Origin of the sequence: Micromonospora sp. BQ11, assembly GCF_052068135.1 — a bacterium.
GTDB lineage: Bacteria > Actinomycetota > Actinomycetes > Mycobacteriales > Micromonosporaceae > Micromonospora.
Genome location: NZ_JBQHDB010000002.1, coordinates 623,687 through 673,003 on the forward strand (window position 1 = coordinate 623,687; position 49,317 = coordinate 673,003).

Here is a 49,317-nt window from a genome sequence, read left to right on the forward strand (position 1 = left end):
GATGCCCCAGACGGTCAGCTCCACGGTCGTTCTCCTTCACGAGAAATGATGAGTCTGTGGTTGTCAGTGCGGTGCTGGCCCCATGAGTTCCCGAATGGCTCGAAACCCAAACCGACTTTCCGGCACGCCGGTCGAACAATGGCCCAGAGGTGACGGACGACCGCCCCGATCCGAATCGACGCTGTCCACCGTCAATCCCGCACCCGGCTTCCCCTTCGGTCGAAGGGGTCGGCGCAGGTGGGACCCGCTGTGGCCGGCCACCGCCGCCGGGCCGTCCGAGCGGAGAAGTCCCGGGCGACGGCGCGCCACCGCGCGGGAACGCGACGACGCCCCGGTCGGCCCGGACCCGTGGGTTCCGGTCGCACCGGGGCGTCGTACGCCGTCGTTCGCCGAAGGCGCGGGTTACTTCTTGCCGGCGGGCTTGCCGTCACCGGAGTCCGAGGACAGGGCGGCGATGAAGGCTTCCTGGGGAACCTCCACCCGGCCCACCATCTTCATCCGCTTCTTGCCCTCCTTCTGCTTCTCGAGCAGCTTGCGCTTCCGGCTGATGTCACCGCCGTAGCACTTGGCGAGCACGTCCTTGCGGATCGCCCGGATGGTCTCCCGGGCGATGACCCGGCTGCCGATGGCGGCCTGGATGGGCACCTCGAACTGCTGGCGCGGGATCAGGCTGCGCAGCTTCGCCGCGATGGTGGTCCCGTAGTTGTACGCCTTGTCCTTGTGCACGATGGCGCTGAACGCGTCCACCGGCTCGCCGTGCAGCAGGATGTCGACCTTCACCAGGTCGGACGCCTGCTCGCCGGAGGGCTCGTAGTCCAGCGAGGCGTACCCCTTGGTGCGGCTCTTGAGCTGGTCGAAGAAGTCGAAGATGATCTCGGCGAGCGGCAGCGAGTACCGTAGCTCCACCCGGTCGGCGGAGAGGTAGTCCATGCCGAGCAGGCTCCCGCGGCGTCCCTGGCACAGCTCCATCACCGCGCCGACGTAGTCGTTCGGGGTCAGCACCGTGGCCCGCACCGTCGGCTCGAACACCTCGGCGATCTTGCCCGTCGGGTACTCGCTGGGGTTGGTCACCACGATCTCCTCGCCGTCCTCCGTGATGGCCCGGTAGACCACGTTCGGCGCCGTCGAGATCAGGTCGAGGTTGTACTCCCGCTCCAGCCGCTCCCGGATGATCTCCAGGTGCAGCAGGCCGAGGAAGCCGCAGCGGAAGCCGAAGCCGAGCGCGCCGGAGGTCTCCGGCTCGTAGTCGAGCGCGGCGTCGTTGAGCTTGAGCTTGTCCAGCGCGTCGCGCAGGTTCGGATAGTCGGACCCGTCGATCGGGTAGAGGCCGGAGTAGACCATCGGCTTCGGGTCCTTGTAGCCGCCGAGCGCCTCACGGGCCGGACGGCCGTTGATGGTGACCGTGTCGCCGACGCGGGACTGACGCACGTCCTTCACGCCGGTGATCAGGTAACCGACCTCGCCCACGCCGAGCGCCTCGGCCTTCACCATCTCGGGCGAGATGACGCCGATCTCCAGCAGCTCGTGCACCGCGCCCGTGGACATCATCTTGATCCGGTCGCGGGCGCTGATCCGACCGTCGATCACCCGGACGTACGTGACCACGCCCCGGTAGACGTCGTACACCGAGTCGAAGATCATCGCGCGGGCGGGCGCGACGGCGTCACCGACCGGCGGCGTGAACTGCCGGACGATCTCGTCGAGCAGGTACGGCACACCCTCGCCGGTCTTGCCGGAGACCCGGATGCAGTCCGCCGGGTCGCCGCCGATCAGGTGCGCGAGCTCCTCGGCGTACTTCTCCGGCTGGGCGGCCGGCAGGTCGATCTTGTTGAGCACCGGGATGATGCGCAAATCGTTCTCGAGCGCCAGGTAGAGGTTCGCCAGCGTCTGGGCCTCGATGCCCTGCGCGGCGTCCACCAGCAGGATGGCGCCCTCGCAGGCGGCCAGCGACCGGGACACCTCGTAGGTGAAGTCGACGTGGCCCGGGGTGTCGATCATGTTGAGCACGGCCTGCTCGCCGACCCGCTCGCCCTCCCGGATGGTCCAGGGCATCCGGACGGCCTGGCTCTTGATCGTGATGCCGCGCTCGCGCTCGATGTCCATCCGGTCGAGGTACTGGGCACGCATCTGCCGGGGGTCGACCACGCCGGTGAGCTGCAGCATCCGGTCGGCCAGGGTCGACTTCCCGTGGTCGATGTGGGCGATGATGCCGAAGTTCCTGATGCGCCCCGGGTCGGTGGCACCAGGAGCGTTCGCGCCGGAATCGAGCGTCGGTGGCACAGCGGTCCGTTCTGGTCGGCTGACGTGAGCAGGCCGGCGCGACGCCGGCCCCCTCTATGCTCCCACGTCGCCACGGCGGACCCGCTGCGCGGGCGATCCCGGGGCGGACGTCACCCACCGGAAGCCGTCCGCCGCAGGCCCGCGGCGTCACCCGGCGGGTGGTGTCACTCGGCGGGCGGCTCCACGAACAGGGCGGCCAGCTTCGGCAACCGCCGGCGGGCCTCCTCCTCGTCGTCGAAGTCCCAGAAGTCGTTGAGGTCGGGCTCCGGCACGGCCTCGGGCGCCGGCAGGTCGCTCGCGGTGGCCCTCCGGTACGCCTCCCAGGGCGCGGCGAGCATGTCCTCGCACTCGAACTCCTCGCCACTGAGCGAGGCGGCCCGGACCTTCGGCAGCTCGGCCAGCGAGTCGGGGTCGGAGACGGCGCGGGCGAACACCGCCCGCCCCTGCGTCATCAGCCAGCCCCGGAAGTACTCGAAGCCGTCGTCGGAGGCGCCACCGTTGATCAGGTACGCGGCACCCCACAGGTCCACCCGATAGGAGGCGGCCAGCACACGGCGCTGGTGCTCGGCGTACCCGACGATCTCCTCCGGGGGCAGCTCGGCGAGCAGGGCGACGGTCCGCGCGGCGACCGCGTCCGGCTCGCCGCCACCACCGGAGCGGGCGCTGTCGATCAACTGCCAGAAGTCGTCGGTCCTCATGGCCTGGCAGTCTCCCAGACGCCGACGCCGGTCCTGTCCTCGTGCGCCGGCAGCGGGAACATCGTGGCGAGGCGCGGGTAGCGACGGCGCAGCTCCGCCGGATCGTCGAGGTCCCACTCCTCGTCGGTCGGGTCGGGCGAGACGCCCAGCTCCCGGCCCCGCGCGGCCGCCGCGTCGTCCACCCCGTCGGCCCTGCCGGTGATCCGCTCGTAGGCCCGGTCGGCGACGTAGTCGAGGGCCTCCCAGTCCGGCCACTCGTCGTCGTCCCACGCGTCGACGGACCGGCCGGCCAGCCGCCGCACCACCGGCACGTCGGCCAGCGCGTCCGGATCGTCGACCACCCGCTCGAACGTCGCCCGTCCCAGGCCCACCAGCCACGCCTGGAAGTAGTGGAAGCCGTCGTCGGAGCAGAGCCCGGCGCAGATCAGCGACGCCGCTCCCCACAGCCGCCAGGTGTCCGCCCGGGTGCGCGCCTCGTCCAGCCGGCACGCGAAGTCGACCGCGTCGTCGGCCGGCCGTTCGGCCAGCCGGTCGGTGAGCCACGCCAGCCGCTCTTCGGGGTCGGCGGTGGCGTCGGCGGACGCCTCGATCAACGTCCAGAAGTCCTCGGTACCGATCACCCGCGCAGTATCGCCGTGCGGTACGACACGCGACCGTGGAGCATCGGAGGGTGCCCCCGTACGCCGCAGCCACCGGACGACCGGCGTGGTCCGCGCTGCCGGCGGGCCTGCGCGCCGCGGTCGCCGAGCGGCTCGGAGGCCCTGCGGTGGGGTGACGTCGCCGCCAGCCGGGAACCGGTCCCGGCGCTGCCGGCAGGGGTCCGGGACCGGCTGCCCGAGCTGGTCGCCCTGGAGTCCCGCCTCCCCGCGTACCCCGCCGCCGCGCCCGGCCTCGTCCACGGCCCGCCCACCAGCGCCGCAACGGGGAACGGGCCCTCGCCTGGCTCATCCGCCGGCGGAGCTGGCGGTGAGCGGTGCGGGCGCCGACCGGGAGGCGTTTTGGCTCGTCCCGGGCCACCTGGTAGCCTGGCTATTCGCGCAGCGATGACGCATGCTTGTCGCGCGCCCAAGCTGACCAACCCGAGCTATTAGACGAGGCTGTCGCGTGGCGAACATCAAGTCCCAGATCAAGCGCAACCGGCAGAACGAGAAGCGCCGGCTGCGGAACAAGTCGGTCAAGTCGTCGCTGAAGACCGCCATCCGGAAGTTCCACGAGGCCGCCGAGGCGGGCGACGTGGAGAAGGCGACCGCTCTCATGCAGGACGCCTCCCGCAAGCTGGACAAGGCGGTCAGCAAGGGCGTGATCCACTCGAACCAGGCCGCGAACCGCAAGTCCGCGATCTCGAAGCGCGTGGGTTCGCTCGCCGCCTGAGGCGACGTCCGTTCTGACCCGAAGCCCCGGGGCGACTCCCGGGGCTTCAGGCTGTCCACGTCCGGTGCGCGCGACGTCCACCGCGCGGCTGGCGGATCGGCCGAGCGGGGTCAGTCCCGTGGGTGGCGGTCCGGCCGTACGGGACGTGACGCGCTCCCCCGCCCCGCCTCCGGGTGACCGCCCGGGGCGGCACGCGTCGAGTGGGCCGACGGATCCGTCGTCACGACGACGCCGGGCACGCTGTGCAGGATCCAGTCCACCCGGGCCTTGCCGACGACCGGCTCCATCTGCCGCCGGAAGCGGTTCCGTTCCTGGTCGGGCACCTGGGCGGCGGACCGGACCACCCGCTCGGCCACCAGGTCGTTGAACTTGACCATCACGGCGACGGTGGCCGGCAGGATCAGCACGGCCCACCAGGTGACCAGTTCGGCGAGGGCGAGCAGCGCGGCGAGCGCGACGGCCCCCTCGAAGAAGACGAAGCAGAGCACCCCGCCCGGGTTGACGAAACGCAGGCGCAGGACCCGGGCGTAGAGCGGGCGTGACCGCTCCTCGTCGACCGCGACGGTGGCCCACGAGCCACGGGGCGGTCCGCTCACCGGGCGCCTCCCTGCCGGGCGGCCACGACCGAGAAGACGGCCCTCTCCAGCGCGTACGCCCGGTCCTCCGCGCCGCCCTTCACGGCCGCGTTGCACTCGGCGGCGGCGCGCATCGCCATTACCAGCCCCTCGGGCGTCCAGCCGCGTCCCTGCCGCTGCGCGCGCTCGACCTTCCACGGCGGCATGCCGAGGGTGCTGGCCAGTTGGTACGGGCTGCCCCGCCCGGCCGACGCGACCCGCGCCACGGTGCGTACGCCGTCGGCGAGAGCGTCGGCGATCGGCACCGGGTCGACGCCGACGTGCAGCGCCCACCGCAGCGCCTCCAGGGCTCCGGGCACGTCGCCGACCATGGTGGCGTCGGCGACGGTGAAGCCGGTCACCTCGACCCGCCCCCGGTAGTAGCGGGCCACCGTGTCCGCGCCGATCCGGCCGTCGGTGTCGGCGACGAGCTGGGAACACGCGGCGGCGAGTTCACGCAGGTCGTTGCCGACCGCCGCGATGAGCGCCTCGGCGGCGTCCTCGGTGCACGTACCGCCGGCGCGGCGGACCTCGTCGCGGACGAAGGCCACCCGCTCGCGGTGCCCCTTGAGCTTGGCGGCCGGGACGACCGTCGCGCCGGCCGCCTTGAGGCCGTCGGCGAAGGCCTTGCCCTTGGCGGCCCCCAGGTGCAGCACGACCAGCTGCACGTCCGGGTCCGGGTTCTTCGCGTACGCGAGCAGGGCCGCGGCGAGGTCCTTGCGGGCGTCCTGGCCGGCGCGCAGCACGAGCAGTCGACGCCCGCCGAAGAGCGACGGGCTGAGCATCTCGGCGATCTCGCCGACGGCCAGGGAACCGGCCTGGTACTCCCGGACGTCCACGTCGGGGTCGACGGCGCGCGCCCGGGCGACCGCTTCGGAGACCGCGCGCGTGGCGAGCAGCTCCTCGTCCCCGAGGACGAGCAGAATGGGAGCGAGGCTGGCGGCGGTCACGCCGCCCATATTCGCACGGCCGGCGGTCGGAGCCAGCCTGCTCCTGCGGACTCCGGTGGCACACCCCGCACTCAGCGCAAATCCAGACATTTATCTCGCTTCACCTCTTAAGCCAAGAACGGGCATCGATCTACCTGCGCTGGTTTCCGGGCCGGAGGCCACGGACCACCACGGCCAGGCCGGAGCCGCCCACCACCGCCACGTCCCCGTCGGTGTCGGTCCGCAGCACCCGCGCCCCGCCCCGGGTCAGCCGGCCCAGGACCGCCGGGTTGGGATGCCCGTACGTGTTGCCCGCGCCCACCGGCACGAGGGCGACCGTGGGGCGGACCGCGTCCAGGAAGGCCGGGTCCTGGTAGGCCGAACCGTGGTGGGCGACCTTCAGCACCTGCGCCCGCAGTCCTCCCGGTGGCGGGTGGTCCAGCAGGGCCCGCTGCTCCTCGGTCTCGGCGTCACCGGCGAGCAGGACGCGTACCCCGGCGACCGTGGCGAGCAGCATGAGGGAGTTGTTGTTCGGGTCGGAGCGGGTGCCCCGCAGCGGGTACGGCGGACCCACCAGCGTCAGCTCGACGGCTCCGGCCCGGTACCGCCAGCCGGCGGGCGCGGTCACCACCTCGGCGGAGCCCGCCGCCGCGGTGGCCCGGACCAGGTCCCGCCCGGCCGCCGGCTCCGGCCACGACGGGACGAGCACGGCACCGACCCGCCGCCCCCGGAACACCCCGGCGACGCCTCCGGTGTGGTCCACGTGGAAGTGGCTGACCACCAGCAGTGGCACCTCCCGTACGTCCAGACCCCGCAGGCACGCGTCCACCGCCCCCGGGTCCGGTCCGGCGTCCACCACCACCGCACGCCCCGGGGCCACCGGCAGCACCACCGCGTCCCCCTGGCCCACCGCGCAGGCGGCGACCACCCAGGTGGCCGGGGGCCAGCCGGGGGCCACCAGGCGCACGGGCAGGGCCCCGAGCACCACGGCGACCGCGACTACCGTCACCAGTCGGCGGACCACGGGGTGCCGGGTGGCGACCAGCATCGCCACGGTGAGCGCGCCCAGCAGCAGCGCACCGGGCGCGCCGTCCGGCCAGGGCAGCGTGCCGGCCGGCAGCTCGGCTCCGTGCCGGGCGACCGTCACCAACCACCACGCCGGCCAGCTCGCCAACCAGGCGAGGAACTCCGCACCCGGCGGAAAGACCGGTGAGAGTGCCGCCGCCGCCACCCCGAGGACGGTCGCCGGGGCGATGGCCGGCACGGCGAGCAGGTTGGCCGGCACCGCGACCAGACTGATCGTGCCCGAGATCCCCGCCACGACCGGCGCGCAGGCGAGTTGCGCGGCGGCGGGCACCGCCAGCGCCTCCGCGAACCCGGCCGGCACCCGCCGGCGGCGCAGCGCGTCCCGCCAGCGTGGGGCGAGCAGCAGCAGGCCCCCGGTGGCCAGCACGGAAAGCGCGAACCCGGCGTCACCGGCCAGCTCCGGGTCGACCAGTACCAGCACGGTCACCCCGGCGGCCAGCGCGGGCAGCGCCGCCCGGGGCCGACCGGCGGCCAGCGCGGCCAGGCCGATCGCGCCCATCGTGGCCGCCCGGACGACGCTCGGCGAGGGACGGACGAGGATCACGAAGCCCACCAGGGCCACCCCGCACAGGCCGGCCGCCAGCCAGGGGCCGGCCCGGGCCCAGCGGGCGATCAGCAGCACGGCGCCGACGACGATGGCCACGTTGGATCCGGAGACCGCGTTGAGGTGGGTCATGCCGGTGGCGAGGAAGTCCTCCTCCACGGTCGGCAGCAGCCGGCTCGTGTCACCGACCACCAACCCCGGCAGCAGTCCTCCCGGCTCGTCCGGCAGGGGCGCGCACGCCCGTTGGAGGCCCGCGCGCAACGTGCCGGCGGCCCGCTGTGACCACGGCGGCGCCCCGTGGAGACCCGGCGGCCCGACGGCGCTCAGCACGGCGGCGGTGAGGTCACCGCCACGGGGTGGGGCGAGGCGTCCCCGCGCGGTCAGCCGCTGTCCGGGCAGCAACCCTCGCCACCCCGGATCGGAGGCCAGGACCAGGACACGTACCGACGCCTCCACGCGGCGACCGTCGCCGCCGGTCACGCCGGTCGACCGGGTCGCCACGAGCAGGATGGCCGGCCGTCCGGGGGCACCTCGTACCGGCCGGGGATCGTCGCGGACGACCAGCTCCGCCGTGACGACGGCGTCCGCCTCGACCAGGGCACGGACCGGAGCGGCGTCCCGCACGGCCAGCCGCGCGGCCGTGGCGCTCGCCCCGCAGACCACGCCGATGAGTGCGGCGACCACCACCCACCCGTACCGCCGGGCCGGCGCCGACGGGCGCCCGAGGACACCGGCGAGGTGCAGCCCGCAGGTCACGGCCGTCCCGCCGGCTACCACCGCCACCAGCAGGGTCGGGCGGGTGGTGAGATGCAGCCCGGCCAGCGCGGCGAGCCACGTCGCCACGGCCATCCCGGCCAGCCGCAGGTCCGGCACCGACGACCGCAGGTCGCCCTCGCCGGTGGACGCACCTGGACGGGCGGCGGCGTCCGGCCCCGGGGTCCTCATACCGTCACCAGGTCCTTGAGCTGCTCGTACCGTGCGTCGCCGATGCCGTCGACCTGGCGCAGGTCGCCCACGGACCGGAAGCCGCCCTGCTGCTCGCGGTGGGTGAGGATGCGCTGGGCGAGCACCGGCCCCACCCCGGGCAGGGCGTCGAGCTGCGCCAGCGTGGCGGTGTTGAGGTTGACCCGACCGCCCGGGGCCGGGGCTCCGCCGGGCGGCGTGCCGGGTGCCGCCGCCCCGGGCGGTGCGGGGACACCGACCAGGATCAGTTCGCCGTCGGTGACCTTCCGGGCCGGGTTCAGCAGCGCTGTGTCCACACCGGGCAACGCTCCCCCGGCCGCCGCCACCGCGTCGGCGACCCGGGCACCGGCCGGTACGCGGACCAGCCCCGGGCGGCGTACCTTGCCGGCGACCGCCACCACCAGCTCACCGTCGGGCGTGGCGGGTGATGGCGCCCCGTCGGAGGGGGACGGCGACCCGGCCGGGGCGGCCGACGCCACCGGAGTGACCGGCTCGGCGTGCGGCCGGGATCGCCACGCCCACAGCCCTGCGGCGAGCACCACCAGCACGGCCACCACGGCGAGCGCCCGGGTGCCCCGGCTCCCCGGGTCGAACGCCGCCGGCCCGGGCAGCCGGCGCGTCGACAGCTCCCGCTCCGGCGACCGGTCCCGCCCGTCGGTGCCCTCGCCCGTGCCCCGCGCGGCGTCCTGCCCCGGGTGCACCGGCAGCGACCGGGGCGCGGCGACCGGCGGGAACTCCCCGGCCGCGCCCGCTGGCAACGAGGGACCGTTCGCCGGCACGACGTCGAACGGGCGGCGCGGGGACCGCGTCGCGGCCACACCCGGCACCAGCCGGCGCAGGCGCTGCCGGACCACCATCTCCTCGTCATCGGACACCGGCCGAGGCTAGGAGGAGACGGGTCCTCGGTGGGGCCGGCGCCCGCGCCCTGTGGACAGGGACCGCCCCTGTGGACAACCGCCTGATCTTGCAGGAATGTGCCTCCGCCGGTCAGCGCCCCGTCCGCTCAGTCCACGACCGCCGTCGCCTCCACCTCGACGAGGACGTCGGGCTCGAACAGGTAGTCGACGCCGATGAGCGACGCCGGGGGCATGGGCTGCGGGAGGCCGATCTCCTCGGCGACGTCGGCGACGCCGGCCATGAAGTCGCCGATCCGGTCCGGCGACCAGTTCGTGACGTAGAAGGTCAGGCGGACGACGTCCGCAAAGCTCGCGTCGGCCCCGGCCAGACCACGCGCGGTGTTGCGGAGCGCCTGGACGACCTGGCCCCGGAGGTCACCGGGAGCGATCGGCTGACCCGCCTCGTCGCGGCTGATCTGACCGGCCACGTACACGTGGCGTGACCCGGACGCCACCGCGACGTGGTGATAGGGGACGGGCTGCATCATGCCCTGCGGTGAGTGGAACCGAACAACCATCGAAATCTCTCCTCTGACCGATCATTGGTATCTCATTGATACCTGGTGCATCAAGGAAACTTCAACGAAACTAGGTGTCATGGCAGATACCGACCCCTTCGCGACGGACCGTCTCACGATCACCCCTCCGCACCGCGAACTCCTGGACCAGGTCCTCGACAAGTGGTCGCTGGAGGTGCTCAACCAGCTCTGCGAACGACCGTCACGGTTCAACGAGCTGCGCCAGGCGATCCCGGCCGTCTCCCAGAAGTCGTTGAGCGCCACCCTGCGCCGCCTCGAACGCAACGGCATCGTCGAGCGTGCCGTCCTCTCGTCGCGACCGGTCGCCGTCGAGTACCGCATCACACCGCTCGGCAAGACTCTCCGGCAGCCGATCGACGTTCTCCTCGAATGGGCCGACCAGCACCTGACGGCCATCGAGGCCGCCCGCCGGACGTACGACGAGACCACCCGGTGAGGGACCCGCGCCGGTCAGCGCCTCCGGGTCGAGGCCGAGGGCGGCGCGTCCACCGTCGACCGGCAGGGTCGCGCCGTCGACGAAGGGCCCGCCCCTCAAGGCGGTCGGGTCAGGCCGCGGGTGGGTGGCGGTGGACGACGACGCACGCCAGACCGGGACCGGCGTGGGCGGCGACGACGGCGCCGGCCTCGGAGACGTACGTCGCGCGCACGCGGTCACCGAGCCGCGCGGCGAACGCCTCACCGAGCGCCTCGGCCCGTTGGGGGGCGGCGAGGTGGTGCAGCGCGAGGTCCACGTCCGCGTCACCGGCCGCCTCGACGGCGAGGTCGACCAGGCGGGCGATGCCCCGGCTGGCGGTACGCACCTTGTCCTTGAGCACGATCGCGCCGTCCGGCATGTGCATGATCGGCTTGACCGAGAGGGCGGTGCCGAGCAGCGCCTCGGCCGCGTTGATCCGGCCGCCCCGGCGCATAAACTCCAGCGTGTCGACGTAGAAGAAGATCGTGGTCCGGCCGACCGCGTCGAGCGCGGCGTCGCGTACCTCCGGCACGCCCAGGCCCCGCGTGGCGGCCGTGGCGGCGGCGACGGCGGGGAAGCCCACGCCCATGCCGCAGGAGCGGCTGTCGACCACGGCGACGCGGTCGCCGAACTCGGTGGCGGCGAGGCGGGCGGCCTCGACGGTGCCGGAGAGCTCACCGGACAGGTGCACCGAGACGACGCCGTCGGCGCCGGAGTCGAGGAGCCGGCGGTACGTCTGCGCGAACTGCTCCGGGGCGGGCCGGGAGGTGCTCACCGAGACCCGCCGGCCACCCAGGACGCGGGTGGCGTCGGCGGGGAACGTCTCCACGCCCTCCAGCCCTTCCGCGCCGTTGAGGACGACGGTCAGCGGCACCACCGTCAACGGGTACGCGTGCAGCAGCTCGGGCGGGAGGTAGGCGGTGGAGTCGGTGACGACCGCGACGGGCATGCCCGGCACGCTAGCCGATCCCGGCCGGGACCGCCCGGGCCGGACGGTCAGACCGCGTCCGCGCTGGCGGACGCGGACGCCGCGGCGGGGACCGGTGCGGCGGACGCGGCGATGACGCCCACGTTGTGGGCACGCAGGTGCCAGCCACGGACGTCGTTGTGCCGCAGCTCGGTCCAGTGGCAGTTGGACAGCGACCCGATGGTGCGCAGCACGAGGTGGTCCCAGCCGAGCAGGTGACCGACGCCCTGACGGGCGCCGCCGCCGTGGGTGGTGACCACGACGGTGCCGCCGGGCACCAGGTCGGCTGCCTCCTGGAAGGCCGCCCCGACCCGCTTGCCCAGGTCGTCGAGGGTCTCGATACCGCAGCCGGGATCAGGGTCGCCGGCCCGCCAGCGGGCGAACTCGTCGGGAAAACGCTCGGCGGCCTCGGTCAGGTGCAGCCCCTGCCAGAGCCCGAAGTGACGCTCCCGCAGCCGGGCGTCGGTGCGGACCGGCAGCCCGGTGACGGCCGCCAGGGCGGCGGCGGTGTCCGCCGCGCGGCTCAGGTCACTGGCCACGATGGCATCCGGACGCAGCGCGGCGAGCAGGGGCGCCGCGTCCCGGGCCTGCTCGCGGCCGAGGTCGTTCAGCGGTACGTCGGTCTGCCCCTGCACCCGGCTGGCGGCGTTCCAGTCGGTGTTGCCGTGCCGCCAGATGATCAGTCGGGTCATTCGGCGGTGGAGGTGGTGCCGGACTCCGCGTCGACCAGGTCCCGGTCGACGAACGGGATGGTCGGGCAGTCCTTCCAGAGCCGGTCGAGGGCGTAGAACTCGCGCTCCTCGGTGTGCTGGACGTGCACCACGATGTCGACGTAGTCGAGCAGCACCCAGCGGCCGCCGCGCTCGCCCTCGCGCCGGATCGGCTTGGCCTTCTCCGGCAGTTCGAGAAGGCGCTCCTCGATGGCGTCGACGATGGCCAGCACCTGACGCTCGTTCGGGGCCGAGGCGACCAGGAACGCGTCGGTGATGGCGAGCTGGTCGCCCACGTCGATGATGACGATGTCCTGCGCCTTCTTGTCGGCCGCGGCCTGGGCGGCGGCCATCGCCAGCTCGTGAGCGCGTTCGGAAACTGTCACCGTTCTCCTTCGATCAACCGTGCGACCCTCCAAGCCTCTCACACGCGGCGGCGTACCGACTCGTCAGTTGTGGCGCCTTACCGACCGGAAGCACCCGATACCGGGATGATTCACCGCTGGTAGAGGCGCCGCTTGACGATGTACTGCACCACACCGTCGGGCACCAGGTACCAGACCGGCTCACCCCGGGCGACCCGTGCGCGGCAGTCGGTCGACGAGATGGCCATGGCGGGCACCTGCACCAGGCTGACCGTGTCGGCCGGCACGTGCTTGTCGGTCAGCTCGAAGCCCGGCCGGGTGACCCCGACGAAGTGGGCCAGCTCGAAGATCTCGTCCAGGTCCTTCCAGGAGAGGATCCGCTCCAGGGCGTCGGCGCCGGTGATGAAGTACAGCTGCACCTTCGGGCCGTACTCGGCGTGCAGGTCGCGCAGGGTGTCGACGGTGTAGGTCGGACCGCCCCGGTCGATGTCGACCCGGCTCACCTGGAAACGGGGGTTCGACGCGGTGGCGATCACCGTCATCAGGTAGCGGTCCTCGGCCGGGCTGACCGGTTCGTCCGCCTTCTGCCACGGCTGCCCGGTGGGGACGAAGACGACCTCGTCCAGGCCGAACCGGTCCGCCACCTCGCTGGCCGCGACGAGGTGCCCGTGGTGGATCGGATCGAACGTGCCGCCCATGATCCCGATCCGCCGGATGTCTTCCTCCACCCCGCGATCCTAGGCCGCCCCACCCCGCCCCCCGTCCCACTCCCCCTCCCGCCCCCGCTCGTCGCTGTTTCACGGAAACAGTGGCTGTTCCTGCGTCCATGGCCACTGTTTCCGTGAAAGTGCGAGAGGGACGCGACGTGGGGGTGGGGGTGGGGGGTTAGGCGGAGGCGGCGGCGACGGCGGTGCGGGCGACCAGGGCGCGGCGCAGGTCGTCGGCGGCGTCGGTCACCACGCGACGCAGGCCGGGCGTGACGTCGTCGCGGGCGAGCAGTGCCGCGGCCGCCTCCCGGGTGGTCTGCGCCACGGCGTAGCGGGGGAACGCCAGGCCCGCGACCCGGTCGGCCACCCAGGGCGTACGCGCACGCGCGGCGGCCGGCATGTCGTCGAAGTACCGGGACACGTACGCGGCGGTCAGCTCGGCCTGCTCGGGCTGCCAGAACCCGCCGGCGGTCGCCTCGACGAGCCGGTTGGACAGCGTGGTGTCGGCGACGACGATCTGCCAGGCGGCCTGCTTCGCGGCGGCGTCGGGCAGGGCCGCCCGGCAGCCGGCGGCCCGCTCGGCGCCGGCCGCGCTCGGGTCGGCCGCCGCCTCGGCGGCGATCTCCGGTTCACCGGCCGCGCCCAGCACCACCAGCCGGCGCAGGACCGACCAGCGCAGCTCGGTGTCGACGGCCAGCCCGGCGGGCACGTCCCGGCCGGCGAGCCAGCCGGTCAACAGGTCCGCGTCGGTGGTCGCGGCGATCCAGCCCCGCGCGGCGGCGAGCTGCAACGACCCACCGGCCGGCGCGCCGTCGAGCAGCGTCCGGCAGGCGTCGGCGACCCGGACCAGGGCGGCGTCGCGGGCGGCCGGGTCCAGGTAGCGGTCGATCAGCGAGCGGCTGAGCGTCAGCACGTCCTCCGCGATGACCACCTCGGTCTCGACGGGCAGCGCCGCGGCGACCAGGCCGACCAGGCCGACCCCGACCGGCCGCTCCCCGTCGGTCGCCGCGTCGAGGGCCTCGCCCCAGAGCAGCGCCCGGGCGAGCGGGTCGGTCAGCCCGGGCAGCACCGACGGCACCGCGTCGGCGGAGGCCGGGTCGAGGCGGATCTTGGCGAAGGTCAGGTCGCCGTCGTTGGGCAGCAGCAGCCGGGCCGCCGGCTCGCCGGCCAGGTCGGCGAGCACCGTGCGGCCGCCGTCGGCGTCCGGGTCGAGGTCGACCTCGGTACGGGTCACGGTGCCGTCGTCCGCGTACCGGCCGATACCGATGCGGTGCGGGCGCAGCACCGGGTGCGTCCCGGTGGCGGTCTGCGTCACCGCCACCTCGGTGTAGCGGCCGTCCGCGTCGACGGCCACCTCGGCGCGCAGCGTGTTGACCTGCGCGCTGCGCAGCCACCGCTCGGCCCACCCGGTCAGGTCCCGCCCGCTCGCGGCGGACAGGTTGCCGAGCAGGTCGTCCAGTGTGGCGTTGCCGAACCGGTGCTTCGCGAAGTGCGCGTTGAGGCCGGCGAGGAACGCGTCGTCGCCCAGCGCGGCGACGAGCTGCCGCAGGACGCTGGCCCCCTTGGCGTACGAGATGCCGTCGAAGTTGAGCAGGCCCTCGGCGGCGTCGGTGACCTCCTCGGGAGCCACCGGGTGGGTGGAGGGGCGCTGGTCGGCGGCGTACCCCCACGCCTTGCGGCGCATGGCGAACGTGGTCCAGGCCCGGTCGAAGCGGGTCGCCTCGGCGGTGACCCGGGTGCCCAGGTACTCCGCGAAGGACTCGTTCAGCCACAGGTCGTCCCACCAGCGCATGGTGACCAGGTCGCCGAACCACATGTGCGCCATCTCGTGGGCGATCGTGGTGGCCCGCAGCTCCCGCTGGGATTCGGTGACGGCCGAGCGGAAGACGTAGTCGTCCCGGAACGTGACCAGGCCCGGGTTCTCCATCGCGCCGGCGTTGAACTCGGGCACGAACGCCTGGTCGTACTTGCCGAAGGGGTAGCGCTCGTCGAACAGCTGGTGGAAACGGTCGAGGCACTGCCGGGTGACCGTCATGATCTCGTCGATGTCGGTGTCCAGGTGCGCCGCGAGGGACCGGCGGCAGTAGACACCGAGCGGGATGCCGTCGTGGGAGTCGCGCCGTACGTGCCAGGGCCCGGCGATCAACGAGAAGAAGTACGTGGCCAGCGGGGCCGTCTCGGCGAACTCCCAGCGGCCCGGCGCCGGGTTGGCGGCCAGCTCGCCGTTGGCGGCGACGGTCCAGTGCTCCGGCGCGGTGACCGAGAGGACCACCGGCGCCTTCAGGTCGGGCTGGTCGAACGCGGCGAAGATGCGTTGCACGTCGTCGAGGAACGACATCGCGTACAGGTAGGTCTCACCGTCGGCCGGGTCGACGAAGCGGTGCATGCCCTCGCCCGTGTTGGAGTACGCCATGTCCGCGCTCACGGTGAGCGTGTTCTCCTCGGCGAGCCCGGTCAGCCGCAGCCGGTTGTCGTCCAGCGTGGCGGGGTCGAGATCAGCGCCGTTGAGGCGTACCTGGTGCAGGGCCGCGGGCTTGACCTCGACGAACGTCGAGGTGCCCGCGGCGGCCCGGAACCGGATCTCGACGTGCGACCGGAACCGGTCGCCGTCTCCGGTCAGGTCGAGGTCGACCCGGTAGGACTGGACGGTGATCGACGCGCCACGCGCGGTCGCCTCTACACGGCTCAGGCTCGGCATCCGCTTATCCTGCCCGATGGGGATCCGTACCGGTCCCCCACGACCCCCTGGCACTGGAGGAACACGCGATGACTGCGCATCCCAAGGGCGACTTCGACCTCTCCCGGGCGGTCTGGCAGCGGGCCGAGGGCGACACCTCCGACAGCGCCGTCGAGGTCGCGTTCGTCGACGACCTGATCGGCATGCGGAACTCGGCCGAGCCGGACGGCCCGGTGCTGGTCTTCACCCAGGCCGAGTGGGACGCCTTCGTCGCCGGCGCCCAGGACGGCGAGTTCGACCTCGACTGACCGTAGTCGGCGGGCCCGTCGGGGCACGTCGGCCATGACCGACTCGATGTTCCTGACATCGGGCCGTCCCACCGCGACGGACACCCTGATGTCAGGCAACACGAGTGGATCTTCTGCGGTCGGCGCACCCCGGCGCGGGTCACCGACCCACGGTCACCCCGGTGACGAAGGCCCGCCAGGCGGCCGGGCCGAAGGCGAGGGTGCCGCGGTCGCGGTCCTTGGAGTCGCGGACGAGGACGACACCGGTCAGGTTGTCGGCCACCTCGACGCAGTTGCCGCCGCTCGCACCGCTTCGGGTGGCGGTGCGCCAGCGGGCGTCGCCCAGGTCCATGGCTTCACCACTTCCTTGATCAGGTCGATGGACTGCCGCCGGGGCAGCGCCTCGTTGCGGACGCTCTCCCAACGAGTCAGAAGCGTATCCACGTCCTCGGAGCGGTCGATGACGACGCCGCCGAGCTGGTGCTCCAGGTGGCCCACCCAGCCGTCCTCGGTCGAGCGGGCCAGCGCGAACTCCGGACAGCCCGATGTGGAGCACCACCTCGGCCGGGACGACGTGCACGCTGACGTTCGCACGCTCGGTGCACGCCAGCAGGTGCAACAGCTGCTCGGCCATGACCCGGTCGAATCCCTCACCGAACCGGCGGATCGCCGCCTCGTCGACCACCGTGATGACCTGCGGTGGGTGGTCGCGGGTCAGGATGTCCTGGCGTTCCATCCGGGCGGTGACCCGCTGCTCCACCTCTTCGTCGCTCAGACTGACGTCACCCCGGAGAACGAAGCGGGCGTAGCCGGGGGTCTGGAGCAGGCCCGGGATCAGGTTCGGCTCGTAGAACCGCAGCTGCGTCGCACCCCGCTCGGCCTCCAGCCACGGCCGGAACCACAGCGGCGTGCCGTCCCGCTTGGCCAGTTCCCACAGCTCGGTCAGCAGGCCGGCGCCGCCGAGCACCTCGTCCGCCCGGGTGAGGAACGCCAGGTCGAACGGGCGTTGGCCCAACTCGACCGCCGAGACCATGGACCCCGAGTAGTGCACCAGGCGACCGAAGTCCTCCTGGCTCAGCTCCGCTGCGATCCGTAGGCGCCGCAACTGGGCGCGGATCAGATCCCCCGCACGTGTCGACCCACTCGCCACACGTCCTCGACCCATCGTCGGTCCGTTCATCGCCAACCGTTCGGTCGCCGGCCGGTGGGCCTACGGCCACCGAAGACACATGACACCGCGAGATCGCCGACATCGGGGGGACCGTGGCGGCCGTGTCGCGTCGCTCCGGTCACCTAGTCACCGTCGCCCCAGCCGAGCCCACCGGGGCCGGGCGCGTGGTGGAAGCCCGGGTGGTCGGCCACGTCGGCGCAGCGCTCGCCGTCCGGGCCGATCGCGCCGCAGAACAGCCGCTCCGCCCGGTGCCAGGCGTCGGCCGGGGACAACGCCGCGGCGCCGAGGGCCAGCTCGGGCCGGAGCAGGCTCAGCGCCTCCGCGTACCCCACCGCCAGCTCGCGCGCCCGGCCCGGGTCGGGCGCTTCGAAGCCCAGGTGGACCGTGAACCAGCGGGCCGGCCGGGCCGCCCGGCGTGGCGGTGCGATCAGTGCCGCACTCCCCGGCTCCCGGCCGGCGCCGGCCAAGCCCGCCCGCAGCCGCTGCTGCCGCCAGTACGGCGACCCGTTGCCCCGCATGCACCCTCCCCGTGGTCCGTCCCGGCACCGCTTCCACCCGGAAGCCAACCAGTTCCCTCCGCCCCTGGGAGGGGCCAGCGACCACAACTTCCCGACCCGCCGGATCCGCCCGTGGTGGGCAGGCGAGCCGCCGGAGGCGGGGCGTGCTCAGTCACGGGTGGAGGGATTCAGCCGCTCCCACCTGGGTAGACGCGCCGGAGACGACCGAGGAGGCCCAATGGCGACGATCCCGGCGGAACGCGGCCTGGACAGCACCCCGGCCTTCCTACGGGACGGCTACCGGTTCGTCAGCGCCCGCTGCGACAAGCACGGCAGCGACATCTTCGCCACCCGCCTGCTGCTACAACGCACGATCTGCCTGCGGGGCCGGCCGGCGGCGGAACTGTTCTACGACACCGGGCGCTTCGTCCGGGCCGGAGCGATGCCGAAGCGCGGGCAGCGCACCCTCACCGGGGTCGGTGGCGTGCAGGGCCTGGACGACGGGGCGCACACCGACCGCAAGGGCATGTTCATGTCGATCATGACTCCCACGGCGGTCCGGCAGCTCGGTCAGCTCTTCGACGACGAGTGGCGGGCGCGTGTCCCGGCGTGGGAGTCCGGCGGGCCGGTCGTCCTCTTCGACGAGGTCGGCCGGATGCTCACCCGTGCGGTCTGCGCCTGGGCGGGAGTGCCGCTGCCCGGCTCCGAGGTCGCCCGGCGTACCGCCGACCTGGAAGGCATGATCGGCGGCCCGGCGGCGATCGGCCCCCGGCACTGGCGGGGCCTGCTCGCCCGCCGGCGCGCCGAGCACTGGGCCGGCGACGTCATCGACCGCGAACGCGTCGGCACGCTGTCCGCGCCGCCGGGAAGCGCGCTGCGGGTCATCGCCGAGCACCGGGACTCCACCGGACGGCTGCTCCCCCGCCGGATCGCCGCCGTGGAGCTGCTCAACATCCTGCGGCCGACCGTCGCCGTGGACCGCTACGTGGTGTTCGCGGCACTGGCGCTGCACGACCATCCCGCCTGGCGCGACCGGGTACGCGGGGACGACGAGGCCACCGAGCACTTCGTGCAGGAGGTACGCCGGTACTACCCGTTCTTCCCGGTCACCGCCGCCCGGGTACGCCGCTCCTTCGACTGGCAGGGGTACCACTTCCCCCGGGGCCGCCGGGTACTGCTCGACCTGTACGGCACCAACCACCACCCGGCACTCTGGCCGGAGCCGGAACGGTTCCGGCCCGAACGCTTCGTCGGCTGGCGCGACGACCCGTTCGGACTCGTGCCGCAGGGAGGTGGCGAGCACTGGACCGGGCACCGCTGCGCCGGAGAGTGGATCACCATCGAGCTGATGAAGCGGGCGGTGACCAACCTGACCGGCACGATGAGCTACGACGTACCCCCGCAGGACCTGGCGGTCCGCCTGAGCCGGATGCCGGCGCTCCCGAACAGCGGCTTCGTGATCACCAATGTCCGGCAGACCGCCTGAGCGGGCCCCGGCCCGACGACGCGCGGCACGGTGACGCCCTCCTGGGGACCCGACGGGCGGTCGTCGGACCCGTCAGCGCACCAGGAGGGCGTACCCGGCGAGCACCGCGCCCGGAATCACGGGTGCAGCACGGTTCGCAGGCAGGCGTCCTCCTTCTTCTCGAACATCTCGTAGCCCCGGACGCCCTTCTCCAGAGGCATCGGGTGGGTGGCGAGGTAGCCGGGGTCGATCTCGCCGGCCGCGATCCGGTCCAGCAGCATCGGGATGTAGCGCTGCGCGTGCATCTGCCCCATCCGCAGCACCAGCGCCTTGTTCATCGCCGCGCCGAGCGGGAACTTGTCCACCAGGCCGGCGTACACCCCGACGATGCTCACCGTGCCGCCCTTGCGGCAAGCCATGATCGCCTGTCGGACCGACGTCGGCCGGTCGCTCTGCAACCGGGCCGTCTGCTTCGCCTTGTCGTACGCGTACGCCGGCCCGACGTCGTGCGCCTCCATGCCGACGGCCTCGATGCAGGCGTCCGGGCCCCGGCCGCCGGTCATCTCCCGCAGCGCCTCCAGCACGTCGGTCTCCGCGTAGTTGACGGTCTCGACGCCGAGCCGGTCGGCGGCGGTGGCGAGCCGCTCCGGCAGCCGGTCGACCACGATCACCCGTTCGGCCCCGAGAAGCTGGGCGGCCCGGGCCGCCATCTGTCCCACCCCACCGGCACCCCAGACGGCGACCACCTCGCCGCCGCTGAGGTTGCAGAAGTCGGCGGCCATCCAGCCGGTGGGCATGGCGTCGGAGGCGAAGACCGCCGCGTTGTCGGGCACCCCGTCGGGGATCGGGAAGGCGCCGACGTCACCGAAGGGCACCCGGACGTACTCGGCGTGGCTGCCGGAGAAGCCGCCGGCGGCGTGGGAGTAGCCGAGGATGCCGGCGGGCGAGTGTCCCCAGAGCTTCTCCGCGAAGACCGGTTGGGGGTTGGAGTTGTCGCAGAGCGAGTACTGCTCGGTGCGGCAGTACCAGCAGCCGCCGCAGGCCACCACCGAGCCGACCACGACCCGGTCGCCGGTCTTCAGCCGCCGGACACCCGGCCCGGTCTCCACCACCTCGCCCATGAACTCGTGGCCGAGGACGTCGCCCTCCCGCATCGCCGGCACGAACCCGTTGATCAGGTGCAGGTCGGAGCCGCAGACGCTGCTGGCCCGGACCTTGACGATGATGTCACCGTCGGCGCGGACACTCGGCTCGGGCACGTTGCGCACCGCGAGCTTGCCGACGCCTTCCCAACACAGCGCCCTCACGCCCGTCCTCCCGCCGACAGCTTCTCGCGGACCTTGTCGGTGGCCTTCTCCTGAGCCGGCGTACGCCCCGAGGGGTCCCGCCGGGTGTCGAGCACCTGGCCGCACTCGACCAGGGACTTCACCCTCCGCAGCGTGTCCCGCAGCGCCAGGTCCGGCTCGTGACTGGTGGCCAGACCGACGACCCGGCGCAGCGCTCCCGAGCGGTAGCGCAGCTCGGCGCGGATCTCGGTGCCCCGGTCCATGGGCGCCGGCACCAACTCGACGGTGCCCTCCTGCGGCTGCCCGTCGGTCACCACCCAGTGCAGCCGGCCGGGACCCTCGACGGTGATCTCCGCCCGCCACCCGGTGCCGCCGTCGGTCGGGTCGACGGCCGCGCAGCGCCACCGGTTGTCGCCGACCTGCTCCAGGGTCGCCCACTCGGCCAGCGCACGGTCCATCCGCTCCCGGTCGGTCCAGAAGCCGATCACCGCCTCCACCGGCCGGTCGACGGTGACCGCGCGACGCACCACGTACCAGCCGTCCTGCTGGTCGGGTTGGTGCCGGCGTCGCCGGCCGGCCACCGCGCGGCCGAGGCCGACCGCGGTCGCCGTGGCGACGCCGAGCAGCGCCCACCTCGTTCCATTGCTGGTCATCACGTCTCCTCCACCCGGGGGCCCGAGGATGGACCACCCGCCTCAGAGGCTGCGCTACCCGGCAGGGGCCCACCGAAACGACGAACCGGTTTGATCGGCCGATATCCGGGCACCTGCGGTGGGCACCCCATCCTCGACGGGAGGCCTCGTTGACCTTCGATCCGAGCGCGTACGGGCGACATGCCGCGGACGTCTACGACGAGGCGTACGCCCACCTCGACCCGACCGCGGCGGTGGAACGACTCGCGTCGCTGGCCGACGGCGGACCCGTCTGCGAGTTCGGTGTGGGCACCGGGCGGCTCGCGCTGCCACTGGTCGCCCGGGGCGTGCCGGTCTCCGGCATCGAGGGCTCCCCGGAGATGGCCGAGGGCCTGCGGGCCAAGCCGGGCGGTGACGCCGTCGAACTGGCCGTCGGCGACTTCGCGGCGACCCGGGTGCCGGGCGAGTTCACCCTGGTGGTGCTCGCCTTCAACACTGTCTTCGCGCTGCCCGACCAGGCCGCGCAGGTGGCCTGCTTCCGCAACGCCGCCGCCCACCTGCGCCCCGGCGGCCGGTTCGTGATCGAGGCGTGGGTACCCGACCCCGGTGCCTTCCGCGCCGGGAGCGCGCTGCGACCGGTGCGGGTGACCGAGAACGAGGTGCTGCTGGAGGCGGCTCTCCTGCACCCCGCCGAGCAGCGGATGACCACCACCAAGATCCGGCTCACCGACACCGGGGTCCGCCTGCTGCCGGCCAACCACCGCTACGCGTGGCCGGCGGAGCTGGACCTGATGGCGGAGCTGGCCGGAATGCGACGTGAGCACCGCTGGGCGGACTGGACCGGCCAGCCGTTCACCGATGACAGCCGCACGCACGTGTCGGTCTACCGGCGCCCGGAGTCGACATGAGCGCCCCGACCCGCCCGACCGGAGGCGCGCCCGGCAACGACCGGCGCCGCGAGGCCGCGTCCGCTCGGACCGCCGCCGCTCCGCTGCCCGGCGAGGCGTCCGCCCGCGCCGGCTGGTCGGTGGCACCGCCCCGCCGGCTGGCGATGGCGTACGTCCTGCCGCTGCGCTGGACCGACGACACTTGGCTGGCCGAGCTGACCGGGTACCTGCGCTGGCTCGCGTCCCGGGTCGACGTGACCGTCGTCGACGGCTCGCCGCCGGAGGTCTTCGCCCGTCACGAGCTGGCCTGGCGGGGCCTGGTCCGCCACGTCCCCCCGGACCCCGCCCTGTCCGGCGTCAACGGCAAGGTGCGCGGTGTGCTCACCGGAGTCGCCGACGCGCGGCACGAGCACGTGGTGATCGCCGACGACGACGTCCGGTACGACGAGGCGGGCCTGCGCGCCGTGCACCACCTGCTCGACCGGGTGGACCTGGTCCGGCCGCAGAACTACTTCGACCCGCTGCCCTGGCACGCGTACTGGGACACCGGACGGACCCTGCTCAACCGTGCCCTCGGTGCCGACTACCCGGGCACCCTGGCGGTACGCCGGAGCACCTTCCTCGCCATGGGCGGATACGACCCGGACGTGCTCTTCGAGAACCTGGAGCTGATCCGGACCGTGCGGGCGTACGGGGGCACCGAGGCGGCACCGAAGGGTCTCTACGTACGCCGGCTTCCGCCCGAGACCGCACACTTCCTGGGCCAACGGGTGCGTCAGGCGTACGACGACCTGGCCCAGCCCGCCCGCCTGGTGACCGCGCTCGCGATCCTGCCGGCGCTGGCGGCAGCGGTGGCGTGCCGCCGTCCGGGGCTGCTGCTCGGCGCGGCGGTCACCACGATGGCCGTGGCCGAGGTGGGCCGGCGGCGAGCCGGCGGCACGGCGGTCTTCCCCGCCGCGACCGCGCTGGCCGCCCCGCTCTGGGTGCTGGAACGCGGCGCGTGCAGTTGGCTGGCGCTGGCCCAGCGGGTGTTCCGGGGCGGTGTCCCGTACGCCGGCACGCGCGTCCACCGCGCCGCCCACTTCGAACGCACTCTCCGCGCGCGCCTCCGCCAGCGCTGAGGAGCAGTAAGGAAGGGCCCCTTCTTAACGCCTCGCGTAGAGGAAGGGCCCCTTTTTAACACCGGGCGCGCACCGCGCTGCACACGCACCGCACCGGGCGCGCACCGCACCGGGCACGACCGCACCGGGCGCGCACCGCACGCCGCACGCCGCACGCACCGCAAACGACAGCTCGCGGCCACTCCCCGGGACGTTCCCCGGATAGTGGCCGCGAGCTGCGGCGTACGGTGCGCCTCGGTCAGGACTTCACCTGGTCGCGGGACTGCTGCGCCTGGTCCTTGACGTCCTTCGCGGCCGACTTCGAGTCGTCCTTGACAGCCTGCGCGGCGTCCTGCGCGGTCGACTTCACCGACTGGGCGGCGTTCTGCGCCGGCTCGCGCAGCTCTTCCTTGATCTCGTTGGCAACCTCGCCCAGCTTCTCCTTCACCGCGTCGGTGTGCTCGCTGGCCTTCTCCTTGACCTGGGTCGCGACCTGCTGCTCGCGCTGGGTGGCCGGGAGCAGCGAGGACGCCAGCCAGCCCACGCCGAAGGCGATGAGACCGGCGGCGAGGGGGTTGCCCTGGGACTTCTGGCGAATGACCTGCGGGGCGCGCTGCGCGGCGTCGCTCACGGTCGACGCGGCCGACTGCGCCTTGTCGCTCACCGTCGAGGCGGCGGAGTGCGCCTTGTCGCTGACCGTGGAGGCCGCCGAGGAGGCGTGCCCGCCCACGGCGTGGGCGCCCTGCTGGGTGCTGTGGCCGAGGTCCGACGCGGTTCCCATTACCTTGTCCCTCACATTCTGCAGCGCGCCACGGACCCGCTGCTTGCGGTCGTCGACGATGCGGGCGGGGCTGACCTTGTACGCCAGCGCGTCCACATCGGAGCTCAGGTTGTTCCGGGTGGCTTCGATCTCACGGCGGATCTGGTCCGGGTCGGTGCTCATCGGGTGACCTCCTGCGGGTGGGGCTTGAGCGCCTCGGGGATTCGCTGCACGCTCTCGTTGGTCTTCTTGAGGCCGCGCACCTTCTCGGCGTTCTTCTTGGCCATGGAGTAGAGGACGGCAGCGATGACGCCCCAGATGACGGCCACGATCAGCGCCGCCCAGCCGGCGTCCATCACGTTGGACAGGCCGGCCCAGAGGGCGAGCGACAGGAACAGGGCCACCATGTAGCCGCCGAAGCCGGCGCCGCCGAAGAACCCGGCGGCCTTGCCCGCCTTCTTGCCCTCCTCGCGGATCTCCGCCTTGGCCAGCTCCACCTCCTGCCGCATCAGCGTGGACAGGTCGGTGGTGACGGAGCGCATCAGCTCACCGATGGAGCTGTTGCGCACCTCGTCCGCGTCGTGCGGGTGGTACCCGGGGTCCGTTCCGAACCCCTGCGTCGGCATGCTCACGCCGCCGCCTCCCTTCGGATGATTCGGTCGCTCACGGACGGGTGGTTCCGCTGGACGGCACGCCCGGCAGCGGGTCGGTCTGGCTCACCGGCGGCAGCGGCTGGCCGGTGCCCCCGGCCGGGTCCGCGTAGCTGGTGGTCGTCCGCGGGTCCGGGTAGGCGGCACCCTGGCCGGAGTAGCCCGGCGTCGGCTCCGCGTACGTCCCCGGGGTGGGGTCGAGGTAACCGCCGGCCGGCATCACCCGCTGCGCGGGCGGCGGGGTCGGGATGACGGCGGTCCGCTCCGGGTCGTACCCGTGCTGACCGGAGTCGTTGGTCGCGGCGATGTTCTTCGTCAGCCGGCCGGCGAGCACACCCAGCACGGCGGCGCCGACGAGGAAGGTGCCGGGGTTGCGGCGGGCGTAGTCGCGTACCTCGTTGATGAGGTCACCGGGCTCGCGCTCCTCCAGCCAGCCGGCCACGCCGTGCACGCGCTCGGCGGCCTGGTGGGCAAGCTCGGCCACCGGGCCGGACTGGCCGCTGCCCTGCGCCATCGAGCGCATCTCGTCGGCCAGCGAGCGGAGCCCACCGGCGGCACGCCGCTGCTGCTCACCGGTCTGGCTGGTGAGCTGGTTGCGGGCCTCGCCGTAGAGGTTGCGCGCCTGGCGCTTGGTCTCGCCGACCACCTCGCGGCCCTGGTCCTTGGCCGTCTGGGCGACAGCGCCACCGGCCTGCTTGGCCTCCGTGCCGACCTGACGGGCCTGGTCGCGGACACCGCCGTTGGTCGACTCCTGCCCGTACGTGGAAGACGTGGGTGACAGATCGTAAGTCATGATTTTCCTTCCGCTCGGATAGTCGTCGCGGTTGTGCTGGGGGGGTTACGGCGGCGGTTCCGCTGCCGTTGTTATTGACGTACCCTGCGCGCCGACTTCCATACCTGATCCGTCATTTCTCTGCGATGCCGTCGGTCACGACTGGACAATGGAGGATCGTCACCGTCGGTGACGGACGGTGCACGCCGCGCAGCGGGGGTTCCGCGGATCCACGGAGGTGACGTCGATGGCACGCAGAGCACGGGACAGCCGGGGCCCGCGGCAGAAGGTGCAGCTGGCCGCGCTCCTGGCGGCCGCGGCCTTCCTGCTGATCGGGGCGCTCGGGTTCGTCCCCGGCATCACCACCGGGTACAACCACCTGACCTTCGCCGGTCACCACTCGGAGGCGAAGCTGCTCGGCCTGTTCCAGGTGTCGATCCTGCACAACATCCTGCACCTCGGGTTCGGCCTGGCCGGCCCGGTGATGGCGCGCAGCGTCGCCGGGGCCCGCGTGTTCCTGGCCGGCGGCGGTGCCCTCTACCTGGGACTGTGGTTGTACGGCCTGGCCATCGACCGGGAGAGCGCGGCGAACGTCATCCCGGTCAACGAGGCCGACAACTGGCTGCACCTGTTCCTCGGCTTCGGCATGCTCGCGCTCGGGCTGCTGCTCTCCAACCGGGCGGGCACCGGTGGCCGGCTCGACACCCCCTTCGACCGCCCCTGACGCGGTCGGTCAGCGGGCCGCCCGCACGCCGGCCGCCGGGACCGCGCGGGGGCGCCGCCGTCAGGCGGCCACCGGCAGGCGCTTCGCGAAACAGCGGCCGTACGACAGGCCACCGTGCTCCCCGTACGCCGGGACCGGCTGGTAGCCGCAGGCGGTCCAGAAGCCGGCCGTGGCGGTCGGGGACGACGCGGTGGGTAGGAAGACCGTCGTGTGGCCGGCCTGGAAGGCCACCTCCTCCAGCGTGGCCAGCAACTGCCGGGCGATGCCCCGCCCCCGGTACGCCGGCCGGACGTACACCGCGTGCAGCTCCCCGGTCCCGGGATCCCGTGACCGCAGTCCGCCACAGGCGACCGCCCGTCCCCCGACCACGGCGACCAGGAAGCGCACGTCGGCCGGTGTGCCGTCGGCGCGGTGACCGACGGCGCCCAGCTCCCGCTGCCACGCCACCACCAGGGCGGCCAGCTCCGGATCGGTGCCGGTGCGAGCGGAGATCAGCATCACCCGACGCTAGAGGCGATGCCTTTCGCGGAGGTTTCCGGCAGTCGTCCCGGCCACGGAGCGTGTCGTGCTATTCGTCGTCGTCGCGGTCCGCGTCGTACGCGTCGTACCCGTCCTGGTCGGCGGGACCGCCCTCGATCTCGTCCTCCGGGCGCTGCCGGCGGGCCTTGCGGGCCGCGAGCCGCTCGGCGGCCCGGGCGCGGCTCGACCTCTCCTCCAGCCGGACGTCCGTGCCCCGGTTACCGGGGACGAACTCGGCGCCGGCGTAGAGAGTGGGCTGCCAGTCGAACTCGCGCTGCCCGATCCGCACCAGGTCGCCGGGCTCCGCGCCGGCCCTGCCGAGCTTCTCCTCGACGCCCAGCCGGGCCAGCCGGTCGGCAAGGTAGCCGATCGCCTCGTCGTTGTCGAAGTTCGTCTGCCGCACCCACCGCTCCGGGCGGGCACCCTTGACCACCCAGGCGCCGTCCTCGGCGGCCTCGATGGTGAACCCGACGTCGTCGACCGCCTGCGGCCGGATCACGATGCGGGTCGGCTCGGCCGGCGGCGCGGCGTTCCGCGACTGCTCCACCACCTCGGCCATCGCGTACGTCAGTTCCTTGAGCCCCTCGCGGGTGGCGGCGGAGACCTCGAACACGCGGAAGCCGCGCTCCTCCAGGTCGGGGCGGACGATCTCGGCAAGGTCCCGGCCGTCGGGCACGTCGACCTTGTTCAGGGCGACCATCCGGGGCCGGTCGGCCAGCCCGCCGTACGCCTCCAGCTCCGCCTCGATCGCGTCGATGTCGGCGACCGGGTCGCGGCCCGGCTCCAGCGTGGCCGTGTCGATCACGTGCACCAGCACCGAGCAGCGCTCGATGTGCCGCAGGAACTCCAGGCCGAGCCCCTTGCCGGTGGCCGCCCCCGGGATGAGGCCGGGTACGTCGGCGACGGTGAAGGTGTGGTTGTCCACCCGGACCACGCCCAGGTTCGGCACGAGGGTGGTGAACGGGTAGTCGGCGATCTTCGGCTTGGCCGCGGAGAGCACCGAGATCAGCGACGACTTGCCGGCCGACGGGAAGCCCACCAGGCCCACGTCGGCGACGCTCTTGAGCTCCAGCACCACGTCGAGCTGGTCGCCGGGCTCGCCCAGCTCGGCGAAGCCGGGCGCCTTGCGGCGGGCGTTGGCCAGCGACGCGTTGCCGCGGCCACCGCGCCCGCCCCGGGCCACCTCGAAGGTGGTGCCGACACCGACCAGGTCGGCCAGCACGGTGCCGTCCAGGGCGTGCACGACGGTGCCGTTGGGGACCTTGAGCACGAGGTCCCGGCCGTTGGCGCCGTCCCGGTTCGAGCCGGCGCCGCCCTTGCCGTTCTCGGCCTTCACGTGCGGGCGGAAGTGGAAGTCGAGCAGGGTGGTGACCTGCGGGTCGACGACCAGCGACACGCTGCCGCCGTGCCCGCCGTTACCGCCGTCGGGCCCCCCGAAGGGCTTGAACTTCTCCCGGTGGATCGAGACACAACCGTGCCCACCATCGCCGGCCTGCAGGTGCAGGACGACCCGGTCAACGAACGTCGCCACGGGCGTCAATCCTTCCAGCGAGGTCAGCTCCCCGCACGAGAAAAGGCGAAGCGGGCCGGGACACGAGGTCCGCGGCCCGCTTCAGCCGGAGAACTACTGCTGCGGCACGATGCTGACGGTCTTGCGACCGCGCTTGGTGCCGAACTGGACCGAGCCGGCGGACAGCGCGAACAGCGTGTCGTCGCCGCCACGGCCGACCAGGTCACCGGGGTGGAACTTGGTGCCACGCTGACGGATGAGGATCTCACCCGCGCTGACGACCTGACCACCGAAGCGCTTCACGCCAAGTCGCTGGGCCGCGGAGTCACGACCGTTACGCGAGCTGGACGCACCCTTTTTGTGAGCCATTGGAGGACGACCTACTTCCCGCTGGAGATGCCGGTCACCTTGACCTGGGTCAACGGCTGGCGGTGACCCTGGCGCTTGTGGTAGCCGGTCTTGTTCTTGAACTTGTGGATCCGGATCTTCGGGCCCTTGGTGTGCGCGGCGATCTCGCCGGACACCGCGACCTTGGCAAGCTTCGCCGCGTCGGTCACCAGGTCGTCACCGTCGACGAGGAGCACCGCGGTGAGCTTCACCGCGTCACCGGGGGCACCGGTGAGCTTCTCGACCTCGATCACGTCGCCCTCGGCGACCTTGTACTGCTTGCCGCCGGTCTTGACGATCGCGTACATCGGAGGCGGACTCCCTGTCGTTGAGGCTGCTGGCGTCTGTTCCCACCGTTGCCGGTCGGTCGTTCCCACGGCGGCTCGCCGGGTAGCAGAAGCACGGCGGCGCGGGCACGCGGGAACTCGGCACACCAAAGGTGCGCCGCAGGCAAGAGTACGCCATGGCAGGCCGGACACCCAAACCGACCCCGCCGTACACCCCTGTGCCGGGTACGACGGAGCCCCTCCGCCGGGATCGGCGTGGAGGGGCTCGGTCGATGCTCGGTCAGGGCGTCACGGGCGCGTACGGCGGCGTGCGCCACCCCGACGGGACCGGCGGCGGCCGGTGCCGCCCTCAGTCTCCTCGTCGTCGGAGATCGCATCCGGGTCGTCCGCCGCGGCCAGGCGGGCCGACTCACCCGTCTGGGCGTCGTCGACCGCCGGGGCCGCCGCGGTGTCCGACTCGTACCGGGACAGGTCGTAGCCCATGGTGTCGTGGTAGTCGGCCTCCACCACGGCGGTGGCACCGGCGCTGTCGGTCTCGGTCTCGGTGACCTCGGCCACGGTCCGCTCGGCCGGTACGCTCTTGCGCGCCCGGCGCCGGGACGAGGCCGACTGCTCGGCCGCCGGGGCCGCCACGGCGGTGGCCACGGCCTTGACCTTCTCCCCCGCACCACCACCGGCGCGCGGCTTCTCCGGCACCGGCTCGGTGTGGACGACCAGGCCCCGGCCCTTGCAGCACTCGCAGGGCTCGCTGAACGCCTCCAGCAGGCCGGCGCCGATCCGCTTGCGGGTCATCTGCACCAGGCCCAGCGAGGTGATCTCGGTGACCTGGTGCTTGGTGCGGTCCCGGCCCAGGCACTCGGTCAGCCGGCGCAGCACCAGCTCGCGGTTGGACTCCAGCACCATGTCGATGAAGTCGATCACCACGATGCCGCCGATGTCGCGCAGCCGCAGCTGACGGACGATCTCCTCGGCCGCCTCCAGGTTGTTCCGGGTCACCGTCTCCTCGAGGTTGCCCCCGGAGCCGGTGTACTTGCCGGTGTTGACGTCGACGACCGTCATCGCCTCGGTCCGGTCGATCACCAGCGAACCACCGGAGGGAAGGAAGACCTTGCGGTCCAGCCCCTTGATGATCTGCTCGTCGATCCGGTACTCGGCGAACACGTCGGTGGTGCCGACGTGCCGGCGCAGCCGGGCGACCAGGTCCGGCGAGACGTGCGACAGGTACGACTCGACCATCTCGTACGACTGCTCGCCCTCGATGACCAGCTCGCGGAAGTCCTCGTTGAAGAGGTCCCGGACGACCCGGATGACCAGGTCCGGCTCCTCGTAGAGCAGCACCGGGGCGCCACCCTCGGCGGCCTTGGCCTGGATGTCCTCCCACTGGGCCTGGAGCCGCTTGACGTCGCGGGCGAGCTCGTCCTCGCTGGCGCCCTCGGCGGCGGTCCGGACGATCACGCCCGCGCCGTCCGGGACGAGCTTCTTCAGCACGTCCCGCAGCCGCTTGCGCTCGTTGTCCGGCAGCTTCCGGCTGATGCCGGAGGCGTTCCCGTTGGGCACGTAGACGAGGTGCCGGCCGGAGAGCGCGATGTGGCTGGTCAGCCGCGCGCCCTTGTGCCCGATCGGGTCCTTGGTGACCTGCACCAGCACCGAGTCACCGGACTTGAGGGCCTGCTCGATCGAGCGGGCACGACCCTCCAGGCCGGTGGTGTCCCAGTTGACCTCGCCCGCGTACAGGACGGCGTTGCGACCGCGCCCGACGTCGACGAAGGCCGCCTCCATGCTCGGCAGGACGTTCTGCACCTTGCCGAGGTAGACGCTGCCGGCCATCGTGCCGGAGGAGTTCCGGGTGACGTAGTGCTCGACCAGCACACCGTCCTCCAGGACGGCGATCTGCGTACGGTCGCCGCGCTGGCGGACGGCCATCACCCGGTCGACCGCCTCCCGGCGGGCCAGGAACTCGGACTCGCTGAGGATCGGCGGGCGGGTGCGACGCTGCTCCCGGCCGTCCCGGCGGCGCTGGCGCTTGGCCTCCAGCCGGGTCGACCCGGAGACGCCCTGCACCTCGTCGACGGTCTTGCGGGGCTCCCGAATCTTGACGACGGTGGGCACGCCGTCGTCGGCGCCGCCCTCGACGTCACCGGCACCCCGACGGCGACGGCGCCGGCGGCGGCGGGTCATCCCGTCACCCTCGCCCTCGCCCTCGGCCTCCTCGTCCTCGGCCTCGGCCTCTTCTTCCTCGCCCTCGGCCTGCGCGGCCTCCTCGGACTCCTCGTCCTCGGTGTCGTCCGCGCCACCCTTGCCACGGCCACGGCCACGACGACCACGACGACGACGACGGCGGGCCGCCGCGCTCTCGTCCTCGTCCTCGTCCTCGGCCTCCTCCTCGGCTTCCTCGGTGAACTCCTCGGCCTCGACGGGCTCCACCACCTCGACCTGCTCGACCTCGCGGCGGCCCCGCCGGCGGCGGCGCGACGGCTCGGTCGGCTCCTCCTCGGCGGGCTCCTCGGCGACGGCCGGCGCCGGAGCGGCGGCGCGGACGACCGGCACGTCCTCGGGCTGCGGCGCCATGAACAGCACGGTCGGCGCGGACAGCGCCGCCCGGCGGCGGCGCGTGCGGGGCTCGGGCTCGGCGGCCGGCGTCTCCGCGGCGGGCTCGTCGGTCGGCGCGGACACCGCGACACCCGGGGGCACCTCGCCGGAGCGACTCTCGGTCCCACTCGGCGCGACCGGCTGCGCGGCGGCGTCCTCGGCGACCGGCCGGGCCGCGGCGGCATCCACGACGGCCTGCGCGGCGGCACCGAAGGCCGTGCCGGCCTCGGGCTCGGTCTCCTCGGGCTCGGTCTCCGTGACCTCGCCGCCCGCGGCGGGCGCGGTCGGCTCGGGGATCCCGGCCGCCTCGGTCGGGGTCTCCGCGGCCGGGTCGGCCGCCGCGGGGGCGGCCTTGCGCCGGCGGGTACGCGTCACCTTGACCGGGGGTACGACGTCCTCGGTGGCCGCCTCGACACCGTCGGCGACGACCGGCTCCTCGGCGGCGGCCTTCGCGGTGGTGGCCTTACGGCGACGGCGCGGGGCCTTGGCGGCGGCGTCGAGGTCCCCGGTCACCGGGGCGAAGACCTCCGCCTGCGGGGACTCGCCGCTGCCCTGCGCGGCGGCGGTCGCCTCGACCGGCGCCTCGGTCTGCTCCGGCTGGTTCAGCGGCGCGGCCTTGCGGCGGCTGACCCGCCGCCGGGCGGGCGCCTTGGGCTCCCCCAGGTCGGCGGTGCCGCTGCCGGCGGCCTCGCTCGGGGCGGGTCCGGCCGCGTCACCGGTCTCCCCTGGCGTGGTGCCGGCGGCGGAGGACCGCTCCGACGACGGCGTGTCGTGCTGTTCAGCGGTGTCGCGGGCCGGCTGGGAACCGGTGCGTTCGCCGCCCTCGGGCTCGTTCTCGAGCATGGACGTTCTCCAGTTCTGGCTGCCCCGGGCGCGTGTGAGCGCTGCCACGCAGGGTCGCCGCAAAAGTGTTTCCGCCGATCGCGCTGGTCGCGCGACCGCCGAAGTCTGCCTGCTCGAACACTGACCGACGGTCAGCGTTCGCCGATGGATGCCCCGTCGCGGTCCGCTTCCAACGGATCCGCGATCGCGCCCTGCGCGGTCAGCGTGCCCTGCGCCAGCCGGATCACCTTCGGTGAGACCGGCGGCTCCAGGTCGGCCACCACGCGGAGGCCGGAAAGGACGTCATCGGGTCGTACGGACGGGGTGACCTGCCGCACGACCAGTTCGAGTATCGCACACGGCACGGCCGCGACCTCGGAAGGCGTCTCCGTCGGCGCGACGACATCGATGGAGATGACCGCCGACCGGGCGTCGAAGGTGCGTCGCCCCTGCTTGGTCATGCGCTCGACGAGGACCTCGTCGGCGGCGACGAAGGCGGAAACCGCCCTTTGTGCGACACCGGGGTCGACCTCGGGCAGCTCGATGCGCCAGTGCGAGGCCTCGATCCGGTCGGCCAGGCTGCCGCCACCGGCCACCACCGCGTCCAGGACGTCGAGCCCGGGCGACAGGGCGGCGTCGAGAGCCGCGCGCAGCTGCTCCGGGTCGACCTCCTCGCGCAGGCCGATCTCCAGGTACTCGGCCTCGCTGGCCACGCCGGTCGGGGCGGCGCTGGCGTACGAGATTTTCGGGTGCGGGGTGAAGCCCTGGGAGAAGGCGATCGGCACTCCGGCCCGGCGCAGCGCCCGCTCGAAGGCACGGGCGAAGTCCCGGTGGGACGTGAACCGCAGCGGCCCACGCTTGGCGTACCGGATCCGGACGCGCTGGACGACCGGCGCCTGCCCGCCCTCGGGCTGTGGTCTCTTACTGATCGTCGTGCTCCTCGGTGTCAGAACCGGTTGATCATGAAGTTGTTGCCGGCGACACGCCGTGCCGGAGACAATAGCTTCATGATCACCGGGCGGAGCGGGCGGCGCGCGGGAGACGCGCGGCGCACCCGCTCCGAACGATCACTGCTGCGCGCCGGTCGGGAGCTTGAGGCCGTCACCGTTGACCGGGGTCAACGGCAGGAGCTTCTTGCCGGTGGGACCGATCTGGATCTCGGTGTCCATCGACGGGCAGACGCCGCAGTCGAAGCACGGGGTCCACCGGCAGTCGTCCTGCTCGTACTCCGACAGCGAGTCCTGCCAGTCCTGCCAGAGCCAGTCCTTGTCCAGGCCCGAGTCCAGGTGGTCCCAGGGCAGGACCTCCAGCTCCTCGCGCTCCCGGGTGGTGTACCAGTCGAGGTCCACCCCGAAGGTCGGCAGCACCTCGTCGGCGGCCTGCACCCAGCGCTGGTACGAGAAGTGCTCGCTCCAGCCGTCGAACCGGCCGCCGTTCTCCCACACCTTGCGGATCACCGCGCCGACCCGACGGTCGCCACGGGAGAGCAGGCCCTCGATCAGCGACGGCTCGCCGTCGTGGTAGCGGAAGCCGATCGCCCGGCCCAGCGAACGGTCGGAGTTGATGGCCTGCTTGAGGATCTTGAGCCGGTGGTCGATGACCTCCGGGCGCTCCATCTTCGCCCACTGGAACGGGGTGTGCGGCTTCGGCACGAAACCGCCGATGGAGACCGTGCAGCGGATGTCCTTGGAACCGGTGGCCGCCCGACCGGCGCGGATGACCTCGTGCGCCATGTCCGCGATCTCGAGGACGTCGTCGTCGGTCTCGGTGGGCAGGCCGCACATGAAGTACAGCTTCACCTGCCGCCAGCCGTTGGTGTACGCGGTGACCACGGTGCGGATGAGGTCTTCCTTCGACACCATCTTGTTGATCACCTTGCGAATCCGCTCCGACCCGCCCTCGGGGGCGAACGTCAGACCGGTACGCCGACCGTTGCGGGACAGCTCCTGCGCGAGGTCGATGTTGAACGCGTCCACCCGGGTCGACGGCAGCGAGAGCGAGACGTTGGTGCCCTCGTACTGCTGGGCGAGGCCGGAGCACATGTCGCCGATCTCGGAGTGGTCGGCCGACGACAGCGACAGCAGGCCCACCTCGTGGAAGCCGGAGAACTCCAGCCCCTCCTTCACCATCTGGCCGACGGTGGTGATCGAGCGCTCCCGCACCGGGCGGGTGATCATGCCGGCCTGGCAGAAGCGGCAGCCCCGGGTGCAACCCCGGAAGATCTCCACCGCGTACCGCTCGTGCACGGTCTCGGCGAGCGGGACCAGGGGCTTCTTCGGGTACGGCCAGGCGTCCAGGTCCATCGTCGTGCGCTTGTGCACCCGGAACGGCACGTCCGCCCGGTTCGGCACGACCCGCTGGATCCGCCCGTCGGGCAGGTAGTCCACGTCGTAGAAGCGCGGCACGTACACGCTCTCGGTGCGGGCCAGCCGCAGCAGCAGCTCGTCCCGGCCACCGGGTGAGCCCTCGGCCTTCCACTCCCGGACGATCGCGGTGATCTCCAGGACCGCTTCCTCGCCGTCGCCGAGCACCGCGGCGTCGACGAAGTCGGCGATCGGCTCCGGGTTGAACGCGGCGTGCCCGCCGGCCACGATCACCGGGTCGTCGTCGGTCCGGTCGGCGGCGAGCATCGGGATGCCGGCCAGGTCGATCGCCGTGAGCAGGTTCGTGTAGCCCAGCTCGGTGGAGAAGGACACGCCGAACACGTCGAAGGCGCGGACCGCGCGGTGCGCGTCGACGGTGAACTGCGGCACGCCGTGGGAGCGCATCAGCGCCTCCAGGTCCGGCCAGACCGCGTACGTGCGCTCGGCGAGCACGTCGGGCAGCTCGTTGAGCACCTCGTACAGGATCTGCACGCCCTGGTTGGGCAGGCCGACCTCGTACGCGTCCGGGTACATCAGCGCCCACCGTACGGTCGCCGTGTCCCAGTCCTTGACCACCGCACCCAGCTCGCCACCGACGTACTGGATGGGCTTGGTCACCTGGGGCAGCAGCGGCTCCAGCTGTGGCCAGACGGAATGGGCCGCGGTCGGGCGCGGCGCGGTCGACGGGACGCTCATGAAGCCCAAGGGTACGCGGCCCGTCGCCGGTGACGGCGCGCACGCCACCGGCCGAGAAGCACCAGCGGATTCGTCGGTGGTGGCGCGCCGGTACTAACCTCGCAACGGGCGCGAGAGGAGATTGCCGCGATGCCGCAGCCGCAGCCGGGTGCTGACCGGCCGGCCGACGGGGACACACCGGACCCGCACGGGGACCGGGAGCCGGCGGTCACCGAGGAGGCCACGCCCTCCCCCGTACCGTCGGGTGACGAGCCCCGCACGGGTCCGGAGGGCACCCGTGAGCTGGCCACCGACGAGCCGGAGGAGGCCGGGCGGCCGACCGACGGCCCACACGGCACGCGGGCGCTGCCCGCCGACGAGTCCGAGCCCGCCGCCGCACCGGCCGTCGGCCCGCAGGGCACCCGCGCGCTGCCGGCCGACGAGCCGGAGCCCGCCGGTCAGCGTTCGGGCGGGCAGCCGCCGGAGCCGCCCGCGCCGAAGTGGAGCGGGTCCGCCGCCGTGCCGCCCCCGCCGCCACGCAGGCGCGGCTGGGGCGAATCGGCCGAGCCCACCCCGGTGCCCCCGCCCCCGCTACCCGAGCACCAGGCGCCGGTGGACCCCTGGGCGGGTGTCGACACCGGTGGCTGGGAGCTGCCCTCGGCCGAGATGCCGCACCTCCCGCCGACGCTGCCCTACCCGGCACCGCCGACGACCCGCCCGTACTCCGGGCCGCCCGCACCGCCCGCCATGCCGTACCAGGTGTCTCCGCCCCCGGCCGCGTACCCCGCGCCGCCGCAGCCGGCCGCGTACCCCGCGCCGCCGCAGCCGGTCGCGTACCCGGCGCCGCCGCAGCCCGCGTACCCACAGCCCGCGCCGCCGGTGCCGGACCTGCCGCCCGCGCGGCCGAAGCGGAAGAAGGGCCGGGGTGCGCCGCCGCCGACGGCGCCGCCGCCCGGCTGGCAGGCCCCCAAGGGGTACGTCCCGGTGCCCGTGCGCCGACGCCGCCGCTGGCCCTGGCTGCTGCTGTTCACCCTGGTGTGCTGCTGCGGTTGCCCCGCCTGGTTCGGCGCGCCGATGGCGAGCCAGTACCCGGCGAAGGCCACGCTGCCGGCCCAGGTGGACGACCTGCGGCTGCGCGAGGACAGCCGCAGCACGCAGACCGCCAAGGAACTGGAGGCGAAGGTACGCGCGGCGCACTGGCTCGCCGAGGACACCTTCGCCGGCGTCTACACCACCCCGACCGGCAAGCGGGTGACCGTCTTCGGCGGCACCGGTTTCCGGTTCGCCCCCGAGTCCGACGCGGACGCCGAGATCAGCCGGCTGCGCGAGGAGTACGCGCTGGGCGACGCGCAGGTGAAGGACACCGGCGTACGCGGCCGGCACGCGCGCTGCGCGGCGGGCCGATCCAACGGCGCCGACGTGGTGGTCTGCACCTCGGTCGACCACGGCAGCATCGCCACCGCGGTCTTCACCCGGCTCTCGCTGGACGACAGCGCGGCCCTGCTCGACGAGCTCCGCACCCAGATCGTGACTCCACAGCAGAGCTGACCGACCCGTCGGGGAGGCCGTGTGCCGTCCGGGGCGGCACCCGAAAGGGTCAGACCGCCCCGGGCTCGCCGGCCAGCGGCGGGTGGGCGCGCGGCGGCGCGTAGCGGGGGACGTACTCCTGGCCGGTGAGCTTCTGGATCTCACCCATCAGCTCGTCGGTCATCTCCCGCAGCGAGGTGCGGTCGTCGGATCGGCCGGTGAAGTCCAGCGGCTTGCCGAACCGAATAGTGATCTTGGCCGTGCCGGGCCGGGGGAGGCGGGCCCCGATCGGCTGGGCCTTGTCGGTGCCGATCATGCCGACGGGGATGACCGGGACACCCGCGGCGAGGGCCAGCCGGGCGGCGCCGGTGCGCCCGCGGTAGAGCCGCCCGTCCGGCGACCGGGTCCCCTCCGGATAGATGGCGACCAGGTCACCCCCCTTGAGCGCGGGGATCGCCGCGTCGAACGCGGACAACGCCGCCCGCCCGCCGGCCCGCTCGACCGGGATGGCGCCGAGCCCGTTGAACACGAACCGCTGGAACGCGCCCTTCACCCCGGCGCCCTTGTAGTAGTCCGACTTCGCCCAGAAGGCCAGGTGCCGGGCAACCACGGTGCCGAGGAACAGCTCGTCGGCGACCGACAGGTGGTTGCCGGCGAAGATCGCGCCGCCGGTCTCCGGGATGTGCTCCAGACCCTCCACGGTCGGTCGGAACGCCAACCGCAGCGCGGGCGCCACGGTGAGCTTGCCGATGGTGTAGAGCAGCGGCACTGGTCCTCCGGCAGATCGTGTGCTGAACGGGCGGTGTCACCGTAGCGGACGTCCGCCCGCCACCCCGACCGAGGTGGCGGGCGGTCCACCCGTGGAGGGTGGCGGCGTTAAGAGGGGGCCCTTCCTCTACCTGAGGCGTTAGGAAGGTGCCCTTCCTTACACCCTCATACCCTCCGGACGGAGACCGTCACGCGGTCGCCCTCGCCGACCTCGCCGGTGAAGCCCTCCACCTCGTCGGCGAAGTCCACCGAGTCGGCGAGCACCTCGCGGGCGACGAAGTCGGTGAACCCGGCGACCGCGGCCCGGACCTCCTCGGAGGCGCCGACCAGCAGCACGATCCGGTCAGACACGTCCAGGTCGGCGTCCCGGCGGGCCTGCTGCACCACCCGGACGACGTCCCGGGCCAGCCCCTCGGCGGCCAGCTCCGGGGTGACCTCGGTGTCCAGCACGACGACGCCCTCCCCACCGGGCAGCGGGGCGGAGTGCTCGGCGTCGGCCGCGACCAGGCGCAGCTCGTACTCGCCCTCGGCGAGGGTGACCCCGGCGGCGACCGGGGCGCCGTCGTGAAGCTCCCACTCCCCCGCCTTGACCGCCTTGATGACCTGCTGCACCGCCTTGCCGACCCGCGGGCCGAGCGCCCGGGGCACCACGGTCAGCACCTGCTGGCAGTAGTCCGCCACCGCGTCGGTGAACTCCACCGCCTTGACGTTGACCTCGTCGGCGACCAGGTCGCCGAACGGCCGCAGCTGCGCCGCCACCGGCGACGCCACGGTCAGCCTCGACAGTGGCAGCCGCACCCGCAGGCCCTTCGCCTTGCGCAGCGACAGCGCCGCCGAGCAGACCTCGCGGGTGGCGTCCATCGCCGCGACGAGGTCGTGGTCGGCGGGGAACTCCTCGGCGGACGGCCAGTCGGTCAGGTGCACCGACCGCTCGTCGGTGAGGCCGCGCCAGATCTCCTCCGCGGTCAGCGGCGCCAGCGGCGCGACCACCCGGCAGAGCGTCTCCAGCACCGTCCACAGGGTGTCGAAGGCGTCGGCGTCACCGGACCAGAACCGGTCCCGCGAGCGGCGCACGTACCAGTTGGTCAGCGCGTCCAGGTAGGACCGCACGGTGGCGCAGGCGCCGGAGATGTCGTACGCCTCCATCTGCGCGCCGACCGTCTCCACCAGTTCCCGCGTCTTGGCCAGCACGTACCGGTCGAGCAGGTGCGTGGAGTCGGTACGACGGCGGGCGGTGTGGGAGTCGGCGTTGGCGTAGAGCGAGAAGAAGTACCAGACGTTCCACAGCGGCAGCAGCACCTGCCGGACGGCGTCCCGGATGAGCGTCTCGGTCACCGCCATGTCCCCGCCGCGCAACACCGGCGAGGACATCAGCATCCAACGCATCGCGTCGGAGCCGTACGCGTCGAACACGTGGTACACGTCCGGGTAGTTGCGCAGGCTCTTGGACATCTTGCGCCCGTCGGAGCCGAGCAGGATGCCGTGGCTGAGGCAGTTCCGGAAGGCCGGCCGGTCGAACAGCGCGGTGGCCAGCACGTGCATCGTGTAGAACCAGCCGCGGGTCTGTCCGATGTACTCGACGATGAAGTCGCCCGGGTAGTGGTGCTCGAACCAGTCGGCGTTCTCGAACGGGTAGTGCACCTGGGCGAACGGCATCGAACCCGACTCGAACCAGCAGTCCAGCACCTCCGGCACCCGGCGCATCATGGACGCACCCGTCGGGTCGTCCGGGTTGGGACGGACCAGGTCGTCCACCGCCGGCCGGTGCAGGTCGATCAGGCGTACGCCGAAGTCCCGCTCGATGTCGGCCAGCGAGCCGTACACGTCCACCCGCGGGTACGTCGGGTCGTCGGACTTCCACACCGGGATCGGCGAGCCCCAGAACCGGTTCCGGCTGATCGACCAGTCGCGGGCGTTGGCCAGCCACTTGCCGAACGAGCCGTCCTTGATGTGGCCGGGCGTCCAGTTGATCTGCTGGTTCAGCTCGACCATCCGGTCCCGGAACTGCGTCACCGCGACGAACCACGACGACACCGCCTTGTAGACCAGCGGGGTGTCGCAGCGCCAGCAGTGCGGGTACGAGTGGGTGTAGGTGTCCTGCTTGAGCACCACCCCCCGCTCCTTGAGCTCCCGGATCACCGGCTTGTTGACGTCGAAGACCTGCTCACCCTGGTACGGCGGGACCAGCGCGGTGAACCGCGTGTGGTCATCCACGGTGACGATCGTCGGGATGCCGGCGGCGTTGCAGACGTTCTGGTCGTCCTCACCGAACGCCGGGGCGAGGTGGACGATCCCGGTGCCGTCCTCGGTGGTCACGAAGTCCGCGCCGAGCACCTGGTACGCGTTCTCGCCGGCCTGCTCGACGAGGAAGTCGAACAGCGGCGTGTAGCGGCGCCCGGCCAGGTCGCGGCCGTACACCGTGCCGAGGAGCTCGTAGCCCTCCAGCTCCTTGGCGTACGCGGCCAGCCGCGCGGCGCCGACGACGTACCGCTGGCCCTCCCGTTCCAGCACCGCGTACTCGATGTCCGGGCCGACGGCGAGCGCCAGGTTCGACGGCAGCGTCCACGGCGTCGTGGTCCAGACGCCGAGCCGGACCGGCCCGCGCACCAGTTCCGGGGCGGACTCGTCGGCGGTCAGCGCGAACCACACGGTCAACGTCGGGTCGTGCCGGTCCCGGTAGACGTCGTCCATCCGGGTCTCGGTGTTCGACAGCGGCGTCTCGCACCGCCAGCAGTACGCGAGCACCCGAAAGCCCTCGTAGACCAGGCCCTTGTCGTGCAGGGTCCTGAAGGCCCACATGACGCTTTCCATGTAGTCCAGGTCGAGGGTCTTGTAGTCGTTGGCGAAGTCGACCCAGCGGGCCTGCCGGTTGATGTACCGCTCCCAGTCGTGGGTGAACTCCAGCACCGAGGTGCGGCACGCCTCGTTGAACCGGGCCACGCCGAGGTCGAGGATCTCCGCCTTGCTGGTGATGCCGAGCTGCTTCTCGGCGACCACCTCGGCGGGCAGGCCGTGGCAGTCCCAGCCGAAGCGCCGCTCGACGTGCCGGCCGCGCATCGTCTGGTAGCGGGGCACCACGTCCTTGACGTACCCGGTGAACAGGTGGCCGTAGTGCGGCAGGCCGTTGGCGAAGGGCGGGCCGTCGTAGAAGACGTACTCGTTCTCGCCGTTCCGGCCGGCCTCGCGGGCCTCGACGGAGGCCTCGAAGGTCTTGTCGGCCGTCCAGTGCTCCAGGACCCGGCGCTCGACCGCGGGCAGGTCCGGGCTCGCCGGGACACCGGCGGCGGTCGGGTCGTGCAACGGATAGGCCATCGGGGGTCGCTCTCCTCAGCAGCAGCTCACTCGTCGTGGGTCTGCGAGGACGAGCCTTCACCGGTACGCCTCGACGACGCGCCGGGCCGGGCCCGCGGTACCACCCCGCTTGGCGGTCGAGGTGCGACCGCCCGCTCGTTGGCCGGCTGTGACGGGCCGGTCCCGTCCGGTTCTACTCGGGCGCGGAGGCCCTTTCTTCCGGAGGCTCGCCGGTGATGGCCGGGTCGACGCCTGTGCGGTCAAGGGTACTCGACCCGCCGGCCGGTCCGCCGCCGAGTATCCGGGCGAAGGAAGGGCCCCCGCTTAACGCCTCCGGTAGAGGAAGGGCCCCCGCTTAACGCCCACGGGCCAGGGCAGCACGGCACCCGTCGCTTCGCTGCAAGGGTGATCCGGATCGAGGTCGACGAGCCCACGCTGGCCCGCACCCGGATCGCGACCAGCCCCTGGACACCCTCTGACCCGTGACCCGAGCACCCTCGACGGAGCGTGAGCACGGTCACCCGATCCGCTGGTCACGCGAGGGTGCGCCGTTCCGTCGAGTCGGTGTCACGCACACCGCACCAGGAGGTTGTCATGCAGCGAATGGATCCGTCACGGGTGGCGCCGGAGGCGTACCAGGCGGTACTGGGCATGGAGAAGTACGTCCGGCAGAACGTCGACCACACCGTGCTGGAGCTGGTGAAGCTGCGGGCGTCGGTGCTCAACGGGTGCGCGTTCTGCGTGGACATGCACACGCGGGACGCGCTCGCCGCGGGTGAGTCGAGCCGCCGGCTCTTCGCGGTGGCGGCCTGGCGGGAGGCGCCCTTCTTCGACGAGCGGGAGCGCGCCGCGCTGGCGCTGACCGACGCGGTCACCCGGCTCGGCGACCACGGCGTGCCGGACGACGTCTGGGACGCGGCGGCCAAGGTGTGGTCGGAGAAGGAACTGGCGGACCTGCTGATGGCGATCGCGACGATCAACGTCTGGAACCGGATCGCGGTCACCTGCCGCACCGAGCTTCCGGCGGACGCCTGACGACACGGGAACGACGACGGCCGGCGCGCGGGGTTCCGCGCGCCGGCCGTCGTGGTGCCTGCTCAGCCCAGCTCGGGGAACCAGAGCCCGATCTCGCGCTTGGCGCTGTCGGTGGAGTCGGAGGCGTGCACCAGGTTCTCCCGGTTGGACAGGGAGAGGTCGCCCCGGATGGTGCCGGCGGCGGCCTTGCGACCGTCGGTGCTGCCGATCATGCCCCGGACCACCTCGATCACCTGGTCGCCGGTGAGCACCAGCGCGACCAGGGGCCCACCGGTCATGAACTCCTTCAGCGGCGGGTAGAACGGCTTGTCCACGTGCTCGGCGTAGTGCTGGTCGGCGAAGTCGCCGTCCAGCGTCCGCGTCTCCATCGCGTCGATCCGCAGCCCCTTGCGCTCGAAGCGGGAGATGATCTCGCCGACCAGCCCGCGACGGACCGCGTCGGGCTTGATCAGTACGAGTGTGCGCTCGGCCGGGCTGGTGCTGGACACGCTGGGTTCCTCCTGTGCGCGGAAGCCGGTCGATCTGGGTACGGTCAGCCTAGCGACCCGGTCCCGGCGCCGGCGCGGCGGCCGGTCCTTCCCCCGACCGCCGATCCGGCCTAGCCTGGCCCTGACCCAGGGAGGTCCACTGTGGCGAATGGCGGGAGCCGACCCATCGCGCCGGTACGCAAGTTGATCGGCGCGGTCCTGGGCACCGTGGCGGTCTTCATGATCCTGTTCGGCCTCGGCATGCAGAGCTGGGCCATCGTGGCGCTCGGTGTGGCACTGCTGGTCCTGTCGATCGCCCTGGCCACGGTGCGCGGGGGCGGTCGCACCTGGGTGGTCGGCGAGGGCCACGTGCACAGCGCCTCCGAACCACCCACCCAGTACGCCTTCGGTCGTTGCGAGCTGCAACTGGTGATCGACGCACCCGGCCTACCACCCCGGTCGAAGAAGATCATCGAGCCGCGGGTGCCGGTCGCCAAGTGGCCGTCGCTGGGCCAGACCCTGCCGATCCGGGTCGCCCTCGACGACCAGCGCCACGTGCGGGTCCTCTGGGACGAGGTGCCCACCCACGCGGAGACCGCCGCCGCCGTCGCCGACCTTCCCCCGGAGTACGCGGGCGCGGAGCCCGTCGACGAGGGGCTCATCAGGCAGGAGGCGCCACCGTGGGCGGGCCGGGCGCCCGACGACGACTTCCGTGATCCGCCGGCCCCGGACCCCCTGGACGACCTGGGCGGCCCGCCCGAGGAGCGCGAGCCGGTGGTGCTGCACCAGCGTCCCGGCGAGCCGGTGGTGCTGGAGGGCACGCTGGTCGAGCCGGGCGGCACGGGCAGCTTGCCGCGCCGGGCCACACCGACGCCCCGGCCCCCCGCCGAGGAGCAGTTCGACCCGCCCACCGCCGGCTTCGCGCCCTCGGGCCGACCGGACCCGTACGACGGCCCACCGGACCCCTACGACGGCCCACCGGACCCGTTCGGACCGGCGACCGAGCGGTACGACACGCCGCCGGGTGACCCGTTCGACAGCCCGGCGTCGGACCGCCCGTTCGATCCCACCGTGCCCGTGGAGACGATCGACGCGACGCCGACCGCGGCACCGACCGCCGAGCGCCGCTTCCGCGTGCCGGCGCCGTCGGACCCGCTCGACCCGCTGGACCTGCCGCTGGACGACCCCACGCCTGCGCGGGACCGGGCACCGGCGAGCGACGTCAGCGCGGAGGACCTGGACGAGGCGATCTTCGGGCGGCAGCCCGGCACGGGAGCCGATCCGGAGGGTGCCGGTGAGCCGGACCCGCCGATCGCAGGCGTCGGCGTGACGCTGCTCGTCACCGACCTGACCCGCTCGCTGCGCTTCTACCGGGACCTGGGCTTCACGGAGGTGGACCGGGGCGCCGGCAACGCCGTCCTCGCCTCCGGGGCGACCCGGCTGGTGCTGCGGGAGGTCACCGAGGCGGTGCCGGTGAGCCGTCGACTGGTGCACGTGAACCTCGAAGTGGACGACATCGAGGCCGCGTACGGCCGGCTGCGCGGGTCCGGCGTGCGCTTCACGTACGCCCCCCGGGTGGTGAACCGGGGCACGAAGCTGGAGGTCTGGGCCGCTGCCTTCCGTGACCCGGACGGACACGGCATCGCCCTCACCCAGTGGCGCGAACGCGCCGACGCCTGACGAGATCCCGTTTCGCGCCGCCGGAGGCGCTGTGGCCCGGCGGCGCGAACGGTTCAGCCCAGGATCACCCGGCGCACGTGCAGCGCGTACGCCCACACCAGGGCGAAGATGACGCCCAGGACGAACAGCGACCAGTGCAGCAGGCCGGCCAGCAGGAGCAGCCCCTGCAGGACGGTGCCGGCGTTCCAGGCCCACGGCCGGCGCATGCTCCCGGCCAGCAGTACCGCCACCACCGCGAGCGCCACGACCACACCGACGGCGGCGCCACTCAGGTCGCCGCCGAGGACCCGGATCGGCTGGATCGCGAGCAGCAGCACCAGCGCCTCCAGCACCAGCGTGCCGGCGCCCAGCCCGCGTACCGCCCGCTCGGGGTCGCGCAGACCGGACCGGTGCTGCGGCCCGCCCGGCGTACCGGCGTCGGGGCCGCTCGTGCGGTCGACGCCGTCCGCCGGCTCCCGCTCGGGACCGGTCACTTCTTCAGCAGCCGGCGGGCGTCGGCCACGGTCACCACGGACCCGGTGACGATGATGCCGACCCCCGACAGCTCACCGGGAACGTCCTCCTCGGCCAGGGCGACCGCGGTCTCGATCGCGTCGGGCATCTCCTCAGCCACCTCCACCCGCTCCGGCCCGAACACCTCGGCGGCGAGGTCCGCCAGCTCCCCGGTCGACATCGCCCGGGGCGAGCTGTTCCGGGTGACCACGATCTGGTCGACCACGGGCTCCAGCAGTTCCAGGAGGCTGGGCGCGTCCTTGTCGGCGAGCACCCCCACCACCGCGACGAGCTTGCTGAACGCGAACTCCTCCTGCAGGGCGGCGACCGTCGCGGCCATGCCGTGCGGGTTGTGCGCCCCGTCCAGCAGGATCGTCGGGGCGGTCCGGACCTTCTCCAGCCGGCCGGGCGAGCTGGCCGCGGCGAAACCCTCGCGCACCGCCTCCACGTCGAGCTGGCGCTTGGTACCGGCCCCGAGGAACGCCTCCACCGCCGCGAGCGCCACCGCCGCGTTCTGTGCCTGGTGCGCGCCGTGCAGCGGTACGAAGATCTCCTCGTACACCCCGCCGAGCCCCTGGAGCGTGAGCACCTGACCGCCGACGGCGACCGCCCGGCGCATGACGCCGAATTCGGAGCCCTCCCGGGCGATGGTGGCGCCCACCTCGGCGCAGCGTTCCAGGATCGGCCGGGCCGCCTCCTCGTCCTGCGCCGCGGAGATGACGGTGGCGCCCTTGTGGATGATCCCTGACTTCGCCAGCGCGATGTCCTGGAGGGTGTCGCCGAGGAACTCGGTGTGGTCCAGGCCGATCGGGGTCAACACCGCCACCCCCGCCTGGATGACGTTGGTGGCGTCCTCGGCACCGCCGAGCCCCACCTCGACCACGGCCACGTCGACCGGCGCGTCGGCGAACGTCGCGAACGCCAGCGCCGTGGTCATGTCGAAGTACGTCAGCGGCTCGGCGGACCGCTCGTCCACCAGCGCGGCCAGCGGCGCGACCTCCCGGTACGTGGCGGCGAACCGCTCCTCACCGACCGGCTCGCCGTCCAGGCTGATCCGCTCCCGGACGGTCTCCAGGTGCGGGCTGGTGTAGCGGCCGGTGTGCAGCCCGAAGGCCCGCAGCAGCGAGTCGATCATCCGGGCGGTGGAGGTCTTGCCGTTGGTGCCGGTCAGGTGGATCGACGGGTACGCCCGCTGCGGGCTGCCCAGCAGGTCGAGCAGGGACTCGATCCGGTCCAGCTCGAAGACCATGCGGGTGAACCCGCGGCCGGCCAGCTCGGCCTCGACGGCGGCGAAATCGGTGCGGTCGGTCACGAGGGAAGCGCCTCCAGAGCGGCGTCGATACGGGCGAGGTCGGCCTCGGCGGTGGCGAGCCGGTCCCGGATCTTGGCGACGACCGGCTCCGGCGCCTTGCCGACGAAGGCCGGGTTGTCGAGCTTCGCCCGGGCCTGCGCGGCCTCCTTCTCGGCCGCCGCCCGGTCCTTGGTGAGGCGGGCGCGTTCGGCGGCCACGTCGATCGAGCCCCGGGTGTCCAGAGCGACGGTGACGTCACCGGCGACGGCCAGGGTGGCGCTGGCCTGGAAGTCGTCCCCGGCCGGGTCGAGCCGGACCAGCGACCGGATCAGCGGCTCGTGCGCGCCGATCCCCGCGCCGGTCAGGCCGTCCAGGCGGGCGGACACCCGCTGCGTGGGCCGCAGCCCCTGGTCGGACCGGAACCGGCGGATCTCGGTGACCACCCGCTGCACGGTGCCGACCTCGGCCTCCGCGGCGTCGTTGACGAGCGCACGGTCGGCGACCGGCCAGGCGGCCGTCATGACCGTCTCGCCGCCGGTGAGGGCGATCCACAGCTCCTCGGTGACGAACGGGATGACCGGGTGCAGCAACCGCAGCAGCTGGTCCAGCACGTGACCGAGCACCCGGCGGGTGGCCTCGGCGGCGGGGCCACCCTCGGCGAGCACCGGCTTGCTCAGCTCCACGTACCAGTCACAGACGTCGTCCCACGCGAAGTGGTAGAGCAGGTCGCAGACCTTCGCGAACTCGTACGCCTCGAACTGCTCGTCCACCTCGGCCGTGACGTGCGCCAGCCGGGACAGGATCCACCGGTCGACGGTCGACAGCTGGTCGCCGGCCGGCAGCTCCCCCGCGGTGTGCGCGCCGTTCAGCAGCGCGAAACGGGTGGCGTTCCAGAGCTTGTTGCAGAAGTTGCGGGAGCCCTGGCACCACTCCTCGCTGACCGGCACGTCGCCGCCCGGGTTGGCGCCCCGGGCCAGGGTGAACCGGGTCGCGTCGGCGCCGAAGCGGCCGATCCAGTCCAGCGGGTCGACGACGTTGCCGAACGACTTGGACATCTTTTTGCCGTGCTCGTCGCGGACCATCCCGTGCAGGGCGACCACGTCGAACGGCTGCTTCCCGTCCATCGCGTACAGCCCGAACATCATCATCCGGGCGACCCAGAAGAAGAGGATGTCGTAGCCGGTGACCAGCACGCTGGTCGGGTAGAACGTCGCCAGCTCCGGCGTACGCTCCGGCCAGCCGAGCGTGGAGAACGGCCACAGGCCGCTGGAGAACCAGGTGTCGAGGACGTCCTCGTCCTGGTGCCAGCCCTCGCCGGTCGGCGGCTGCTCGTCGGGGCCGACGCAGACGATCTCGCCGGCCGGGCCGTACCAGACCGGGATGCGGTGGCCCCACCACAGCTGGCGCGAGATGCACCAGTCGTGCATGTTGTCGACCCAGGCGAAGTAGCGCTTGGCGAGCTCCGCCGGCTCGATCGCCACCCGGCCGTCGCGCACCGCGTCGCCGGCGGCCTTCGCGAGGGGGGCGGTGTTCACGAACCACTGGAGTGACAGCCGCGGCTCCACCGTGGTCCGGCAGCGCGAGCAGTGCCCGACCGCGTGCACGTACGGCCGCTTCTCAGCCACGACCCGACCCTGCTCCCGCAGGGCGGCGACGATCGCCGGGCGGGCCTCGAACCGGTCCAGGCCCTGGAACGGACCGTGCGCGGTGATCACCCCACGCTCGTCCATGACGGTGAGCGACGGCAGGTCGTGACGCTGGCCGATCTCGAAGTCGTTCGGGTCGTGCGCCGGGGTGACCTTGACCATGCCGGTGCCGAACGTGGGGTCCACGTGCTCGTCGCCCACGATCGGAATGCGCCGCCCGGTCAGCGGCACCTCGACCTCGGTGCCGATGAGGTGCTTGTACCGCTCGTCGTCGGGGTGCACCGCCACCGCGGTGTCACCGAGCATCGTCTCGGCCCGGGTGGTGGCGACCACGACGTCGTCGCTGTAGCGGATCGAGACGAGCTCGCCCTCGTCGTCGGTGTGCTCGACCTCGATGTCCGACAGCGCCGTCAGGCAGCGCGGGCACCAGTTGATGATCCGGTTGGCCCGGTAGATCAGCCCGTCGTCGTAGAGCTTCTTGAACATGGTCTGGACGGCCCGGGACAGGCCCTCGTCCATGGTGAAGCGCTCCCGCTCCCAGTCCACGGAGTCGCCCAGGCGCCGCATCTGGCCGAGGATCGCGCCGCCGGACTCGGCCTTCCACTGCCAGACCCGCTCGACGAACTTCTCCCGCCCGAGGTCGTGCCGGGACAGCCCCTGGCCGGCGAGCTGCCGCTCCACGACGTTCTGGGTGGCGATACCGGCGTGGTCCATGCCGGGCAGCCACAGCGCCTCGTAACCCTGCATCCGCTTGCGCCGCACAAGGGCGTCCTGGACGGTGTGGTCGAGCGCGTGGCCCATGTGCAGCGAGCCGGTGACGTTCGGCGGCGGGATGACGATGGTGAACGGCGGCTTGTCGGTGTCCGCCGACGCCCGGAAGCGACCGTCGGCTACCCACTGCTCGTACCGTCGCTGCTCTACCTCGCCGGGCTGGTACTGGCCGGCAAGGGTCGGGGCGTCGGGGCGTCGGGCATCCAGTCTCTCGGTCACCCTGGAAGTCTACGGAGGGCTTCCCGGGACCCGACGTGCGCCACCTGCCATTCGCGTACGGTGTCGGCTATGTCCGACGCACATCTCACCGAGCGCCCGGTCGACGACGACCGGGACCCGATCGACCTGACCGACGAGCCGATCCGGCTGAGCAACCGGAACCCGGGGGCGGCGGAGGACGAGCGGCCGAGCTGGTCACGGCGTCGTCGGGTGGCGTGGGCGACGGCCGCGCTGGTGGGGGTCGTCGGCGCGGGCACGATCGGCGTCGCCGGGTGGCGGGTGGCCCAGCAGAAGGACGCGGAGATCACCCAGCCGGAGCGCATCGTGGGACTGACCCGGGACGACAGCGACCGGGCGCGCAGCACCGCCGACTACCTGCGTAGCGGCTTCGCCGCCGACATCGACCTGGACCGCAGCTTCGGCACCGTCTACCGCGACCCGGCCGACGTACGCCGGTCGGTGCTCGTCTTCGGCGGCACCACCCTGCTGTGGCAGCCGGAGCGGGACCTGGACAGTCTCTTCGGCCTGATGGCGGACGAGACGGGCCGGGTCACCGGCCTACGCGAGGTTCCCGCCGGCGACCTGGGTGGCGTGATGAAGTGCGGCACGACCAGCGGGGAGGGCGGCGACTTCGCCGTCTGCGGCTGGGCCGACCACGGCAGCGTCGTGATGGCCATGTTCCCCGGCCGCTCCGTCGACGAGGCCGGCGGCCTGCTGAGGATCATGCGCGAGCAGATGCAGTCCCGTCCCTGACAGGTCCACAACCCCCAAGGGGTACGGGCCACCTGGCGCCGGCCGGATCGGGGTGGCGTCGGGTGGGAAAAGGTGTGGAAACGCGTTCAGGGCCACCCTGTTGGGTGGCCCTGAACGGGAAGATTGTCCGGCGGTGTCCTACTCTCCCACACCCTCCCGGGTGCAGTACCATCGGCGCTGGAGGGCTTAGCTTC

45 protein-coding genes, 1 rRNA gene and 2 pseudogenes (1 of these 48 running past the window's edge) are annotated in these 49,317 nt (G+C 72.9%); 12 read left to right on the top strand and 36 right to left on the bottom strand.

The window, feature by feature from the left end:
• The 4 genes from ACTMSW_RS06915 to ACTMSW_RS06930 all read right to left on the bottom strand — a co-directional run.
• Positions 1–24, bottom strand: partial view of a GlsB/YeaQ/YmgE family stress response membrane protein gene (locus ACTMSW_RS06915; RefSeq protein ID WP_441179607.1) — the 5' end (the start) only. It extends 261 nt beyond the left edge of the window; 24 of the gene's 285 nt are visible here — the first part of the coding sequence; the start codon lies at positions 22–24; its stop codon lies beyond the left edge, outside the window.
• Positions 25–402: 378 nt separating this feature from the next.
• A complete protein-coding gene (lepA, locus tag ACTMSW_RS06920) occupies positions 403–2,280 on the bottom strand; it encodes a translation elongation factor 4 (RefSeq protein WP_441179608.1) in 1,878 nt (625 codons plus the stop codon).
• Between the two features lie 164 nt (positions 2,281–2,444).
• Positions 2,445–2,978, bottom strand: coding sequence for a DUF4240 domain-containing protein (locus ACTMSW_RS06925; protein ID WP_441179610.1), 534 nt, complete (start codon positions 2,976–2,978; stop codon positions 2,445–2,447).
• A complete protein-coding gene (locus ACTMSW_RS06930; RefSeq protein WP_441179611.1) occupies positions 2,975–3,598 on the bottom strand; it encodes a DUF4240 domain-containing protein in 624 nt (207 codons plus the stop codon). The genes ACTMSW_RS06925 and ACTMSW_RS06930 overlap by 4 nt, the downstream gene beginning before the upstream one ends.
• 132 nt (positions 3,599–3,730) lie before the next feature.
• On the opposite strand from ACTMSW_RS06930, the pseudogene ACTMSW_RS06935 reads away from it, so the two are divergent.
• Together ACTMSW_RS06935 and rpsT are read left to right on the top strand one after the other, a co-directional pair.
• Positions 3,731–3,880, top strand: a pseudogene (locus ACTMSW_RS06935) (aminoglycoside phosphotransferase family protein); the annotation flags it as partial.
• Between the two features lie 202 nt (positions 3,881–4,082).
• Positions 4,083–4,349, top strand: a complete 267-nt coding sequence (rpsT, locus tag ACTMSW_RS06940) for a 30S ribosomal protein S20 (RefSeq protein ID WP_357039806.1) — start codon at positions 4,083–4,085, stop codon at positions 4,347–4,349.
• Between the two features lie 110 nt (positions 4,350–4,459).
• On the opposite strand, the gene ACTMSW_RS06945 is transcribed toward rpsT, so the two are convergent.
• The 5 genes from ACTMSW_RS06945 to ACTMSW_RS06965 all read right to left on the bottom strand — a co-directional run bounded on the left by ACTMSW_RS06945 (position 4,460) and on the right by ACTMSW_RS06965 (position 9,899).
• On the bottom strand, positions 4,460–4,945 hold the full coding sequence (locus ACTMSW_RS06945) for a hypothetical protein (RefSeq protein WP_441179612.1): 486 nt from the start codon (positions 4,943–4,945) through the stop codon (positions 4,460–4,462).
• Positions 4,942–5,922: a DNA polymerase III subunit delta gene (holA, locus tag ACTMSW_RS06950; RefSeq protein WP_441179613.1), complete on the bottom strand. Its 981-nt coding sequence runs from the start codon at positions 5,920–5,922 to the stop codon at positions 4,942–4,944. Before holA ends, ACTMSW_RS06945 begins: the two co-directional genes overlap by 4 nt.
• A gap of 121 nt (positions 5,923–6,043) precedes the next feature.
• Entirely contained in the window at positions 6,044–8,467 is a 2,424-nt protein-coding gene (locus tag ACTMSW_RS06955; protein ID WP_441179614.1) for a ComEC/Rec2 family competence protein, read from the bottom strand.
• A complete protein-coding gene (locus tag ACTMSW_RS06960; protein WP_441179615.1) occupies positions 8,464–9,360 on the bottom strand; it encodes a ComEA family DNA-binding protein in 897 nt (298 codons plus the stop codon). The genes ACTMSW_RS06955 and ACTMSW_RS06960 overlap by 4 nt, the downstream gene beginning before the upstream one ends.
• 128 nt (positions 9,361–9,488) lie before the next feature.
• A complete protein-coding gene (locus ACTMSW_RS06965) occupies positions 9,489–9,899 on the bottom strand; it encodes a RidA family protein (protein ID WP_441179616.1) in 411 nt (136 codons plus the stop codon).
• Between the two features lie 79 nt (positions 9,900–9,978).
• Here ACTMSW_RS06965 and ACTMSW_RS06970 point away from each other — a divergent pair, with 79 nt between their 5' ends.
• The gene (locus ACTMSW_RS06970) at positions 9,979–10,356 is read left to right on the top strand and encodes a winged helix-turn-helix transcriptional regulator (protein ID WP_441179617.1); all 378 of its coding nucleotides are present in this window, start codon (positions 9,979–9,981) and stop codon (positions 10,354–10,356) included.
• A gap of 109 nt (positions 10,357–10,465) precedes the next feature.
• Here the strand turns inward: ACTMSW_RS06970 and ACTMSW_RS06975 are convergent, their stop codons facing one another.
• The 5 genes from ACTMSW_RS06975 to pepN all read right to left on the bottom strand — a co-directional run bounded on the left by ACTMSW_RS06975 (position 10,466) and on the right by pepN (position 15,821).
• Positions 10,466–11,323 (bottom strand): DegV family protein, encoded by an 858-nt coding sequence (locus ACTMSW_RS06975; protein WP_441179618.1) that lies wholly within the window; start codon positions 11,321–11,323, stop codon positions 10,466–10,468.
• 47 nt (positions 11,324–11,370) lie between these two features.
• Entirely contained in the window at positions 11,371–12,033 is a 663-nt protein-coding gene (locus tag ACTMSW_RS06980) for a histidine phosphatase family protein (RefSeq protein WP_441179619.1), read from the bottom strand.
• Positions 12,030–12,437 carry a ribosome silencing factor gene (gene rsfS, locus ACTMSW_RS06985; protein ID WP_441179620.1) on the bottom strand — a complete coding sequence of 136 codons (408 nt, stop codon included), beginning with the start codon at positions 12,435–12,437 and terminating at the stop codon, positions 12,030–12,032. The genes ACTMSW_RS06980 and rsfS overlap by 4 nt, the downstream gene beginning before the upstream one ends.
• Before the next feature lie 110 nt (positions 12,438–12,547).
• Positions 12,548–13,144: a nicotinate-nucleotide adenylyltransferase gene (nadD, locus tag ACTMSW_RS06990; RefSeq protein ID WP_441179621.1), complete on the bottom strand. Its 597-nt coding sequence runs from the start codon at positions 13,142–13,144 to the stop codon at positions 12,548–12,550.
• A gap of 157 nt (positions 13,145–13,301) precedes the next feature.
• Positions 13,302–15,821: an aminopeptidase N gene (gene pepN, locus ACTMSW_RS06995; protein WP_441179622.1), complete on the bottom strand. Its 2,520-nt coding sequence runs from the start codon at positions 15,819–15,821 to the stop codon at positions 13,302–13,304.
• A 68-nt stretch (positions 15,822–15,889) separates the two neighbouring features.
• Between pepN and ACTMSW_RS07000 the strand changes: the two genes are divergently transcribed.
• Positions 15,890–16,108, top strand: coding sequence for a DUF397 domain-containing protein (locus tag ACTMSW_RS07000; RefSeq protein WP_357040925.1), 219 nt, complete (start codon positions 15,890–15,892; stop codon positions 16,106–16,108).
• A 139-nt stretch (positions 16,109–16,247) separates the two neighbouring features.
• Here the strand turns inward: ACTMSW_RS07000 and ACTMSW_RS07005 are convergent, their stop codons facing one another.
• From ACTMSW_RS07005 to ACTMSW_RS07015, 3 genes and pseudogenes are all read right to left on the bottom strand, one after another.
• Entirely contained in the window at positions 16,248–16,439 is a 192-nt protein-coding gene (locus ACTMSW_RS07005; protein WP_441179624.1) for a DUF397 domain-containing protein, read from the bottom strand.
• A gap of 11 nt (positions 16,440–16,450) precedes the next feature.
• Positions 16,451–17,252: pseudogene (locus tag ACTMSW_RS07010) on the bottom strand (helix-turn-helix domain-containing protein); the annotation flags it as partial.
• Between the two features lie 128 nt (positions 17,253–17,380).
• A complete protein-coding gene (locus ACTMSW_RS07015) occupies positions 17,381–17,776 on the bottom strand; it encodes a hypothetical protein (protein WP_441179626.1) in 396 nt (131 codons plus the stop codon).
• A gap of 217 nt (positions 17,777–17,993) precedes the next feature.
• Here ACTMSW_RS07015 and ACTMSW_RS07020 point away from each other — a divergent pair, with 217 nt between their 5' ends.
• Entirely contained in the window at positions 17,994–19,241 is a 1,248-nt protein-coding gene (locus ACTMSW_RS07020) for a cytochrome P450 (protein WP_441179627.1), read from the top strand.
• Between the two features lie 116 nt (positions 19,242–19,357).
• Here the strand turns inward: ACTMSW_RS07020 and ACTMSW_RS07025 are convergent, their stop codons facing one another.
• The gene (locus tag ACTMSW_RS07025; protein WP_441179628.1) at positions 19,358–20,527 is read right to left on the bottom strand and encodes a zinc-dependent alcohol dehydrogenase; all 1,170 of its coding nucleotides are present in this window, start codon (positions 20,525–20,527) and stop codon (positions 19,358–19,360) included.
• Positions 20,524–21,159: an SRPBCC family protein gene (locus ACTMSW_RS07030; protein ID WP_441179629.1), complete on the bottom strand. Its 636-nt coding sequence runs from the start codon at positions 21,157–21,159 to the stop codon at positions 20,524–20,526. Before ACTMSW_RS07030 ends, ACTMSW_RS07025 begins: the two co-directional genes overlap by 4 nt.
• Positions 21,160–21,308: 149 nt before the next feature.
• Between ACTMSW_RS07030 and ACTMSW_RS07035 the strand changes: the two genes are divergently transcribed.
• Together ACTMSW_RS07035 and ACTMSW_RS07040 are read left to right on the top strand one after the other, a co-directional pair.
• Entirely contained in the window at positions 21,309–22,046 is a 738-nt protein-coding gene (locus ACTMSW_RS07035; protein ID WP_441179631.1) for a class I SAM-dependent DNA methyltransferase, read from the top strand.
• Positions 22,043–23,146 carry a glycosyltransferase gene (locus tag ACTMSW_RS07040; protein WP_441179633.1) on the top strand — a complete coding sequence of 368 codons (1,104 nt, stop codon included), beginning with the start codon at positions 22,043–22,045 and terminating at the stop codon, positions 23,144–23,146. Before ACTMSW_RS07035 ends, ACTMSW_RS07040 begins: the two co-directional genes overlap by 4 nt.
• Positions 23,147–23,384: 238 nt before the next feature.
• Here ACTMSW_RS07040 and ACTMSW_RS07045 read toward each other — a convergent pair whose 3' ends face one another.
• From ACTMSW_RS07045 to ACTMSW_RS07055, 3 genes are read right to left on the bottom strand one after another with little or no spacing between them, the layout of a single operon-like run.
• Positions 23,385–24,068 (bottom strand): DUF3618 domain-containing protein, encoded by a 684-nt coding sequence (locus ACTMSW_RS07045; protein ID WP_441179634.1) that lies wholly within the window; start codon positions 24,066–24,068, stop codon positions 23,385–23,387.
• Positions 24,065–24,517, bottom strand: coding sequence for a phage holin family protein (locus tag ACTMSW_RS07050; RefSeq protein ID WP_441179635.1), 453 nt, complete (start codon positions 24,515–24,517; stop codon positions 24,065–24,067). The genes ACTMSW_RS07045 and ACTMSW_RS07050 overlap by 4 nt, the downstream gene beginning before the upstream one ends.
• A 31-nt stretch (positions 24,518–24,548) precedes the next feature.
• A complete protein-coding gene (locus ACTMSW_RS07055) occupies positions 24,549–25,328 on the bottom strand; it encodes a hypothetical protein (RefSeq protein WP_441179636.1) in 780 nt (259 codons plus the stop codon).
• A gap of 226 nt (positions 25,329–25,554) precedes the next feature.
• Between ACTMSW_RS07055 and ACTMSW_RS07060 the strand changes: the two genes are divergently transcribed.
• Complete coding sequence (locus tag ACTMSW_RS07060) at positions 25,555–26,031, top strand: DUF4383 domain-containing protein (protein ID WP_441179637.1); 477 nt, start codon at positions 25,555–25,557, stop codon at positions 26,029–26,031.
• A 60-nt stretch (positions 26,032–26,091) separates the two neighbouring features.
• On the opposite strand, the gene ACTMSW_RS07065 is transcribed toward ACTMSW_RS07060, so the two are convergent.
• From ACTMSW_RS07065 to ACTMSW_RS07095, 7 genes are all read right to left on the bottom strand, one after another.
• A complete protein-coding gene (locus ACTMSW_RS07065) occupies positions 26,092–26,529 on the bottom strand; it encodes a GNAT family N-acetyltransferase (protein ID WP_441179638.1) in 438 nt (145 codons plus the stop codon).
• Positions 26,530–26,599: 70 nt separating this feature from the next.
• The gene (gene obgE / locus ACTMSW_RS07070; protein WP_441179639.1) at positions 26,600–28,081 is read right to left on the bottom strand and encodes a GTPase ObgE; all 1,482 of its coding nucleotides are present in this window, start codon (positions 28,079–28,081) and stop codon (positions 26,600–26,602) included.
• A gap of 93 nt (positions 28,082–28,174) precedes the next feature.
• Positions 28,175–28,429: a 50S ribosomal protein L27 gene (gene rpmA / locus ACTMSW_RS07075; RefSeq protein ID WP_091072397.1), complete on the bottom strand. Its 255-nt coding sequence runs from the start codon at positions 28,427–28,429 to the stop codon at positions 28,175–28,177.
• 11 nt (positions 28,430–28,440) lie between these two features.
• A complete protein-coding gene (gene rplU / locus ACTMSW_RS07080) occupies positions 28,441–28,755 on the bottom strand; it encodes a 50S ribosomal protein L21 (protein WP_067312477.1) in 315 nt (104 codons plus the stop codon).
• Positions 28,756–29,022: 267 nt separating this feature from the next.
• Complete coding sequence (locus ACTMSW_RS07085) at positions 29,023–32,166, bottom strand: Rne/Rng family ribonuclease (protein ID WP_441179640.1); 3,144 nt, start codon at positions 32,164–32,166, stop codon at positions 29,023–29,025.
• A gap of 131 nt (positions 32,167–32,297) precedes the next feature.
• A complete protein-coding gene (locus ACTMSW_RS07090) occupies positions 32,298–33,017 on the bottom strand; it encodes a TIGR03936 family radical SAM-associated protein (RefSeq protein WP_441179693.1) in 720 nt (239 codons plus the stop codon).
• 195 nt (positions 33,018–33,212) lie between these two features.
• Complete coding sequence (locus ACTMSW_RS07095) at positions 33,213–35,204, bottom strand: TIGR03960 family B12-binding radical SAM protein (RefSeq protein ID WP_441179641.1); 1,992 nt, start codon at positions 35,202–35,204, stop codon at positions 33,213–33,215.
• Positions 35,205–35,333: 129 nt separating this feature from the next.
• Between ACTMSW_RS07095 and ACTMSW_RS07100 the strand changes: the two genes are divergently transcribed.
• Positions 35,334–36,731 (top strand): hypothetical protein, encoded by a 1,398-nt coding sequence (locus ACTMSW_RS07100; RefSeq protein WP_441179642.1) that lies wholly within the window; start codon positions 35,334–35,336, stop codon positions 36,729–36,731.
• 49 nt (positions 36,732–36,780) lie between these two features.
• On the opposite strand, the gene ACTMSW_RS07105 is transcribed toward ACTMSW_RS07100, so the two are convergent.
• Positions 36,781–37,479: a lysophospholipid acyltransferase family protein gene (locus ACTMSW_RS07105; protein WP_441179643.1), complete on the bottom strand. Its 699-nt coding sequence runs from the start codon at positions 37,477–37,479 to the stop codon at positions 36,781–36,783.
• A 164-nt stretch (positions 37,480–37,643) separates the two neighbouring features.
• The gene (gene ileS, locus ACTMSW_RS07110) at positions 37,644–40,790 is read right to left on the bottom strand and encodes an isoleucine--tRNA ligase (RefSeq protein WP_441179644.1); all 3,147 of its coding nucleotides are present in this window, start codon (positions 40,788–40,790) and stop codon (positions 37,644–37,646) included.
• 573 nt (positions 40,791–41,363) lie between these two features.
• Here ileS and ACTMSW_RS07115 point away from each other — a divergent pair.
• Positions 41,364–41,804, top strand: a complete 441-nt coding sequence (locus ACTMSW_RS07115) for a carboxymuconolactone decarboxylase family protein (RefSeq protein ID WP_441179645.1) — start codon at positions 41,364–41,366, stop codon at positions 41,802–41,804.
• A 62-nt stretch (positions 41,805–41,866) separates the two neighbouring features.
• Here the strand turns inward: ACTMSW_RS07115 and ndk are convergent, their stop codons facing one another.
• A complete protein-coding gene (gene ndk, locus ACTMSW_RS07120; RefSeq protein WP_441179646.1) occupies positions 41,867–42,292 on the bottom strand; it encodes a nucleoside-diphosphate kinase in 426 nt (141 codons plus the stop codon).
• 141 nt (positions 42,293–42,433) lie between these two features.
• Here ndk and ACTMSW_RS07125 point away from each other — a divergent pair, with 141 nt between their 5' ends.
• A complete protein-coding gene (locus ACTMSW_RS07125; protein WP_441179647.1) occupies positions 42,434–43,951 on the top strand; it encodes a VOC family protein in 1,518 nt (505 codons plus the stop codon).
• A gap of 53 nt (positions 43,952–44,004) precedes the next feature.
• Here the strand turns inward: ACTMSW_RS07125 and ACTMSW_RS07130 are convergent, their stop codons facing one another.
• From ACTMSW_RS07130 to ACTMSW_RS07140, 3 genes are read right to left on the bottom strand one after another with little or no spacing between them, the layout of a single operon-like run.
• Positions 44,005–44,424, bottom strand: coding sequence for a DUF4233 domain-containing protein (locus tag ACTMSW_RS07130; RefSeq protein WP_441179648.1), 420 nt, complete (start codon positions 44,422–44,424; stop codon positions 44,005–44,007).
• Complete coding sequence (locus ACTMSW_RS07135) at positions 44,421–45,755, bottom strand: bifunctional folylpolyglutamate synthase/dihydrofolate synthase (RefSeq protein WP_441179649.1); 1,335 nt, start codon at positions 45,753–45,755, stop codon at positions 44,421–44,423. The genes ACTMSW_RS07130 and ACTMSW_RS07135 overlap by 4 nt, the downstream gene beginning before the upstream one ends.
• Positions 45,752–48,370 carry a valine--tRNA ligase gene (locus ACTMSW_RS07140; protein ID WP_441179651.1) on the bottom strand — a complete coding sequence of 873 codons (2,619 nt, stop codon included), beginning with the start codon at positions 48,368–48,370 and terminating at the stop codon, positions 45,752–45,754. Before ACTMSW_RS07140 ends, ACTMSW_RS07135 begins: the two co-directional genes overlap by 4 nt.
• 69 nt (positions 48,371–48,439) lie before the next feature.
• Here ACTMSW_RS07140 and ACTMSW_RS07145 point away from each other — a divergent pair, with 69 nt between their 5' ends.
• The gene (locus ACTMSW_RS07145) at positions 48,440–49,123 is read left to right on the top strand and encodes a hypothetical protein (protein ID WP_441179652.1); all 684 of its coding nucleotides are present in this window, start codon (positions 48,440–48,442) and stop codon (positions 49,121–49,123) included.
• A gap of 125 nt (positions 49,124–49,248) precedes the next feature.
• Here ACTMSW_RS07145 and rrf read toward each other — a convergent pair.
• A 5S ribosomal RNA gene (rrf, locus tag ACTMSW_RS07150) occupies positions 49,249–49,317 on the bottom strand; the annotation flags it as partial.

What these genes read in the sequence shown, in the direction of transcription:
- ACTMSW_RS06925 (WP_441179610.1), bottom strand. Translation starts at nt 2,978, where the DNA reads ATGAGGACCGACGACTTCTGGCAGTTGATCGACAGCGCCCGCTCCGGT.
- holA (WP_441179613.1), bottom strand. Translation starts at nt 5,922, where the DNA reads ATGGGCGGCGTGACCGCCGCCAGCCTCGCTCCCATTCTGCTCGTCCTC.
- ACTMSW_RS06955 (WP_441179614.1), bottom strand. Translation starts at nt 8,467, where the DNA reads ATGAGGACCCCGGGGCCGGACGCCGCCGCCCGTCCAGGTGCGTCCACC.
- ACTMSW_RS06965 (WP_441179616.1), bottom strand. Translation starts at nt 9,899, where the DNA reads ATGGTTGTTCGGTTCCACTCACCGCAGGGCATGATGCAGCCCGTCCCC.
- ACTMSW_RS06970 (WP_441179617.1), top strand. Translation starts at nt 9,979, where the DNA reads ATGGCAGATACCGACCCCTTCGCGACGGACCGTCTCACGATCACCCCT.
- ACTMSW_RS06975 (WP_441179618.1), bottom strand. Translation starts at nt 11,323, where the DNA reads ATGCCCGTCGCGGTCGTCACCGACTCCACCGCCTACCTCCCGCCCGAG.
- ACTMSW_RS06980 (WP_441179619.1), bottom strand. Translation starts at nt 12,033, where the DNA reads ATGACCCGACTGATCATCTGGCGGCACGGCAACACCGACTGGAACGCC.
- pepN (WP_441179622.1), bottom strand. Translation starts at nt 15,821, where the DNA reads ATGCCGAGCCTGAGCCGTGTAGAGGCGACCGCGCGTGGCGCGTCGATC.
- ACTMSW_RS07000 (WP_357040925.1), top strand. Translation starts at nt 15,890, where the DNA reads ATGACTGCGCATCCCAAGGGCGACTTCGACCTCTCCCGGGCGGTCTGG.
- ACTMSW_RS07005 (WP_441179624.1), bottom strand. Translation starts at nt 16,439, where the DNA reads ATGGACCTGGGCGACGCCCGCTGGCGCACCGCCACCCGAAGCGGTGCG.
- ACTMSW_RS07015 (WP_441179626.1), bottom strand. Translation starts at nt 17,776, where the DNA reads ATGCGGGGCAACGGGTCGCCGTACTGGCGGCAGCAGCGGCTGCGGGCG.
- ACTMSW_RS07020 (WP_441179627.1), top strand. Translation starts at nt 17,994, where the DNA reads ATGGCGACGATCCCGGCGGAACGCGGCCTGGACAGCACCCCGGCCTTC.
- ACTMSW_RS07030 (WP_441179629.1), bottom strand. Translation starts at nt 21,159, where the DNA reads ATGACCAGCAATGGAACGAGGTGGGCGCTGCTCGGCGTCGCCACGGCG.
- ACTMSW_RS07040 (WP_441179633.1), top strand. Translation starts at nt 22,043, where the DNA reads ATGAGCGCCCCGACCCGCCCGACCGGAGGCGCGCCCGGCAACGACCGG.
- ACTMSW_RS07045 (WP_441179634.1), bottom strand. Translation starts at nt 24,068, where the DNA reads ATGAGCACCGACCCGGACCAGATCCGCCGTGAGATCGAAGCCACCCGG.
- ACTMSW_RS07055 (WP_441179636.1), bottom strand. Translation starts at nt 25,328, where the DNA reads ATGACTTACGATCTGTCACCCACGTCTTCCACGTACGGGCAGGAGTCG.
- ACTMSW_RS07060 (WP_441179637.1), top strand. Translation starts at nt 25,555, where the DNA reads ATGGCACGCAGAGCACGGGACAGCCGGGGCCCGCGGCAGAAGGTGCAG.
- ACTMSW_RS07065 (WP_441179638.1), bottom strand. Translation starts at nt 26,529, where the DNA reads ATGCTGATCTCCGCTCGCACCGGCACCGATCCGGAGCTGGCCGCCCTG.
- rpmA (WP_091072397.1), bottom strand. Translation starts at nt 28,429, where the DNA reads ATGGCTCACAAAAAGGGTGCGTCCAGCTCGCGTAACGGTCGTGACTCC.
- rplU (WP_067312477.1), bottom strand. Translation starts at nt 28,755, where the DNA reads ATGTACGCGATCGTCAAGACCGGCGGCAAGCAGTACAAGGTCGCCGAG.
- ACTMSW_RS07085 (WP_441179640.1), bottom strand. Translation starts at nt 32,166, where the DNA reads ATGCTCGAGAACGAGCCCGAGGGCGGCGAACGCACCGGTTCCCAGCCG.
- ACTMSW_RS07095 (WP_441179641.1), bottom strand. Translation starts at nt 35,204, where the DNA reads ATGAGCGTCCCGTCGACCGCGCCGCGCCCGACCGCGGCCCATTCCGTC.
- ACTMSW_RS07100 (WP_441179642.1), top strand. Translation starts at nt 35,334, where the DNA reads ATGCCGCAGCCGCAGCCGGGTGCTGACCGGCCGGCCGACGGGGACACA.
- ileS (WP_441179644.1), bottom strand. Translation starts at nt 40,790, where the DNA reads ATGGCCTATCCGTTGCACGACCCGACCGCCGCCGGTGTCCCGGCGAGC.
- ACTMSW_RS07115 (WP_441179645.1), top strand. Translation starts at nt 41,364, where the DNA reads ATGCAGCGAATGGATCCGTCACGGGTGGCGCCGGAGGCGTACCAGGCG.
- ACTMSW_RS07145 (WP_441179652.1), top strand. Translation starts at nt 48,440, where the DNA reads ATGTCCGACGCACATCTCACCGAGCGCCCGGTCGACGACGACCGGGAC.